Source organism: Streptomyces sp. NPDC059224, assembly GCF_042754285.1.
Lineage (GTDB): Bacteria > Actinomycetota > Actinomycetes > Streptomycetales > Streptomycetaceae > Streptomyces.
The window spans coordinates 1-54,047 of sequence record NZ_JBHZAN010000051.1; the positions used below are offsets into that span (position 1 = coordinate 1).

Annotated in this window: 45 protein-coding genes and 2 pseudogenes; 19 read left to right on the top strand and 28 right to left on the bottom strand. The window is 69.8% G+C overall.

Features of this window, described 5'->3' with window-relative positions; translation table 11 throughout:
- The first annotated feature begins 148 nt into the window (after positions 1-148).
- The gene (locus ACFXI4_RS38950) at positions 149-1,465 is read left to right on the top strand and encodes a tyrosine-type recombinase/integrase (protein WP_385000683.1); all 1,317 of its coding nucleotides are present in this window, start codon (positions 149-151) and stop codon (positions 1,463-1,465) included.
- 368 nt (positions 1,466-1,833) lie between these two features.
- Here the strand turns inward: ACFXI4_RS38950 and ACFXI4_RS38955 are convergent, their stop codons facing one another.
- The 13 genes from ACFXI4_RS38955 to ACFXI4_RS39015 form a co-directional block, all read right to left on the bottom strand.
- Entirely contained in the window at positions 1,834-2,817 is a 984-nt protein-coding gene (locus tag ACFXI4_RS38955; RefSeq protein WP_385000686.1) for a nitrilase-related carbon-nitrogen hydrolase, read from the bottom strand.
- A 214-nt stretch (positions 2,818-3,031) separates the two neighbouring features.
- Positions 3,032-3,934, bottom strand: coding sequence for an NAD(P)H-binding protein (locus ACFXI4_RS38960; RefSeq protein ID WP_385000689.1), 903 nt, complete (start codon positions 3,932-3,934; stop codon positions 3,032-3,034).
- 108 nt (positions 3,935-4,042) lie between these two features.
- Positions 4,043-4,903 (bottom strand): alpha/beta fold hydrolase, encoded by an 861-nt coding sequence (locus ACFXI4_RS38965; RefSeq protein ID WP_385000692.1) that lies wholly within the window; start codon positions 4,901-4,903, stop codon positions 4,043-4,045.
- 143 nt (positions 4,904-5,046) lie between these two features.
- On the bottom strand, positions 5,047-5,865 hold the full coding sequence (locus ACFXI4_RS38970; protein ID WP_385000695.1) for an alpha/beta fold hydrolase: 819 nt from the start codon (positions 5,863-5,865) through the stop codon (positions 5,047-5,049).
- 296 nt (positions 5,866-6,161) lie between these two features.
- Positions 6,162-6,962: an alpha/beta hydrolase gene (locus ACFXI4_RS38975; RefSeq protein WP_385000698.1), complete on the bottom strand. Its 801-nt coding sequence runs from the start codon at positions 6,960-6,962 to the stop codon at positions 6,162-6,164.
- 78 nt (positions 6,963-7,040) lie between these two features.
- Entirely contained in the window at positions 7,041-7,580 is a 540-nt protein-coding gene (locus ACFXI4_RS38980) for a carbonic anhydrase (RefSeq protein WP_385000701.1), read from the bottom strand.
- Between the two features lie 76 nt (positions 7,581-7,656).
- Positions 7,657-8,172 (bottom strand): carbonic anhydrase, encoded by a 516-nt coding sequence (locus ACFXI4_RS38985; protein WP_385000704.1) that lies wholly within the window; start codon positions 8,170-8,172, stop codon positions 7,657-7,659.
- Between the two features lie 76 nt (positions 8,173-8,248).
- The gene (locus ACFXI4_RS38990; RefSeq protein WP_385000707.1) at positions 8,249-9,220 is read right to left on the bottom strand and encodes a TDT family transporter; all 972 of its coding nucleotides are present in this window, start codon (positions 9,218-9,220) and stop codon (positions 8,249-8,251) included.
- Positions 9,221-9,322: 102 nt separating this feature from the next.
- Complete coding sequence (locus ACFXI4_RS38995; RefSeq protein ID WP_385000710.1) at positions 9,323-10,183, bottom strand: alpha/beta fold hydrolase; 861 nt, start codon at positions 10,181-10,183, stop codon at positions 9,323-9,325.
- Between the two features lie 242 nt (positions 10,184-10,425).
- Complete coding sequence (locus tag ACFXI4_RS39000; protein WP_385000801.1) at positions 10,426-11,259, bottom strand: alpha/beta fold hydrolase; 834 nt, start codon at positions 11,257-11,259, stop codon at positions 10,426-10,428.
- Between the two features lie 143 nt (positions 11,260-11,402).
- Positions 11,403-12,428 (bottom strand): helix-turn-helix domain-containing protein, encoded by a 1,026-nt coding sequence (locus ACFXI4_RS39005; protein WP_385000713.1) that lies wholly within the window; start codon positions 12,426-12,428, stop codon positions 11,403-11,405.
- 128 nt (positions 12,429-12,556) lie between these two features.
- A complete protein-coding gene (locus ACFXI4_RS39010) occupies positions 12,557-13,495 on the bottom strand; it encodes an MBL fold metallo-hydrolase (protein ID WP_385000716.1) in 939 nt (312 codons plus the stop codon).
- A 168-nt stretch (positions 13,496-13,663) separates the two neighbouring features.
- Complete coding sequence (locus ACFXI4_RS39015) at positions 13,664-14,086, bottom strand: NAD(P)H-binding protein (RefSeq protein WP_385000719.1); 423 nt, start codon at positions 14,084-14,086, stop codon at positions 13,664-13,666.
- Positions 14,087-14,242: 156 nt separating this feature from the next.
- Here ACFXI4_RS39015 and ACFXI4_RS39020 point away from each other — a divergent pair, with 156 nt between their 5' ends.
- The 6 genes from ACFXI4_RS39020 to ACFXI4_RS39045 all read left to right on the top strand — a co-directional run bounded on the left by ACFXI4_RS39020 (position 14,243) and on the right by ACFXI4_RS39045 (position 20,395).
- On the top strand, positions 14,243-14,707 hold the full coding sequence (locus tag ACFXI4_RS39020) for a winged helix-turn-helix transcriptional regulator (RefSeq protein ID WP_385000804.1): 465 nt from the start codon (positions 14,243-14,245) through the stop codon (positions 14,705-14,707).
- A gap of 579 nt (positions 14,708-15,286) precedes the next feature.
- Positions 15,287-16,777, top strand: coding sequence for an MFS transporter (locus tag ACFXI4_RS39025; protein WP_385000722.1), 1,491 nt, complete (start codon positions 15,287-15,289; stop codon positions 16,775-16,777).
- A 494-nt stretch (positions 16,778-17,271) separates the two neighbouring features.
- A complete protein-coding gene (locus tag ACFXI4_RS39030) occupies positions 17,272-17,820 on the top strand; it encodes a GNAT family N-acetyltransferase (protein ID WP_385000725.1) in 549 nt (182 codons plus the stop codon).
- 133 nt (positions 17,821-17,953) lie between these two features.
- Positions 17,954-18,997, top strand: a complete 1,044-nt coding sequence (locus ACFXI4_RS39035) for a phosphatidylinositol-specific phospholipase C domain-containing protein (protein ID WP_385000728.1) — start codon at positions 17,954-17,956, stop codon at positions 18,995-18,997.
- A gap of 89 nt (positions 18,998-19,086) precedes the next feature.
- Complete coding sequence (locus ACFXI4_RS39040; protein WP_385000731.1) at positions 19,087-19,647, top strand: glycoside hydrolase family 25 protein; 561 nt, start codon at positions 19,087-19,089, stop codon at positions 19,645-19,647.
- Positions 19,648-19,717: 70 nt separating this feature from the next.
- Complete coding sequence (locus ACFXI4_RS39045) at positions 19,718-20,395, top strand: Crp/Fnr family transcriptional regulator (protein ID WP_385000734.1); 678 nt, start codon at positions 19,718-19,720, stop codon at positions 20,393-20,395.
- A 300-nt stretch (positions 20,396-20,695) separates the two neighbouring features.
- On the opposite strand, the gene ACFXI4_RS39050 is transcribed toward ACFXI4_RS39045, so the two are convergent.
- Together ACFXI4_RS39050 and ACFXI4_RS39055 are read right to left on the bottom strand one after the other, a co-directional pair.
- Positions 20,696-21,358: an NADPH-dependent F420 reductase gene (locus ACFXI4_RS39050; RefSeq protein ID WP_385000737.1), complete on the bottom strand. Its 663-nt coding sequence runs from the start codon at positions 21,356-21,358 to the stop codon at positions 20,696-20,698.
- A gap of 160 nt (positions 21,359-21,518) precedes the next feature.
- Positions 21,519-22,080, bottom strand: a pseudogene (locus ACFXI4_RS39055) (FadR/GntR family transcriptional regulator).
- A gap of 39 nt (positions 22,081-22,119) precedes the next feature.
- On the opposite strand from ACFXI4_RS39055, the pseudogene ACFXI4_RS39060 reads away from it, so the two are divergent.
- A pseudogene (locus ACFXI4_RS39060) lies at positions 22,120-22,365 on the top strand (ABC transporter ATP-binding protein); the annotation flags it as partial.
- Positions 22,366-22,444: 79 nt separating this feature from the next.
- Here the strand turns inward: ACFXI4_RS39060 and ACFXI4_RS39065 are convergent.
- Positions 22,445-22,657 (bottom strand): EF-hand domain-containing protein, encoded by a 213-nt coding sequence (locus ACFXI4_RS39065; RefSeq protein WP_362722651.1) that lies wholly within the window; start codon positions 22,655-22,657, stop codon positions 22,445-22,447.
- Between the two features lie 59 nt (positions 22,658-22,716).
- Positions 22,717-23,628, bottom strand: coding sequence for a MerR family transcriptional regulator (locus tag ACFXI4_RS39070; RefSeq protein WP_385000740.1), 912 nt, complete (start codon positions 23,626-23,628; stop codon positions 22,717-22,719).
- A 53-nt stretch (positions 23,629-23,681) separates the two neighbouring features.
- Here ACFXI4_RS39070 and ACFXI4_RS39075 point away from each other — a divergent pair, with 53 nt between their 5' ends.
- Positions 23,682-24,314, top strand: coding sequence for a GNAT family N-acetyltransferase (locus ACFXI4_RS39075; RefSeq protein ID WP_362722659.1), 633 nt, complete (start codon positions 23,682-23,684; stop codon positions 24,312-24,314).
- A gap of 22 nt (positions 24,315-24,336) precedes the next feature.
- On the opposite strand, the gene ACFXI4_RS39080 is transcribed toward ACFXI4_RS39075, so the two are convergent.
- From ACFXI4_RS39080 to ACFXI4_RS39105, 6 genes are all read right to left on the bottom strand, one after another.
- On the bottom strand, positions 24,337-25,530 hold the full coding sequence (locus ACFXI4_RS39080; protein ID WP_385000743.1) for a YncE family protein: 1,194 nt from the start codon (positions 25,528-25,530) through the stop codon (positions 24,337-24,339).
- On the bottom strand, positions 25,530-26,321 hold the full coding sequence (locus ACFXI4_RS39085; RefSeq protein ID WP_385000746.1) for a polysaccharide deacetylase family protein: 792 nt from the start codon (positions 26,319-26,321) through the stop codon (positions 25,530-25,532). Before ACFXI4_RS39085 ends, ACFXI4_RS39080 begins: the two co-directional genes overlap by 1 nt.
- 62 nt (positions 26,322-26,383) lie before the next feature.
- Positions 26,384-26,887: an ATP-binding protein gene (locus ACFXI4_RS39090; RefSeq protein ID WP_362722667.1), complete on the bottom strand. Its 504-nt coding sequence runs from the start codon at positions 26,885-26,887 to the stop codon at positions 26,384-26,386.
- A gap of 290 nt (positions 26,888-27,177) precedes the next feature.
- Entirely contained in the window at positions 27,178-27,945 is a 768-nt protein-coding gene (locus ACFXI4_RS39095; protein ID WP_385000750.1) for an enoyl-CoA hydratase/isomerase family protein, read from the bottom strand.
- A 30-nt stretch (positions 27,946-27,975) separates the two neighbouring features.
- A complete protein-coding gene (locus tag ACFXI4_RS39100) occupies positions 27,976-29,202 on the bottom strand; it encodes an Ig-like domain-containing protein (protein ID WP_385000753.1) in 1,227 nt (408 codons plus the stop codon).
- 177 nt (positions 29,203-29,379) lie between these two features.
- On the bottom strand, positions 29,380-30,615 hold the full coding sequence (locus ACFXI4_RS39105; protein WP_385000756.1) for an Ig-like domain-containing protein: 1,236 nt from the start codon (positions 30,613-30,615) through the stop codon (positions 29,380-29,382).
- A gap of 241 nt (positions 30,616-30,856) precedes the next feature.
- On the opposite strand from ACFXI4_RS39105, the gene glgX reads away from it, so the two are divergent.
- Positions 30,857-33,088, top strand: coding sequence for a glycogen debranching protein GlgX (glgX, locus tag ACFXI4_RS39110; RefSeq protein ID WP_385000759.1), 2,232 nt, complete (start codon positions 30,857-30,859; stop codon positions 33,086-33,088).
- Positions 33,089-33,093: 5 nt separating this feature from the next.
- Here the strand turns inward: glgX and ACFXI4_RS39115 are convergent, their stop codons facing one another.
- Genes ACFXI4_RS39115 through ACFXI4_RS39130 form a run of 4 tightly spaced genes read right to left on the bottom strand, consistent with a single transcriptional unit; the run spans position 33,094 to position 36,661 of the window.
- Positions 33,094-33,738, bottom strand: coding sequence for a response regulator (locus ACFXI4_RS39115; protein ID WP_385000762.1), 645 nt, complete (start codon positions 33,736-33,738; stop codon positions 33,094-33,096).
- The gene (locus ACFXI4_RS39120) at positions 33,728-34,996 is read right to left on the bottom strand and encodes a sensor histidine kinase (RefSeq protein WP_385000764.1); all 1,269 of its coding nucleotides are present in this window, start codon (positions 34,994-34,996) and stop codon (positions 33,728-33,730) included. The genes ACFXI4_RS39115 and ACFXI4_RS39120 overlap by 11 nt, the downstream gene beginning before the upstream one ends.
- Before the next feature lie 25 nt (positions 34,997-35,021).
- A complete protein-coding gene (locus ACFXI4_RS39125; protein ID WP_385000767.1) occupies positions 35,022-35,756 on the bottom strand; it encodes an ABC transporter permease in 735 nt (244 codons plus the stop codon).
- Complete coding sequence (locus ACFXI4_RS39130) at positions 35,753-36,661, bottom strand: ABC transporter ATP-binding protein (protein ID WP_385000770.1); 909 nt, start codon at positions 36,659-36,661, stop codon at positions 35,753-35,755. The genes ACFXI4_RS39125 and ACFXI4_RS39130 overlap by 4 nt, the downstream gene beginning before the upstream one ends.
- A gap of 193 nt (positions 36,662-36,854) precedes the next feature.
- Here ACFXI4_RS39130 and ACFXI4_RS39135 point away from each other — a divergent pair, with 193 nt between their 5' ends.
- The 7 genes from ACFXI4_RS39135 (at position 36,855) to ACFXI4_RS39165 (ending at position 48,979) form a co-directional block, all read left to right on the top strand.
- Entirely contained in the window at positions 36,855-38,735 is a 1,881-nt protein-coding gene (locus ACFXI4_RS39135; protein ID WP_385000773.1) for an ABC transporter ATP-binding protein, read from the top strand.
- A complete protein-coding gene (locus tag ACFXI4_RS39140; protein WP_385000777.1) occupies positions 38,732-40,615 on the top strand; it encodes an ABC transporter ATP-binding protein in 1,884 nt (627 codons plus the stop codon). Before ACFXI4_RS39135 ends, ACFXI4_RS39140 begins: the two co-directional genes overlap by 4 nt.
- A gap of 21 nt (positions 40,616-40,636) precedes the next feature.
- Positions 40,637-42,427 carry an ABC transporter transmembrane domain-containing protein gene (locus tag ACFXI4_RS39145; protein WP_385000780.1) on the top strand — a complete coding sequence of 597 codons (1,791 nt, stop codon included), beginning with the start codon at positions 40,637-40,639 and terminating at the stop codon, positions 42,425-42,427.
- On the top strand, positions 42,424-44,166 hold the full coding sequence (locus tag ACFXI4_RS39150) for an ABC transporter ATP-binding protein (protein ID WP_385000783.1): 1,743 nt from the start codon (positions 42,424-42,426) through the stop codon (positions 44,164-44,166). The genes ACFXI4_RS39145 and ACFXI4_RS39150 overlap by 4 nt, the downstream gene beginning before the upstream one ends.
- 303 nt (positions 44,167-44,469) lie before the next feature.
- Positions 44,470-46,503 carry a M4 family metallopeptidase gene (locus ACFXI4_RS39155; protein ID WP_385000786.1) on the top strand — a complete coding sequence of 678 codons (2,034 nt, stop codon included), beginning with the start codon at positions 44,470-44,472 and terminating at the stop codon, positions 46,501-46,503.
- Positions 46,504-46,756: 253 nt separating this feature from the next.
- Positions 46,757-48,400, top strand: a complete 1,644-nt coding sequence (locus ACFXI4_RS39160) for a M4 family metallopeptidase (protein WP_385000789.1) — start codon at positions 46,757-46,759, stop codon at positions 48,398-48,400.
- 69 nt (positions 48,401-48,469) lie between these two features.
- Complete coding sequence (locus ACFXI4_RS39165) at positions 48,470-48,979, top strand: DUF1990 family protein (protein WP_385000792.1); 510 nt, start codon at positions 48,470-48,472, stop codon at positions 48,977-48,979.
- Between the two features lie 74 nt (positions 48,980-49,053).
- Here ACFXI4_RS39165 and ACFXI4_RS39170 read toward each other — a convergent pair whose 3' ends face one another.
- A complete protein-coding gene (locus ACFXI4_RS39170; RefSeq protein WP_385000807.1) occupies positions 49,054-51,678 on the bottom strand; it encodes a glycosyltransferase family 1 protein in 2,625 nt (874 codons plus the stop codon).
- 215 nt (positions 51,679-51,893) lie between these two features.
- Here ACFXI4_RS39170 and ACFXI4_RS39175 point away from each other — a divergent pair, with 215 nt between their 5' ends.
- Positions 51,894-53,096 carry a S8 family peptidase gene (locus ACFXI4_RS39175; protein WP_385000795.1) on the top strand — a complete coding sequence of 401 codons (1,203 nt, stop codon included), beginning with the start codon at positions 51,894-51,896 and terminating at the stop codon, positions 53,094-53,096.
- A 264-nt stretch (positions 53,097-53,360) separates the two neighbouring features.
- On the top strand, positions 53,361-54,047 hold a 687-nt coding region (locus ACFXI4_RS39180; RefSeq protein ID WP_385000798.1), incomplete at its 3' end, for a maltotransferase domain-containing protein.

The window sequence follows — 54,047 nt, forward strand, 5'->3', positions numbered from 1 at the left end:
ACCCGCCGAATACGAGACCAACTACTACCGCGCAACCACCAAACCCCAGGTCACAACCACAATCTGAAGTCTCTACCGAACCCGGAACGGTTCAAAGTGCGTTGCCACCGACCAACACGCGACGCACGCACGCACGGAGGATCACTGAATGGCCGGTTACATAGAAGACCGCTGGCTCAAGAAGCGGCCGAACAGGGAAACCGGCAAACGCGAACGCACCGCCCGCTACGGCAGCGGTAATCGGTACCGGGTCAAGGGAATCCCCGGAGTCCAGGACCGTGCCTTCGACACGAGCGAGGACGCCAAGCAGTGGCTCGCCACCGCCCAGACCGACTCCGGTCGCGGCGACTTCGTCGACCCGCGCCGGGGCGAGATCTCGCTCACCGCCTACATCGTGGACCACTGGTGGTCGGCACGAGCCGACGAGCCCTCGACCGCGGGTCCCCTGGGCAGCCGCATCTGGAACCACATCATCCCGCTGGTGGGTAACCTTCCGCTGCGCGAGATCGACGCGGCAGCCCTGCGCTCCTTCAAGTCCGCCTTGCTGTCCAGGGTCGAGGAGACGACAGCGGAAGTGATCTGGGGACATCTGTCGTCGATCCTCGGCAGCGCGGTGGACGATCAACGCCTGCTACGGCATCCCATGAAGGCCAAGAACAGCGTCAAGCCCCCGCGGCCCACAGAGAAGAGGGCCAAGGCCTGGGACCGTGAGGTCGTTGACGCAGTCCGATCGGGGCTACAGGAGCGCTACCGGTTCGCTGTCGACCTGGGTATCGGGCTGGGGCTCCACCAAGGCGAAGCCTTCGGCCTGGCCGAAGAGGACTTCGACTTCAAGGCGGGCGTCGTGCGCATCCGGCGGCAGCTCAAGTGGGACATCAAGGGACGCCCCTACTTCTCACTTCCCAAAGGACGCAAGACTCGCGACGTACCCCTCCCGACCAACCTCGCCGTACGGGCACACGAGCACTTCCGCCGGTTCCCGCCCATCCCGTGCACTCTCCCATGGCGCAACCCCGAGCCTCCGACCACCACCCTGGAGGAGCGCCAGCGGAAGCCGGTCACGGTGAACCTGGTCCTCACCACCTCGCACAGCAACCGAATCTACTACCGCACCTGGAACGACCGCAGCTGGAAACCGGCCCTCGCCGCCGCCGGCATCATCAAACCCGTCGGAGAGAAGCTGCGGCGGGACGGAGGCCGCGTTCGCCGCGTCCCCCTCTACGCCGCCCCGCGCGAGGACATGTTCCACGTACTCCGCCACACCTGCGCGAGCGTGCAGCTGGAGGCCGGCGAGTCCGTTGTCAGCCTCTCCAAGTGGCTCGGGCACTCGACGCCGAAGGTCACCCTCGACCACTACGCTCACTTCATGCCCGGCGCAGGTCAACGCGGTCTCGCCGCCATGGACGCGTGGCTGAAGGACCGCCACCGGCCGGAAATCACCCAGAAGTCCCCCGTGGCCGAATAGATCAAGAAAATCCCAGGGATCCCGCAGGTCAGTGGGCTTGTCGCGTCCGGCGCCCGCTTGTACGGCCTGGCGCTGAACATCAGCAAGTGCTAGGGAAATGAACCCTGACCAGCGCGTTCGTCTCTTTCGGCGCTGTCGGGGCCTTCCCCGCTTACGCGGTGGAAGGTCCCGGGGTAGGGCCAGAACGAAGATCGGACACCTGTACCACTGGAGGGTCGGCTTGGGCCGCCGCTCTTGTCGAGCCGGGGAAGAACCAACGGCGTTGACGGCGTCGTGGATCCTCCCGTCGCGATGCCGCACAGCACGGTCACCCCGGGCCAGCCGTGTTGACCTGCGTCGTACGCGGATGCAACACGAGTGGGAACGGCTCAGCGGGTCATGGCGGAGCGGTCTTCTGGCACCGCGGAAGCGCTCTGGACCGTCGCAGGAGCCCCTGTCTCGTGGAGGTGGGCCGTCGGAGTGCGGTCGATCCGCAGGCTGAGCAGTTCCGGACGGCTGTAGTGGCCGCGCGCATCCATCAGACGCTTACGCTGGTCGATCAGCGCGAAGTCCAGGTCGGCTATGACCTCACCCTCGCCGGACGTCAGCGGCTTGCCGACGACGCGTCCTTCGGGATCGACGATTGCGGTGAAGAAGCCGCCGGAAAGCGCCGGGCCGCCGGTGTCCTCGGCGATTCGCCCCACCTGGTCGTTGTCGAGCCAGGCGGTTGCGCAGACGACGAAACAAGCCGCTTCCAGTGCGTGCTGGCGAATGTTGACCTCGATCTGCTCCGCGAACAGCTGGCCGCCGAAGGCCCCGGGATACATCGCCGCGTGGATCTGCTCGCCGTCGGCGATCAGCGCGTAGCGTGCCAACGGCTGGTAGTGCTCCCAACAGGCGAGCTGGCCGACACGACCGACGGCGCTGTCCACCGCGCGCAGGCCGGAAGCGTCGCCCTGGCCCCAGACCAGCCGCTCGTGATAGGTCGGCGTGATCTTGCGGCGGCGCTGGATCAGCGTGCCATCCGCGTCGAACAGCAGCTGTGTGTTGTAGATGGTGCCGCCGTCACGCTCGTTGACACCGATCGAGACGACCATGTGAGCCTCCCTCGCGGCCTCGGCGATCGCGTCGGTCTCGGCGGACGGCACGGCCACCGACTCTTCGAGCAGGCGCAACGGCTCCTTTGCCATGGCGTAGGGGGCCTGCACGAAAGAGAAGTACGGGTAGTAGGGCACGACGGCCTCGGGGAAGACCGCGTACTGGACGCCCTTCGTTCCCAACTCGCGGATCTTCTGAACGACCCTTTCAACAGTGCCCGCGCGGCTGTAGAGCACGGGGCTGATCTGGACTGCGGCAGCTTTTACGACGGTCATCTTGCGGTTCCATTTCGAAATACGGGGTCATGATTGACGGACGGGCCTGCGCCCGTCGGTGCGTCAGGGCTCGGCACGATGCCGATGGCTGAGCGATGGTGCTGCGCGGAGGAGCACAGGGCCGAGTCGCAGCGAGCCATGGATCTCGCAGCGCGTGCCGGGCTGAAAGTGCAACGGACGCAGCTGGATCGATGCCGCGGCCGGAAGGCCCGGCCTACTGGAACAGCTGAGGGTTGTTCTCGGCGAAATCACGAACATCAAGGGCCGGTCTGCCGAGGATGGTCTCGATATCCGTGGAGATCCGGTCGTATCGGTTTTCGCGATGCAGTCGGGCCATGGTCGTCACATGCTCGATGAGATGGTTCGGAAGTTTCACTGCTGCCAGGCTTTGAGCCCACTCTTCAGGGGGCACGTCCACGTAGGTGGCGGGACGGCCTACTGCCTTGGCGAACTGCTCCGCGACACCGTTCATGTCCCTGGACACCGGTCCGGTGAGTTCGTACACCCGGCCAAGATGAGAACTGGGCTCGGCGAGAACGGTGACCACCACGTCTGCGACGTCGCTTGTGGCGACCGGCGAGGTGCGTCCGGAGCCGAACGGCAAATGGACGGTGATCCTTTGTGGAGTCGACTGGATCGCGAACTGGAACAGGGGGTTTTCCATGAAGATGGTGGGCCTGACCTGAACGACCGGAAGGCCCGACCAGGAGAGGATCCGTTCGCTCAGCAGGTGGAGGCGCTGCTGACGTGACTCCGAGGTACTCGTGATCGTCATCTGCGAGACAGTCATCTGCGACATGTTGACGAGGACCTCCAGGGCCCCGTGCTCGCGTGCGGCAGCGGCAACTGCCGTTGTCGCCTCCAAATAGGAGCTGGAGACGCTCATCCCGAAGTAGACCCGGTGGCAGCCCTCCAGCGCACGGAAAACGTCCGCCGGCTGGGTGAGGTCACCTACGACCACTTCAGCGCCTGTTGCGCGGAGAGTGTCGGCACGTTCGTCGTCTTTCCTGACCAGCGCACGGGTCGGCAGCCCCCGACTCCGCAAGCGCTCGACGACCTTTCTCCCCACGGATCCGGCGTTTCCGGCTCCGGTCACCAGGATCAGTTTCTCCGGCATCCTGTTTCCTTTCGACATGCGCCTCAGGGTGAGGGCAAGCGTTCTTACTTCTTCGTGTCTGCGGCCGGCTGCATTACGCCCCTGTGTCCGGGGGCTGCCAGGCCGGGATCACTCGTCGTGGATCAGCAGACGGGCCACGGCTTCTGGTTCGTCCCACTGGAGCCAGTGGCGGGCCTGTACGGACCGGAGCCGTGCGTTCGGAAAGAGTCCGGCCAGGTGCTCGGCGACTCCGCTGTTGAGGTAGGGGTCGTTCGCCCCGAAGATGATGTCCACGGGGATCTGGAGGTCTCCGGTCTTGCCTGTTGCGACGAGCTCGCTGGTGATCGCGAGGTCGGTGAACAGCCGTGCCGTCCACGCGCGGATCGCGTCGAGTGCGTCCGGTTGCCCTTCGCTCCCGAAGAACAGGGGGACGATGACCCGGTCACGGATGTCGTCGGCCGGTCCGTACCCGAACCGGGTGGCGGTGTAGCCCAGCAGCCACTGCCGCTGCGCGAGGTCTGCGAAGAGCGCGTCGGTGAGCGGAACGAGGTCCGGGTCGCCCATCAGGCGGATCATCTCGGGGAACCGCAACGTCGGCGATTCTCCGAAGTAGCAGTTGAACAGAACGAGGCGCTCGACTCGGTCCGGATGGGCCAGGGCGTACTCGACGGCGACCGGGCCTCCGGCGTCGTGCCCCACCAGGATGACCTTCCCGAGCCCCAGCTGGTCGATGACGGCTTCGGTCTCGGCGAGCCGCTGACCGTCCGCGACGGGCGAGTTCTGCACCCGCTCGGACTGTCCGTAGCCGAGGAAGTCGAAGCTCACCGACCGGTGAGGGTGCAGTTGCGCGATGAGCTTGTCGTAGACGGTCGAGTCGTCGGGGTAGCCGTGCAGGAACACGAAGGGCGTGCCGTGTCCTGGGTGGTCCTTGGCATGGAGGTAGCCGTGCCGGGTGGAGACCCGCTGTTCCACTGCTGCGGACGGTTGCATGATTCGCTCCTGGGTTGTGGGCCGGACTGCGCTGCCGACTGTCGTCGCCCTGGTCAGGGCTGAGCAGACGGACGGCGGGTGGCGGCCCACCGTCCTGGACGTGTCACATGCTGGTGAAAGGCCGGGCGAGGTGTTGCCGCGTGTCAGCTGTGCGTGGCAGCGGCCGCGATCAGGTCGGTGACGGCTCCGGGCCTGGCGACCATGGACAGGTGGGGTGCGTTCACCTTGACGATGTGCGAGCCGGCACGGTCGGCCATGACCTGTTGCTCCGCAGGAGGGATGACCTTGTCGGCGGTGCCGATCAGCGCCCAGGAGGGGAGGGTCTTCCAGGCCGGTTCGCCCGAGGGGTCGGACAGTGCGCTGCCCGCCAGCGGGCGCTGACCGGCGGCCAGAACGGCCGCCTTGTCGTGGTCGACACCGCCGGCGAAGATCTGCGGGAAGAGTCCGGGCTTCACGTACAGGTCGACGTTGCCTCCGCCGTTGGGGATGGTGACGGTGTTGAAGACGGTGCTGGGATCCTCCACGGCCAGTGCCGATCCCGGCTTGGCGGCGCTGAGCTGTCCTGCGGTCTCCCCGTTGTCGGGGATGAAGGCGTCCACGTAGACGAGCGACTTGACGTTGTCGATTCCCACAGCTGCGTTGGTGATGACCTCGCCGCCGTAGGAGTGGCCGACGAGGACGATCGGTCCTTTGACCGTCTGAAGGAAGGCGTGCAGGTTGGCCGAATCAGTGGCGAGGCCGCGCAGGGTGTTCGGCGGGACGTCCACGGTGTAGCCCTGGTGCTGCAGACGCTCGGTGACGCCGGCCCAGCTGGAGCCGTCCGCCCAGGCCCCGTGAACGAGGACGATCGTCGGTTTGGCTTCGGGGGATTGCGTGGCCGTGGCCGCAGGCGCACTGGCGATCAGGCCGGTGGCACCGGCGACGGCCGCGACGGCCACCGCGAATCTACTGGTGGTTTTCATGTCTTTTCTCCTCAGATGTGGCATTTGGCGTGGCGGAACTGGCATGCGGTCTGACCCGGTCATCGGGAGGCCGGGTGATTACAGGGCGGTCCTCGGGCAGGTCTGAACGCGAGTGGGACAGCCAGTTGTTCGCTCAATGGCGTCCAGGACCCTGCCTGGTGCGGAGCGGAGTGCCGTCGCACGTACCTGCGCCGGCGCTGATGACGTACCGGGGGAGGCCGTGTGACGAGCTGGGGACTTGCTGCCGTCGGCGCTTCAAGACCGGCCGACGTGGAGACTGCCGGGTTGCAGCGGGCCTAGAACCCCTGCCCCTTGAGCCACTTCAGGGCGACGGCTGCGACATCGGGCCAGCCGTGGTCGATGGTGAGCGAGTGGCCCCGGTCCGGGAATTCCTCGATGTCGGTGACCGCCGCGGAATGACGGTATTGCTTGAGTGTCGCCTTGGTGATCGCTTCCGGGACGGTGTGGTCCTGACCGCCCATGATCAGCAGCAGTGGGCCGCGCCGCTCGTTGCCGGTGTCCACCTTGAGAGGTGAGTGCGGCACGAAGTTCATGACGGATGCCTCGAACAACGGCTTGGCCGGCCCCGGGATGCTCCACCGTTCGTGAAGCTCGTCGGACTCCTGCTCGGTCAGCGCGTTGCCGAAGCCGTAACGGAACTGCTCAGCCGTCAACGACACCGCCTTGTGCAGGTTGGCCGGATTCCTCAGGCCCGGGAACGCGCTGCGGAGCGCCGCGATGGGCACCGGCAGCACGCCCTTGATCTGCGCGGCGTCGATGGCCACGGCTGCCGCCCCCAGATTCATCCCGAGGAGCTTCTCGGCGACCGTCCCACCGAAGGAGTGCCCCACGAGGATGGGGAGAGTGTCCAGCCCGGTGATGATGGTCTTGTAGTGCTCGACGATGTCGTCGAAGCCCTTCCCGGCAAGGGCATCCGGCGCGGCGCGCGTCCCCTCGACGGTGGGGGCGTCACCCGGCCAGCCCGGCGCGACGGGCGCGTACCCGGCGCCCTCGAAGACCTCCATCCACGGCGCCCACGACGAGCCGTGCACCCACAAGCCGTGAATGAAGACAAGTGGTATTCGTGGGGCTTCCATTGCGTTCTCCCTCTGAGAAGTGAACTTGCAAGCTGGTCTGATGATCGATTTGGCGGGCGGCGGACGTCAGGCCGACGCTTACGGCGCGACACGGGGAGGCGTGGGCGCGACGACTGTTTCAACTCGTCCGGTGGCGACGTCATAGACGAGCCCTGAAACGAGGAACGCGCTCCGGTTGACCTCACGTAGGGCGACGTCGACGTCGACGCGGACGGATCCGAACGGGTCGCTGACCGACTTGTTCCGCAGCTCGTTGGGCGCGATCTCGAAGAAGGCGGCAAGGAGATCGGGGTAGGCAACGAGATCGGTCATCCCGCAGTCGGTGTGGTGGAGGATGACCAGGTTCCAGTCACCTGGCTGTTTGCCGTCCGGGTTTGCCTGGCCGACCTTCCTGAGCATGGCCATCGTGCTCAACGTTGCCGGCGTGATGCGTCCTCCGACGTTCCGGATGACTGCCGCTTCGCCTTGATCGAGGCCAAGTACGTGGGTGGGGTCAACCCGCGGATCGACGCAGCCCACGATCATGAGGTTGCCGCTCGGGTTGATGCTCAAGCCGGTCTTGAAGCGGTCGGCAGCGAACGCCGCGTTCCGCTCGGTCAGATCGTGTATGCCTGTCATGACGCCGCCTTCGGGAGAGCCAGATCGTGCTGGGGCGGCGGCCGGCTCTCTCGCGGCCACCACCCCTGGGCTGGAGCTAGGGTGCGACGACGGTCTCCACGGTGCCGCTGGTGACGTCGTAGACGAGGCCCGAGACGCGCACACCCGCCAGACGGATGTCGGAGCGGAGCGTGGCGACGTCGTGTGTGACAGCTGCTCGGGGGTCGCTTACGTGCTGCTCGTCCAGCGCCTTCTCGTCGACTCCGAAGAAGTCGGAGAGTACTTCCGGCTGTCCTTCGAGCCGGGTGATGCCGCAGTCCGTGTGGTGAAGGACGATGAATTCCCAGCCGGGACCGATGTCTCCCCCGAAAGCCTGCGTCACCTGGCGCAGCATCGCCAGTTCCATCAGCAGTTCGGGTGTGACGCGTCCTCCGATGTTTCGGAGCGTTGCGATCTCGCCTGCCTTGGCTTCGAGCACCTCGCTCGGGTCGACACGGGGATCGACGCAGCCGATGACGATCGTCTTCAGTGACGGCATCAGGCGCAGTCCGGGGGTGAATCGGGCGGCCGCGAAATCCGCGTTCCGGGCAGTCAGGGTTTCCACTACGTTCATGGCTCGCTCCTTGGAGACACGGGGTTTCGGTTTCTGGACGGGGGATGCGACGTGACTGTTGCGGTGCAGGTGGTCCTCAATTGGCCCCGCCACTCTTTACCGGCACAAGGTTTCTGAAAGTTGCCGCTGTTATGGCCAGCGCGATGGTCGTGGCAAGTCCGAGAGCGGTCCAGGCCAGTGCCTCCCAGCCGGAGAACGTTGAGGCTCGGCACCAGCGAATTACGTAGTTGGCGGATGCTGAGACCGGGAAGGTGAAGTTCCAGAAGCCGAGTCCGAAGGTGAGTTGCCGATACTTGGGCAGCAGGAAGACCTGCACCATCAGCATCATCAGGAAAATCCCTAGGAACGCGGCCTGAAGCGTTCCGGAAGGACCCGGGTACGCGACGAAGGTGGCAATGCCCCCTGTGGCGGGTGGGGCCAGGAGCACCGACAGAGCCGGCGTAGCGGCAGGAGGTAGAGGGCCTGCTGTAATGAGGCGCGCGGTGATGACGCCGCCAATGATGACCCCGAAAAAGATGCCCGCTCCCAGCGCCGCTCGCGCTGCAGTCTGAGCGTGGATTGTCGACAGGCCGATACTGGCGGCGAAGGGTCCGGCGACCAGCGGAAGGAAATATCCGGGATTAAGCTGGCTGAAACTCGTCTTTCCGGTCAGCCAATGGGCGAACAGTTGACCCGCCACGACGGACAGCGCGAACACGAGTAGCCAGCAGATTACACGCGCCGTATCAAACGAGACGTACTGTTCGAAATGAGTGGTCAGCAAAATACCGACAACGGGCAGGAAAGCTGCTGATGCCCCGTCGACGGGATGTTCACGGTCGGCACGGAATGCCCCACGGTCCTTGACGCGCTCCCCGACGTACACGACCGTGAATATCAGCCAGCACACACCACTCACGGAGAACAGGGCGCCGTCCACCCATCCCGGAGCATTGAGATCCGTTGCCACCGCCGTCCATGCTCCTCCCAGCCCCGCGAGACCGAGGGGGATGGCGAAGTAGTTGAGACTCACCCGATAGATGGGTTTGGCTACCGCTGTCGTACTCATGGGACCTGGCCAATGCTGGAAATGTCGGCGAGAAAGCCTCGTACCTCTGACGACCGTCAGTGACGCTGCGCGGGCAAGTCTCGAATGACTGCGAGGCAGGCTTCAGTCAGCTCGCATGAGGACGCCAGCCAGTGCCTTGGGCTCGTCCCACTGCACCCAGTGGCGTGCCTCGATGGAGTGCCGCTGAGCGTTCGGGAACAGACTTGCGAGGTGTTCCGCGACGCCTGCATTCAGGTACGGATCGTTCGCGCCGAACACCACGTCGACAGGACAGCGCAGTGTCGCCAACGTGCCTGACGCGATCACTTCGTTGGTGAGGGCGATGTCCGCGAACAGCCGGCCCGTCCATGCCCGGATGGCTTCGAGCGAGTCGGGCTGGGCTGCGCTGCCGAAGAACTGGGGGATGATCGACATCTCACGGATGTCGTCCGTCGGGGCGTAGCCGAACTGCCGAGCGGTGTGTTCCAGGAGCCACTTCCGTTGCGCGGGGTCCTGCATGAGCGCGTCGGCCAGCGGGACCAGGTGGGGATCGCCCAGGAGCCGGATCATTTCTGGGAATCGCAGAGTGGGCGACTCGCCGAAGTAGCAGTTGAGGAGCACCATCCGGGCCACTCGGTCAGGATGGGCCGCCGCGTACTCGACAGCCACCGGACCGCCGGCGTCGTGACCTACGATGACAACCTTTTCGAGGTTCAGCTGATCGATGACCGCCGCGGTTTCCTTCAGCCTCTGTCCCTCCACGACGCTCGCGCCGCGGACACGCTCGGACTGGCCGTAGCCGACGTAGTCGAAGGTGACCACGCGCCGCTGGTGCAGCTCGGGGACCAGCTTGTTGTAAATGGTCGAGTCGTCAGGGAACCCGTGGAGGAGGACGAACGGATCCCCGGCGCCCGGAAAGTCCCGCACGTCGAGGGACCCGAAGGGCGTCGCTACCTTGTGCTGAACATACGTTGGCGTTGTCATGGCTTCTCCTCGCTGAACATCTACGTGCCACCACCCGCTGGACCTTCCGCGACGATCCCGTGCCGTCGGGACTTCCTCAGGAGGCCGTCAGCTGCTGGTCAGGAGCCGGTTGCGTTGAGCGTGGGAGGGGTGGTCGGCTTCATCGTGTGGGATGCGGCCGTCCCCGGGTATCGCGCATGTGGCGACGGACAGATCGGCGTGTTCGTGTCGCGCGCTCGTGGAAAGGCTCCCTTCCCCAGCGGCTATTTGAGGAAGTCGAGGAGGGCCGCGTTGACCTGCTCGGCGTGAGTCCAGATGATCGCGTGGGGCCCGCCTTCGATCACGACATGCCTGGCGAGGTTGCTGACGGAACCCGGCAACCGATTACCGGTCCGGTCCGGCGGCAGGACGCGGTCCTGGTCGCCCTGCATGACCAGGACGGGGACGTCGATCTTCGGCAGGTCCGCACGGAAGTCCGTCAGCCAGGCGGGAATGCACTCGACACTGGCAATCGCTGAGGCCGCGGTGGCCGTGTTCCAGCTCGCCCTGAACCGTTCCTCGCTGACCAGCGAGCCGGCGTAGACGTCGTAATTGTAGAACTCCGACAGGAAACCCGTCATGAACGCCGGCCGGTCACCGCCAGCTGCAGCCACGAACCCGTCGAAGAGCTCCTTGTCCAGGCCCTCGGCGTTGTCGTCCGTCCTGAGCAGGAACGGGGGCAGGGGCGCGAGCAGAACCGCCTTCGTCACCCGGGTCGAACCGTACGTGCCCAGGTAGCGCGTCACCTCGCCCGTCCCCATGGAGAAACCCACGAGCGCGACGTCGCGCAGGTCCAGCTCGGTGAGCAAAACGTCGAGATCCCGGGCGAACGTGTCGTAGTCATAGCCGAAACCCGGCTGACTCGACTTGCCGAAACCACGCCGGTCGTACGCGATCACGCGGTGGCCGGCCGCCAGGAGCGCCGCCTCCTGCTTCTCCCACGACCGCCCGTCCAACGGGTAGCCATGGATCAGCACGACAGGGGTCCCGCTGCCGTGATCTTCGTAGTACAGCTCGATCGGCCTGGAGTTCTCTTCACCTACAGCGACAAAGGGCACGAGCGGGTCACCTTCCATCGTTTCTGCGCGCGAGGATCAGCATGTGATCATTGTGACCAGCGACTTCCGGCCAGAACAGCTCCACCGGGCTTCCGTGCACGGCTCGCACAGAACGATGCAGGGTTTGAGCATTGACACGTGCGCTAAGATTTTTCATTTCCGTGCAGGGCGCGCCATTCGCGCGGTGACATTCCATAGGCCGTGCGAAAGATCCGACTGAAACTGGACATGTCGCTGAATCCCCAGCGTCGCGCCACGGTTTCGATCGTGCTGGGCCGGGAGCCCGTGCTGCTCAATTCCGCCCGGCACTCTTCGAGACGATGCGTGCGGATCCAGTCCGCGAGGGAGATACCGTTCGCTGCCAGGATCTTGTAGAGATGCCGGAGCGAGATGTGATGTTCCGCTGCCACTTGAGCGGCATTCAGGCCGGGCTCGGACAGGTGCGCTCGCACGTACTCCAGAATCCTGACCAGCAGGGTCTCCTGGAGAGACGCGTTTGTGAGTTGTGTGGCATCGATGTGGGTGGCGATGACGGCTCGCAGAAGATCGATGCTGGGCTGTCCTACCGCATCGGCGCTCGTTCCCTGGAAATCTGCATGCCCTGCCGCGAGGCGTCGCAGGTGGTCGGCGGTCAGTTGAGTGATCGGGTGGCCGGGACTGAGGACGGTCGCAGAGTTCTTGCTGAAGACTGCCGGGCTCAATGCGAGCCGGCCGACGGGAATCCGGAAGAAGTGCTGTCGGATTCCCTTGGCGTCCTCGACTCGATAGGGTTCGGTGGACTCGTAGAAAATGAGGTCACCGGGCCGGAGGGTGGCTTGCCTGTCCTGCTGGATCACGGTACTGAAGCCTTGTATCTGAAGGCCGACAAAGATGGCGGGCTCCAGATCGTCCTTGGTGAAACTCCCAGTTCTTTCGACGCTTCTCGCGTTCGAACGCACAGTTGCCACGGTCAGTGGCCCAAGGGTCGATGTGGTCCCGCCGGCCTCTACGGTTTTCCCTTGGTCCGGGAAACTGATGTCGACTTTACCGGTGAGGCTGGCTATCACCTCGCGGACTGCATCGCCCCGCTCCCCCGGAGAGATGTCGCGGATATCCCATCTTCGTGTCATCGTCGTGCCGCCTTTGCTACCTGCAAGCAGAGGGTCGATAGTTTTGCTGTCTGAAACCATCTCAACGGGCGGGCGGAAAAACCGGGCACCCGAAGGCCATGAATGGAAACAACAGGTATCCGCCGGCATTCCATGGGTCTCTCCATTTGGGAATGTACCGGCACCGCCGACGGCAGACTCGCCCGGTCTCAGGCCGCAGCGGTCAGCCGGTGCGTGGTACCGCTGCTGTTGGGAACCCAGGCATCAGCGAATTCCGCTGCCAGGGTGTGCTGGGCACGCCAGCCCGTGCAGTGCCCGGGGGCAATCAGCGTCGGCGCGATCTCCTTCAGTGCAGCGACAGTGGGGGCGATGACCGGCTCGAACGCCGGGCCGGCAAGATGCAGTCCGCCGATCACGGCGTGGACCTGCTGCACTTCGGTCAGCCGTCTTGCCTGGCGAAGGATATTGATCAGGCCGGCATGACCGCATCCTGTCAGGACCACCAGGCCGTGCCCTCGCAGGTTCACCACGAGTGCTTGATCGTCGATCACAAGAGGATCTTTCTCCCACCGGGTTCCGTTCCAGGCTTGGTGCCCCGACGGCATACCGAGCTCGAATTCGGTGGTGCGGTCCACTTCCCCGGTGATCAGGACGCTTCCGTCCACCAGCAGTGACGGTTCACGTCGCTCGATGACATCGAATCCTTCCCCTGTCAGGGCACGTTTGCTGAGGGTCGGGAATTCGCCCGCGCCGCCATGGGGGACTGCCATCCTCCGGCGGGTCCAGGCGTGTGGATGGATCACCATGGGCATGCCGCTACGTCCGAGTCTGCTCTTGAGCCCGGCCAGTCCGCCGGCGTGATCGAAGTGTCCGTGACTCAGTACCACTCCGTGGACGGACTTCAGGTCGATGCCGAGCCGGTCCGCGTTGTCGACCATTGCATGCGGCGAAAGACCGGCGTCGAACAGCAGGGAGGTCTCTCGTTCGCCCCGGCGAACAGTCACCAGGGCGGAGAATCCATGCTCGGCCATCAGGCCGACCGATGTCGATCCGCTTTCGAATTGGTCGGCACGGACGCCGACGGATCCGAACCCGAATCGCGCAGTCCTCGCGTCTCCTGTGAGTAGTGCGTCGAATACGTTGTCCACCAGAACAGTGACTCGCACCTCGTCGACCGGTACAAGGGAAACGGGATCTACGGCCTTTCCGCCGGCTGGCCTCGGCGCAGACTCTGCGACCTCCACCGCACTCGCATTCTTCGCGTCACACATGATTCTCCGATCGGGACTCGCTGCGCTGGAGGATCACAGCAGGCTTCATTCCGTGGGACGGTGGATACATGGGTTTCTCTGCGTCCGGTTCCTGCTCGCGTCTGTGCGCGCTCTCATGGATACCCGGAGGCCAGAATCGGCCCTGGACGTGGCACGCCTTGGACAGCTGCCTGTGAGTTTCCCGGCCCAGCACTCCGGACATAGGGCCGCCACTTGTCCGTGGTCCATTTCGACCGGGTGGACGAAGCAGGCGGGACTGGACGTCCGCCAGGACGGTGTGGACGCCTTCAGGTCCCTTGGGCCGCCGGCTACGACATCGGCGCCGGCTTCGGCCGGCTTGCGGGATCGAGCATCCGCCGTGTGCGCCAGGGACCGGACCCGATGCCCACGCTCAAGAAGCAGCTCAACCGTGCGCTGTCCAGTCCGACCGGTTGCGCCTGTGACAAGGATGGTGCCGCTGGATGACATGGGATGCCGCCTTGAGCGGATGGACGGTCCCGGAGGACTGGGATCACGAGATCACGACCCGAACGGTTTGATTCTGAGACCGTGAGGCCACGCTACCGCTGGACGGTTTGGATCGCAAACCGTGGCTTGATATTCTGAATCGTGGCTGAGTCCCCGATGGTCCCAGGAAGGCCCTGTTCAGTAGCGGCGACGCTTCAACTGGTAGGCGACCGCTGGTCGTTGCTGGCCGCACGCGAGGTCCTCTTCGGGAATCGGCGGTTCAGTCAGATCGCCCGCAACACGGGGGCCCCACGTGACAGGCTGGCTGCCCGGCTCAAGTCCTTGGTCGCGGACGGCATCCTTGAGAAGCGGGAGTACCAGGCCACGCGGTTCGAGTATCACCTCACGGACGCGGGCAAGGAGCTTCTCGGCGTGCTCGCCAACCTCATGGCCTGGGGTGACCGCTGGGTGGTCGATGAACCGCCCATGGTTCTGGAGCACCACGGGCACCAGATCCAGCCGGTCACCGTGTGCGGTGTCTGCGGGCAGGCAGTCAGCGAAGAAGATCTTCACTTGGTGTCTCGCGCGCCCGGATGGACGGTTGGCGGCCCTGCTGCCCACGCGGACGTGAAGTCGTCCTGACACGCCCCTCCCCGACGGGCCGACGCCGCGCCCTCGTGTGACACTCCCGTCCTCGTTTCGCACCCCGCCATGCAAAACGTCCTTCCTGTGTGCCGGGATCTCGCTCGGGGACCGAATCCGCACCAACCGTCCGCAAGGGGGGCGGGACGAGCCGGCCCGGCCGGCGTCCGGCGTCAGCACCGCCGTGGCGATCGCGCGCCGCTGGAGATTCACCGGCGCGTCCGGCCTCGGAGTCCCCCGGCACGTGCTCCCTGCGCCATCGGCACTTACCACTCCAGCATTTCCGAGTTTACGCAGACAACGGGCGAGTATGTGCAGCCAGCCGCGAGCCGCATCTCTTCCCCGATATCGCCCCGGGCAGCGAACGGCGTAAGCAATCGCGCGCCCAGAATTCCTAGTAAGAACAGCGACAGGAATGGCTTTGCTGCTGCCGTCCGGCCCTGCCGCAGCTGAGCCATTCGTCATTCAGTGCACAGTTCTGTGCACAAGGTGCACCACCACTTTTTCCACTGGTTGTCTGACCATCCGTTCTGCATCGTTGATTTCTTGTACGTCACAACACACCAGGAGTAGTGCACCATGGCCAATACGGAGAGAGCACCCGTCTCGGGCAGCCGGACCGTGCCTGTGAACGGATCCCAAGACATGGCGTCCGCGGACAACCAGCGGGCCCGTTGGGTACTGGCCCTCGGCAGCCTCGGTGCGTTCGTGGTCTTCCTCGACACCACGATCGTGAACATCGCATTCGAGACGATCAGCCACAGCTTCAACACCACGACCGGACATCTGGCATGGGTCCTGAACGCGTACAGCGTGGTGTTCGCGGCTGTCCTCATCCCCGGGGGCCGGGTCGCCGACCGGTACGGGCGCAAGCAGACCTTCATGGTGGGGATCATCGGCTTCGCACTGATGAGCGCCTTGTGCGGACTCGCTCCGAACGCCACAGTGTTGATCACAGCTCGGGCCCTGCAGGCGGTCTTCGCCGCGCTCGTCGTGCCGTCCTCCCTGGCGCTGGTCCTCCACGAATTTCACGCCGCCCGACGCCATGTCGCCATAGGCGTATGGGGCGCGATGGCCGCCGCGGCGGCAGCGGTCGGGCCTACCCTCGGCGCGCTGCTCACCGAATACGCCTCGTGGCGTTGGATCTTCTTGGTCAACATCCCGATTGCGGCAGTCATCATTACGCTCGGCAAACGACTGCTGCGTGAGTCCCGCGACGTGCACGCGTCTGGTGTCCCGGACCCTCTCGGGGCGGTCCTTGTCGCTGCGATTCCCGCGCTTCTCAGCTTCTCCATCATTGAGGGGCCGTCTCGCGGATGGTCCAATTCATGGGTGGTGGCCGGTTTCGTCGGGGCGGCCCTCGCGCTTCCCGTCTTCCTGTGGCGGACGTCGAAGTCCGCTCGTCCGGTACTGGACCTCGCTCTTTTCAAAGAGCGCCAGTTCACGGAAATGAATGCCGCTACGCTGCTGTTCTCGACAGCCTTCTTCGGGCTGCTGCTGGGCAACCTGATATTTCTCCAGACGGAGTGGCACTACTCCGTACTGCGTGCGGCGTTGGCCAGCGCCGCGGGGCCGGTCGTCGTCACCCTCGTCGCCCGCTCGACCACGAAGCTCGCCAGTGTTGTCGGGCACCGTCCCGTGCTGCTCGCGGGATCGCTTACCTGGGCTCTTGGCTGCCTCGGGTTCGCCTTGTCCGTGAGCGGTTCTCCGCAGTGGGTCGCCCATTGGCTGCCCTGGACCCTCCTCACCGGCCTGGGTATCGGCCTCACCCTGCCCGTCCAGTCCGCCGCTGCCGTCGCGAAACTGCCCCCGGCACAGTTCGCCATCGGCTCTGCAATCAACTCCAGCTTCAGGCAACTCGGGGCTGTCCTGGGAATCAGCATCTTCGTCGCACTTCTGGGCCCTTCTGGTCTGGTCCCCCGAGTAGCCAATTTCCATCACATCTGGTGGGTTTTTGCGGCGCTCGGTCTCACCGCCGGAATAGTCCAGGTACTTCCCCCCTGGCGGCGAAATCCGGGCATTTCGAACTCCGAAGCCTCTGCCACCCTCCGCGGACCAACCCAAGCGTGATCACGAACACAGCTGCGGAGCATGGGGGAACACGGTGCCGCGCGACACGGAGCCGGCGCGGCACCCTCCTTGGGTGCCAGCGGCTGGTGGACAGGGGCAGAAGTACCGCGGACGGTCCGTCTTCGTCGGCGAGTGCGTCGTAGGTGCCCACGTCCGACGGCAGCCCGAGTGGGCCATCAGGGGACGCCCCTGCTTCTCACTTCCCGAAGGACGCAGGACCCACGACGCGCCCCCGGCGCCCAACCTCGCCGCACGGTCACTCCAGCACTTCTGCCGGTTCCCCTCCGCCCCGAGCCTCCGGCCACCGCAAGTCCCCGAGAAGTCCCCAGCGGCCGAACGGATCAAGAAAATCCCGGAGAACCAGCAGGCCGGTGGGCTCGTCGCGTCCGGCGCTCGCTTGTCCGTCAAGTACAAGGAGACGGCGCGGGGCGGGCTCGCGGTGAACATCATCGAGTGCTGAGCGCTGCCGGGACGGGCCGGGTAGATTGCCGGCCATGACCGGACTCGGGCCCGGCGCCTGGCCCCCTGCCCCCATCAGGACCGAACGCCTCGTGCTCCGCGCGTCCGAGGCCCGGGACCGGGCCGCGTTCGTCGAGCTGTTCGCCTCACCGGAGGTGGGCACCTACCTCGGTGGCCCCCGGCCGCGCGCCGAGCTCGAACGCGCGGTGCCCGAGGTGCCCGGACGGCGTCCCGGCGTTTTCGTGATCGAACTGGACGGGGCGATGATCGGCCTGGTCACGCTCGAAGGGCGCGGCACCGAGCGTCCGGTGCGCGTCCGTCCGGAGGCCGGGGAGACCGAGCTGGGCTACCTGACCCTGCCCAAGGCCTGGGGCCACGGGTACACCGCCGAGGCGTGCGCGGCCGCGCTCGACTGGTTCAGCGACGCGCTGCCCGGCGAGCCGGTGGTGCTCACCACCCAGACCGCCAACGACCGCTCGATGCGCCTCGCGGCGAAGCTGGGGTTCACCGAGGTGGACCGGTTCGAGGAGTACGGCGCCGAGCAGTGGTTCGGTGTGCGGCCGCCGGCCACGCCGTCGCGTTGAGTCCGGGCCGCCTCCCGCGGATCGTCCGTCGCCGTCGTACGGCGGTGACCGGAGTTCCCCCTGGGGCTACCGCGCGGTAACCGCATGCCTCTACGCTGCCGCCAACTCACCCTCGGATTCAGGGAGTTGGCTCATGCGGGTTCTCAGACGGCTGGCGGCGGTCGCCGCCGCCGGGGCGCTGTTCCTGGTGGTGCCCGGCACCGCGCACGCGGACACTGACCTGGACGCGGCGAAGTTCTCCGGGACCACCGCCATCGGCACGCACAACGCCTATGAGAAGGACAAGTACACGTACTGGGCGCAGGCGTTGGACTCCGGCGCCTCCCTGCTGGAGCTGGACGTGTACGCGGACAGCCTCAGCAAGCGGTGGCGGGTCAGCCACAGCAACCCGTTCGGGAACGACAACAACTGCGAGCACGCCGACACGCCGGGCGAGCTGTACAGCCAGAGCCGCAACCAGGACCTGGGCGGCTGCCTGGACAACATGGCCGCCTGGGAGCAGCTGCACCCAAACCACGCACCCGTCGTGGTCAAGGTCGAGATGAAGGTCGGGTTCAACAACAACGTGGGCCTCGGGCCGGACGAGTTCGACACCCTCGTCTCGCAGAAACTCGGCAGCAGCGTGTACAAGCCCGCCGACCTGCTCGGATCCTCGTACTCCACGCTCGACGCCGCCGCCAGGGCCGACGCCTGGCCCACCCGGGAGGCGCTCAGGGGCAAGTTCCTCTTCGAGCTGATCCCGGGCACGGTGGAGCAGGCCAACCCGTTCGACCACTACTGGACGGACGAGGAGTACGGCGACCATCTCCACGACCTGTACGCCGCCGGGCAGATCTCGGCGGCCCAGGCCTTCCCGGCCGTACTGGGCGCGGCGGACGGAGATCCGCGCACCAGCCGGTACGACGCCGCCGTCCGGCCCTGGTTCGTGTTCTTCGACGGCGACGCCGCGACCTACGTCAACAACGGCTACGACACGTCGTTCTACTCCACGAACCACTACATCCTGATCATGACGGACGCCGCCGGCGTCTCGCCGGTGATCTCCTCGACCAGCCCGACCGACGCCGAGGTCGCGGCCCGGCTCGCGCTGCTCGCGGCGGACCACGCCGCCGTCATCACCTCGGACTGGTCCACCAAGCCGGCGGCCGTGCTCGGCGAGACGGCAGCCCGGAGCTGACGAATCACGCGCCCACGAGGATCGCCGGTGCCGATCCGGGGAATACGGAACAGGCACTTTCAATTCCTGCTCCCCAGGGAGTCCCCCACATGCTGCACGGAATCGACGTGAGCGCGTACCAGTCCTCCGCCTACGACACGGACGGCCTCTCCTTCGTCTTCATCAAGGCGACGGAGGGGCGTTCGTACGTCAATCCCAAGCTCGCCGCCCAGACCAAGACCGGCCGGGACGCCGGACTGGTCGTCGGCTACTACCACTTCCTGTGGCCGGGCAACCTCGACGCCCAGGCCGAGTACTTCGTCAGGCACGCCCCCGAGAAGGCGGGCGAGATCCTCGCCGTCGACTGGGAGACCACCGGCGGCGGCACCCGCGCGAGCAACGCCGAGAAGGACCGCTTCATCCGAACGGTGCAGGAACTGCGGCCCAGCCACCGGGTCGTGCTGTACACGAACCGGAACTTCTGGCTGACCGTCGACACCACCTCGTTCGCCGGCGACGGCCTCTGGATCGCCGACTACGTCAGCGCCGGCCACCCGCGCATCCAGGCCAAGTGGCGCTTCCACCAGTACACCAGCGACCCGCACGACAAGAACGTGGCGGACTTCGCCTCCAAGGCGGCGCTCAAGTCCTGGGCGCTGAAGGGGGACTGAGCCCGCGCTCACCGCCCTCCGGCGAGGCCGCCAGGTTTCGGTCCCGCGCGCCGGGGCGACACTGTGAACCGTGGTGACCAGCCCCGCCCCCTTCTGGGAGGCCCTCGACGCCACCGACCGGGCGGTGCTGCTGCGGGCGGCGACGCGGGTCCCGCTCCCCGCCGACCGGCAGTTCCTCACCCAGGGCGAGGACTCCGACCATCTCGTCGTGCTGCTGCACGGCTGGGTCAAGGTCGTCGCCCAGTCGCACGCCGGCTACCGCGCCCTGCTCGCGCTGCGCGGCCCCGGCGAACTCCTCGGCGAGCAGGCCTCGGTGGAGAACGGCCGCCGCTCCGCCACCCTGGTCACGGCCACCGCCGCCGAGCTGCTGCACCTGCCCGCCGGCCGCTTCCGCGCACTGGCCCGGGGCCGCCCCGGCATCGCCGCCGCCTTCGAGCAGACGCTGGTGCGACGGCTGCGCGAGGCCGACGTCCAGCGCGCCGGCATCACCGGACCGGTCCCCGCCCGGCTCGCCGCGCTCCTCCTCGACCTGGTGGAACGCTGCGGCCTGCCGGAACCGGACGGCCCCGGCCGTTGCATAGCCCTCAGCCTCTCCCAGGACGACCTGGCGGGCCTCCTGCTGACCTCCCGGCGGACGGTGAGCCGGGTCCTGGAGCAATGGCGCTCCCGAGGGTGGATCGTGACCGGACGCCAGTGGCTGGCGGTGCGCGCCGCGGAGCGGCTGAAGGAGCAGGCGTTCGGCGGCTGACCGGCACGGGGCCCGTCGGCCGACGCGGCACGGGCGGCGGGACCGGGCTCCCCAGATCGGTCCCGCCGCCGGCCACCCCCGTGGGCCCGCCGTGCCGGGAGCGTCCCCCGGTCTCGCTCTCGCGCGTGACGGTCCCCCGAGCCCACGGGGAGTCCGGGTGGTGCCGGACGGCGGGTGCGGTGACCGGCCCCCGGCACGGTGTGCCGTGTTCTGGATAGAACCTGCCGGCGGCGGTGTCTACGCCATGTGGCGCACAGCGCCCCGATCCCGCCCGGGGTGGGGCCGGGGCGACGGAAGGCCCTATCCGCGGAAGCTCTCGGGCCGTTCCGGGGACGCCTCCGCCAGGGCCTTGCGGACGCCCTCGGCGCCGTCCCGCAGGCCGTACACCGGGGTGCCCGGCTGCTGGCGCCAGGAGTCGTCGATGCCGCCGTTGTCGACCGTGTCGAAGCCGAGTTCGTCGATCAGGGCGCGGACGACCCGCTTGGCCGCCTCGTCGTCGCCGGAGACCGGGACGGCCTGCCTGCCGGGGTCGCCGGCGGGACGGTGACGGTCCAGGATGTCCTGCGCGTAGGTGCCGTTGAATGCCTTGATCACCGGGTGCCCGATCTGCCGCTCGGTCCAGCGGCTCTCGGTGACGTCCCCGGCCTCGATCTCGTCGATGCGGCCGTCCCGCTCCCGCGGGTAGTAGTTGCCGGTGTCGATCACGGCGACGTTCGCCGCCGCGCCGTCCAGCAGGCCCGCCGGCAGGTCCGGGACCGCCTTCACCGGGACCGTGACGACCACGACCTCGGCGCCGCGCGCGGCCTCCTCGGCCCGTACGGCCGTCGCTCCGGTCTCCTCGGCCAGTTCGCGCAACGTCTCGGGGCCGCGCGAGTTCGCCACCGAGACGTCGTGGCCGAGGGCGGTGAGCCGCCGCGTGAGGTTGCCGCCGATGTTGCCCGCGCCAATGATGCCGATCTTCATGACACGCCTTTCGGGATTCGATGCACGCGCATGCATGCACTATCGAGCGGCCATAACCCCGATCGCCTGTGAGCTATTCCACAGCTGCGCCGATCGAGTGATCCGCCCGCGGCCCCCGCTGCCCGGCGGCCCCCGCTGCCGCGCGGCCCCGCTCCCCCGGTCACCCCGCGAACGGATCCGCCAGTTCCGCCCGCAGCACCTGCGGCGCGGACTCCGCGTCGCCGTCCGCCGGCGCCCGCACCAGCGCCTCGCGGGCCTCGTCCCCGGTGTTGGGGTCGGTGGCGCGCAGGCCGGTCAGGGCCGGCGGCTCGATCAGCCCCTCCCGGAGCGCCGGCCTGAACTCGGCGAACAGATCGGCGAGCACGGAGTTGTGCGCGGCGGCGACCACCGCCGCGTGGAAGGCGATGTCGGCGTCGACGAAGGCCGGGTCGTCCCCGTCCCCCGTCCCCCGCGGCCCGGCCCGGCCGGGTCGGCCAGTCCTCGGCGGCCTCGGTGGCGATGACGAAGACGCCCGAGCCCTGCCGGGGCCGCACCAGAGCGGCCCCCGCGGGCGCGCGCAGCGCCTCACGGACCGTGGAGCGGCCGACGCCGAGCTCCTTCGCCAGGGCCGTCTCACCGGGCAGCCGGGTGCCGACCGGCCAGACGCCGCCGGTGATCTGCTCGCTCAGCCGGGCGGCGGCCTGTTCGACCAGGGGGCTCGGGCGGACGGGGCCGAGGGTCACGCGGTGTCACCAACGCCGCTGTGGAGCGGCACGTTGCGCAGGAACCCGAGCCGGATCGCCCGCGCCCTGATGCCCGAGCCCCGGCTCCTGCTGCTCGACGGACCGGCCACCGGCCTGGATCTGCCCTGCCGGGAGCGGCTGCTCACCGCGCTGGACGCGCTGCGCCGGACCGGTCCCCGGCCGGCGACCGTCCTGGTCACGCATCATCTGGAGGAGCTCCCGGCGGGCACCAGCCACGCCCTGCTGCTGCGCGACGGCCGCGCGCTGGCGCCGGGTCCGGCGGCCGCCGGACCGTCCGGGTCGAGCCCCGGCCACGAGAAGAGGGGGCCCCGGATCCGGGCCCCCTCCGCTTCACTCCTGGCGCCTACTTGCTCAGGTGGGCCCAGAACTCGTCGAACGACAGGACCTTGTCGCCGTTCAGGTCGCGGCTGTTGATGATCGCCTGGGCGACCGTCTCGGTGACGTTCCAGTCGCCGCCCTGCGCAAGGGCGGTCTTGAACTCGACGGCGGTGATGAAACCGTCACCGTCCGCATCGATCCGCTGGAAGTGAGTGCGCGCTTCTTCGATGTCCGCCACCGATCCGCCCCTTTTGTTCGTAGTACCTGTGCCGTGTCGGCGTGCTGTCGCAGGTCAGATTAACGGTCCACACGAGCCCGCAGAGCCGCGGCCGCCCAGCTGAACTCCTCCGCGTGAACCCTGAGGGGCTGTCCCTTCAGCACGGCGAGCAGTTCGCGGTAGCGGGCGAGCCGGTCGTCGAAGGCGGTGTCCAGCCGTGCCAGCACGGCGGCCGGGTCGGCGTCGCCCAGCAGTTCGCGCAGCACCGCGCCGGCCTCCGGCGCCTCGGGCGCGATGCCCCGCCGACGCGCCTCGCCGACCAGGTCGATGAGCCGTTTCATGAACCACAGGGAGGCCCCGGCCGGCGCATCGGGCCCCCGGTCGGCCGCGTTGAACTCGGTCGCCCTGCGCATCCGGGCCCGGAAGTCCGGGTCCTGGACCATCTCGGCCAGCTCCACCCACGCGTCGACCTGTTCAGGGCTCGGGTCCACCGGCAGTTCCGCCACGGCGGCGAGCATCCGCTTGCGGATCTCCGGATCGACGGTGTCGAGGCCGTGCAGGGTCTCCTCGACGAACTCCTCCAGGATCCGCCGCCGCTCGGCCGCCGACAGCCGTGCCAGTCTGTTCATCAGGGTCGTCTCCTCCGCACTCGAACCGCGTCGCGCCACCGTCGAGAGCACCGCCCGGGTCACCTTCAGCGACCGGATCTGCGCGTCCAGCGCCGCCACGTGCGCCGCCGCGACCTGCGCCACCGTCTGCTCACCGGAGAGCACCGCACGCACATGCGCCAGGCCGAGGCCCAGCTCGCGCAGGGTGCGGATCAGCTCGAGCCGGGCGAAGGACCCGGCGTCGTACAGCCGGTAGCCGCCGGACGACCGGCCCACCGGGGTGAGCACGCCCTCGTCGGACCAGTAGCGGATGGTGCGCACGGTCAGCCCGGTGGCGCGCGCCAGTTCGCCGATGGTGAGAAGTCCGGTGCCGTCCTCGATCATGTCTGCGAGTGTGGGCCTTCCAGTGGGTGGAGACTCAAGGAGCGGGCACGGCCATGGAGACCTTGCGGGACATTCTCGACGCGGCGGCCCGTGGCGTCTTCCCCCCGGCCGACGGCGGTACGACCGTCGTCCCGCAGCCGTCCGGCCGGGACGCGGGGGTCCTCTCCTTCACCGCGCACTCGGTCGTCTTCACCGACGAGGACCCGGAGTGGGTGTACGACACGCTGCGCGCGATCCCCTGCGATCCGCTGTGCGCGACCATGAACGCCCGTTTCCTGGTCGCCCTGATGGAGCGCACCGGCCGCGAGCAGGAGACCGTCGACGCGCTGCTGGTGGCGGGCCCCCTCCCGGGCCGGCCGGAGCTCCCGCTGACCGAACTCACCGGCCCCGGCCACTCCCGGGTCGCCTACGCCCGCGCCCGCCGGACCGAGGTACGGGCCTGGGCGGCTCAGGGCGGGGTGGTCGTCCTGGGCCGCGGGGTCGCCGGACGCCTGGAGGTCTCGGTGGAGGTGGACGAGGGGGTAAGGCGGCGGGGGCTGGGCCGGGCCCTGGTGACCGCCGCCCGGCAGCTGGCCGGGGAGCCCCTGTGGGCGCAGGTCGCCCCGGGGAACGCCCGGAGCGTACGGGCGTTCCAGGCCGCCGGTTATCTGCCGGTCGGCGCCGAGGCGCTGCTGCTCGAACCCTGAACCGCCCGGGCCCGGGCCGCGGTCAGCGGAAGATGCCGGTGTGGCCGAGGGAGTAGCGGCCCGGCTGCGGATAGACGGCGAGGCCGTGCGGGCCGCTGCCGACGTGGATGCGGGCCAGTTCGGCACCCGTGCCGGTGTCGATGGCGTAGACCTCGGAGTTGTACCGGCCGGACAGCCACAGGACCTTGCCGTCCGCCGACACCCCGCCCATGTCCGGGCTGCCGCCGCCCGGCAGCTGCCACTTCTTCGTCAGCCGGTTCTGGGCGAAGTCGAAGACGGAGATGGTGCCCTCGCCCCGGTTGGAGACGTACATCTCGCGGGAGTCCCGGCTGACGTACAGGCCGTGTGCGCCCTTGCCGGTGGCCAGGAAGGCGGGTTTGGTGAAGTGGTCGCCGTCCAGGATCCACACCCCGTCGGCCATCATGTCGGCGATGTAGAACAGCTTGCCGTCGGGCGAGATCTTGACGTCCTGCGGCATGGCGCCGTGGAACGGCAGTTTCTCGTGCCGGAGCACCTCCATCTTCTCGGTGTCCACCTTGAGCAGCTCCCCGCTGAACTCGCAGGAGACGATGAAGTACCGGCCGTCCGTGGAGAAGTCGGCGTGGTTGACGCCGTAGCAGCCGACCGGGACGGTCTTGACGGTCTTCATGGTGTGCGCGTCCCGGAACACCAGCTGGCGGTCCGCGGAGGCCATCACGATCGCGTACCTGCCGTTGGGCGTGAAGTACAGGTTGTAAGGGTCGTGCACGGCGACCGGCCGGCCGGCGCGGCCGGTCCGCGGGTCGATGGGGGTGAGGCTGTTGCCCAGGTCGTTGTTGACCCACAGGGTCTTCAGGTCCCAGGAGGGCACGACGTGCTGGGGCTGGCGGCCGACCCGGATGGTCTCGGTCACCCGGTAGGTCTTCGGGTCGATGACGGAGACGGTGTCGGAGTTGGTGTTGGGTACGTAGATCCGGGACGGGAAGTCCTTGACGACGGGCGAGAGGTTGCCGGGGCGGTCGGCGGCGTACACGTCGGAGGGGTCGAGGACCGGGGGCATGCCCGGCAGTACGTCGACGGCCGGTTCCGCCTTCTTCGCCTGGGGCCGTACGGACGCGGTGTCGCGGGCGGCCGGTGTCTCGGGGCCCCCGGATCCGCCGCCGCACGCGGACAGCAGTGCCAGGGCGGCGAGGGCGGCCAGGGCGGCGGGCAGCCGGGCGGCTTTCGTGGTTCGCATCAGCTCAACAGCTCCGTGGTGGTGACCGCGTGCAGTCCGCGGCGGTGGAGTTCTTGGAGTACGTCGGGCAGGGCGTCGGCCGTTTCCGGATATCCGAAGTGCATGCTCACCACCGAGCCGCCCGTGACCTCCGCGAGCACCTTGCGGGTGATGGCGGCCGCGCCGGGCCGGGTGTAGTCGAGCGAGTCGACGTCGTACGACAGCACGTGCGGGTAGCCGGCCTCGGTGGCGAGGCGGGCGACGAGCGGGGTGGCCGTGGGCGCCCTGGACGGGCGGAACCAGCTGCCGATCGACCCGGTGAGCCGTCTGAGGCGGTCCGCGCACTCGGTGATCTCCGCGCGGGCGCCGGCCTCGGCCATGGCGTTGACGGAGATGTGCCGCTGGGTGTGGTTGCCGAGGTCGTGGCCGCCGTCGAGGACGCGGCGGGCCATGGCGGGATGCGCGTCCAGCCAGCTGCCCACGGCCAGGACCGTGAGACGGGCACCGTGTTCCTCGGCGGTGGCGAGGAGCCGGGTGGCGAGGGCGGGATCGCCCTGGCCGTGGAAGGTGAGCGCGACGGAGGCGCTCGCGCGGGGCCCGTGGGTGATCTGGAGCGGCTGTCCGGGGAAGGCGCGGGGGGCGGCGGCGGGCGCGGCCGAGGCGGGAGTGGTCGACGCGAGGTTGGCGGCGAGGTGCGGAGGTGCCGCGTCCGCACCCGTGGCGCCGCAACCCGTGGCGAGTGTGCCTCCGGCGATGAGGCCGGCACCTGCGCGGAGGACGCCGCGTCGGTTGGAGGTGGTCACGAGCCCCATTTAAGGGGGATAGGACAAGAAAATGGGTGATTGACCTGATAGGGGGCTCGTCAGGCGAGCCCTCACCGATCGGCCACCCGCATCTCGAACCAGGTCGTCTTTCCTCGCGGCAGCAAATCGACGCCCCACCGGTCCGACAGTTTGTCCACCAGGAACAGGCCCCGCCCGCTGATGTCCAGCTCCTGAACCGGCATCAGGCACGGCAGCCCCCGCGACGGGTCCCGGACCTCCACCCGGATCCATCCCGGGCGGCGGCGCATCCGCAGCCCGAACACGCGGGCACCGGTGTGCCGTACGGCATTGCCCACGAGTTCGGAGACGAGTAAGACCGCGTCCTCCGTCATCCTGGGGCTGAGCCGCCACTGGCGCAGGACCACGACCTGGGCGAGCCGGCGGGCGGTCGCCGCGGACTCGGGGCGGGACGGCAGCGGAACCTCCGCCTCCGTCGGATTGCCGAACAACTCGATCGCCTTGAGCGCCCGCTCGTCCTCGACCGCAGGCGACCACCGCGCCGCGGCCGCACGGCTGTGTCCCCGCGGCTGTTCGATGCCCTCCAGCCCCGCCATGCCCCCATCATGGCCGCCCGGCGGGCCTCCCGTGGCCGTTCCGGAGGAATACGCCCCCGCGAAGCTCCCGTCCGACATCGGCCCAACGGCATATGCCATCGGCATTTCGGTGGTGCTGACAGCCTGTCCGACCTGCGGCGACGACTCATCTCCGGGCAATCGACAGACTCCCTCGACAAGGCAGACTTAAGGGCGCGTTAAGGCTCCCATAAACCGCCCCATCGAGGGACCCGGGAATCAGACATCACGTCAATTGCAAGTGGTTCGGGACTTTCACAACGGGGCCAAGATCACAGGAACTTGGCCTTGCCCGGCCCTTCCTCCACGAAGCTGCGCATACCGCGTTCACGGTCCTCGGTCGCGAACAGCCCGGCGAACCAGTTCCGTTCGACGGCGAGACCGGTCTCCAGGTCCGTCTCGACACCGGTGTCGATCGCCTCCTTGGCCGCCCGGAGCGCGATCGCGGGCCCCTTGGCGAGCCGGGCCGCCCAGGCGTGCGCCTCGGTGTAGACGTCGGCGGCGGGTACGACCCGGTCGACCAGGCCGATGGCGAGTGCCTCGTCCGCCTTGACCATACGGCCCGTGAAGATCAGGTCCTTGGCCCTGGACGGCCCGACCAGCCGGGGCAGCCGCTGGGTACCGCCGGCGCCCGGGATCAGCCCGAGCAGGATCTCCGGCTGGCCGAGCTTGGCGTTGTCGGCGGCGATCCGGTAGTCGGCGCAGAGGGCGAGTTCGCAGCCGCCGCCGAGCGCGTACCCGGTGACGGCGGCGACGACCGGCTTGGGAATCCGGGCGACGGCGGTGAAGGAGTCCTGGAGGTCACGGGAGCGCACGATCATGGCCGCGTGGTCCATGTTCTGCATTTCCTTGATGTCGGCCCCGGCCGCGAAGACCTTCTCACCGCCGTAGATGACGACGGCGCGAACGTCCTCGCGGCGGGTGGCCTCCTGCGCCAGTTCCTTGAGCCGGTCCTGGGTGGCGACGTCCAGGGCGTTCATCGGGGGCCGCTCCAGGCGGACGGTCCCGACGCCTTCGGAGACTTCGAGGGTCACAGTCATGACCCGCAGGTTAGCGGGCGTTCACTGCCCCTACGCGGTCCACTGCTTCCACGACATGTTCCAGCCGTTGAGGCCGTTGTCGGGAGAGACGGTCTCGTCGTGGGAGTTCTTCACGGTCACCACGTCCCCGATGATCGAGTGGTCGAAGAACCAGGCGGCCGGCACCCCCCGGTCACCCCCGCCCCGGATGTCCCGCAGCCCCACGCACCCGTGGCTGGCGTTGTAGTTCCCGAAGGCGTCCCCGCCCCAGTAGTTGCCGTGGATGAACGTGCCCGACGTGGTCAGCCGCATCGCGTCCGGCACGTCCTTGATGTCGTACTCGCCGCCGTAGCCGACGGTCTCGCCGTTCATCCGGGTCACCCGCAGCTTCTCGCTGATGACCATCTGGCCGTTCCACGTGTCGTACCCGGGCTTGCCGGTCGTGACGGCGAGGGTCTTCACGACCTTGCCGTCCTGCATGACCTTCATCGTGTGCTTCTTGGCGTCGACGATCGACACCTGGTTGCGGCCGATCGTGAACTTCACGGTCTTGGCCTGCTTGCCGTACACCCCGTCACGGCCCTCGACACCGTCGAGGTTGAGCGTGACGGAGACCTTCGTGCCGGACGCCCAGTAGTCCTCGGGACGGAAGTCGAGGCGGTCGTTGCCGAACCAGTGGCCCTGGACGTCGACCGCCGGCTCGGTCTTGACGGTGATCGCCTTCTCGACGGCGGCCGGGTCGGTGATGCCCCGGGTGAACCGGATGGAGAACGGCATCCCGACGCCGACCGTGGAACCGTCCTCCGGCGTGAAGTACCCGGTGAACGTGTTCTTCGGGGTGAGCGTGGTGAACGTGGAGTCCTCGGCCGACTCACGTCCCGCGGTGTCCTTCGCGACCGCGTGCACCGTGTACTTCGTGGAGCTGGCGAGGTGGCCGCCCGGCGTCCAGCTGGTACCGTCCGCCGCGATCGTGCCGTCGACCTTGTCGCCCTTGGAGTCCTTGACCTCCACATCGGTCAGCTTGCCCTGGGCGGCGCTGACCTTGAGCGCCCCGCTGGTGTCCACGTCGGTCGCCCCGGACTTGGGGCTGATGCTGACCGTGGCGACGGACTGCTTGCTCGCCTGGGTCGTGGAGTCCTTCTCCTTGCCGGCCCCGCTCCCCTTGTCGGAGGAGCCGCCCCCGCACGCGGTGACCGTCATGAGCAGAATTCCGGCCACGACGGCCAGCCCCTTGCCCCGGGCCCTGACCGCCGCCCCCGATATCGGCCGTATGTTCAACGTCGTTCTCCCCTCCCAGGGCCTGGCCAGGCCCACCCCAGCGCGTTCCGCCCGCGCATTGGCGCATAGTAACCGGACGGTTTTGAGCTTGGGGTTGGGCGAATGTCACCGTTGCGTCGCAACTTCCGTCGCCTCGCACGGCGGTCTCCGCCCCGCACCGGACCGTCCCCCACCTGGTTACTTGACCGCGCCGCCCGCCTTCCACTCCTTCCAACCCATGTTCCACCCTCCGAGGCCATTGTCGGCAGCGACCATTTTGTCGTTGCTGTGGACCACCTCGACCACGTCCCCGATCAGGGTGCGGTCGTAGAACCAGCCGGCGGGCGTGTCCGAGCTGCCGCCCTTCACATCGCGCAGGCCCACACAGCCGTGGCTGACGTTGACGCGTCCGGGGGCGTCCGGCGCCCAGTAGTTGCCGTGCAGGAAGGTGCCGGAGTCGGTGAGCTTGAGGGCGTGCGGGACGTCGGGGATGTCGTACTCGCCGCCGAAGCCGACCGTGCGGCTGTTCATGCGGGTCACCTCGTGCATCTCCATCACCACCATCTTCCCGTTGTAGGTGGTGTGGGCGGGCGCGCCCGCGGTGATCGGCACGGTGGAGAGCAGGGTGCCGTCGCGGCGGACCTCCATCGTGTGTTTGGCCGCGTCGACCAGGGAGACCTGGCTGCGGCCGACGGTGAAGGTGAACGTCTTGTACTGGAGGCCGTACACCCCGCGGGCCCCTTCGACGTCGCGGAGTTCGAGGCCGACCGTGACGACCGTGCCGGGCTGCCAGTAGTGCTCGGGGCGGAAGTCGAGCCGGTTCTTTCCGAACCAGTGCGGCCGGATCTCGACCGCGGGACTGGCGTTGACCCGGACGGCGCGTTCGACGGCGGCCCGGTTGTCGATGTCACGGCTGAAGGCCAGGGAGACGATCATGCCGGTGCCGACGACGGCGCGGTTCTCGGGGGTGACGTATCCGATGAAGCGTTCGGCGGGGACGAGTGTGGTGAAGGTGGTGTGGCGGGCCGAGCGGCGGCCGTCGCCGTCCAGGGCGACCGCGTCGACCGTGTACTTGGCGGCCAGCGCCAGTTTCGGGTCGTCGGGCTGCCAGGTCGTGCCGTTCGCGGCGATGTGCCCGGGGACCGGGGAGTCCTGGGCGTCCTGGGACTTGACGACGCTGACGGATTCCAGGCGGCCGCCGGGCACCCGTACCGTCAGCCGTTCGGCCGGACGTACGGCTCTGGTGCCGTCGTCCGGGGTGATGCGGATGACGTCCTCGGGACCCGGGGGTGCGCCCCCGAGGACATGGCCGATGCCGAGCCCCTCCGTGTCGTCGGAGGAGCAGCCGGCGGCTCCCGCCAGCAGCGCCGCCCATGTCAGTGCCGCGGCCAACGCGGCCCCCGCGCGCCGTGCGCGCCCTTGTGGATGACTCACATGGGACTCAACGACCGGGGCCGCCCCGGGGAAACGTGAGTGCGACGCCGGCACTGGGCAGAACAGAGGGAAGGACGACGAGCTGGGGAGCCGCCGCGCCCGTGCGAGAGCCGTCGCGGGCGTGCCGTAGCGAGCCGCCGACCGTGCCCGGGACCGGGAGTCCGGGCGCGGTCGGCTGCCCGGACACGGGTGAGGTGCGCCCCGGGGGTCGGCGAGCCGCGGAACAAAAAGGGGCCGACAGGTGACGAGCGCAGCCGAGCAGCAGGGGGCACGGGCGCGGGCCCCGAAGGCGGAGGCCCCCGTGGTGAACGGGACGGCCCTCCCCGTCCCGGCCGCCTGGCCGGGGTCGTCGACTCCGCTGGGCGCCCGGTTCCGGGTCGGCCCGGACGGGGTGGCCGGCACCAACTTCGCCCTGTGGGCGGCCGGGGCCGAGGCGGTCCGGCTCTGCCTCTTCGACGAACAGGGCCGGGAGACCCGGATCCCGCTGACCGAACTGACGCACGAGATCTGGCACGGGTTCGTGCCAGGAGTGCTGCCGGGGCAGCGGTACGGCTACCGGGTCGACGGCCGCTGGGACCCGTGGACCGGCGCCCGCTGGAACCCGGCGAAGCTGCTGCTCGACCCGTACGCGCGTGCGGTGGACGGCGAGTTCGGCCTGCCGCCGGAGGTGTACGGGCACGTCCGCGACTGGCCCGACCAGCAGGTCGCCGACACCGTCCGGGACGACCGGGACTCGGCGCCGCACGTCCCGAAGGGCGTGGTCGTCCACGACGACGACGACTGGTCCGACGACCACCGCCCGAAGACGCCGTGGGCGGACTCCGTCATCTACGAGCTGCACGTGCGCGGCTTCACCAGACTGCACCCGGGCATACCCGCCGAACTCCGCGGGACCTACGCGGGACTGGCCCACCCGGCCGCCGTCGAGCACCTCGTGAACCTCGGCGTGACGGCCGTGGAACTGCTGCCCGTGCACCAGTTCGCGCACGAGGACCACCTGCTGAAGCGGGGCCTGAGGAACTACTGGGGCTACAACTCCGTCGGCTATTTCGCCCCGCACGCCGCCTACGCCGCCTCCGGTACGACCGGACAGCAGGTCGGCGAGTTCAAGCGGATGGTGCGCGCCCTGCACGCGGCCGGCATCGAGGTCATCCTCGACGTGGTCTACAACCACACGGCCGAGGCCGGGGAGCTGGGGCCGACGCTGTCCCTGAAGGGCATCGACAACCGGGGGTACTACCGGCTCCAGGACGACGCCCGGCACTTCGCCGACTACACCGGCTGCGGCAACACCCTGCACGTGGTCCGGCCGCACGTCCTGCGCCTGATCACCGATTCCCTCCGCTACTGGGTGACCGAGATGGGCGTGGACGGGTTCCGCTTCGACCTCGCCGCCGCGCTGGCCCGCTCGATGCACGACGTCGACATGCTCTCCCCCTTTCTCGCGGTGATCGCCCAGGACCCGGTGCTGCGCCGGGTGAAGCTGATCGCCGAGCCGTGGGACGTGGGCTCCGGCGGCTACCAGGTGGGCGCCTTCCCGCCGCTGTGGACCGAGTGGAACGACCACTACCGGGACGCCGTCCGGGACTTCTGGCGCGGCGCCCTGCCCGACGTCCGCGACCTCGGCTACCGCCTCTCGGGCTCCAGCGACCTCTACGCCTGGGGCGGCCGGCGGCCCTACGCCTCGGTCAACTTCATCACCGCGCACGACGGTTACACCCTGCGCGACCTGGTGTCGTACCAGGCGAAGCACAACGAGGCCAACGGCGAGAACAACCGGGACGGCGCCGGTGACAACCGCTCGTGGAACTGCGGGGTGGAGGGCGAGACGGCCGACGAGGACGTACGGGCGCTGCGCAGGCGGCAGTTGCGGAATCTGCTGACCACCCTGCTGCTGTCGACGGGCGTTCCGATGCTGGTCGCCGGCGACGAGCTGGGCCGTACCCAGCGGGGCAACAACAACGCCTACTGCCAGGACAACGAGATCAGCTGGCTGGACTGGGAGCTGCTGGACGACCCGGACTGGCGGCCGCTGTTCGACCTGACCTCCCGGCTGATCCGGCTGCGCCACCGCCACCCGGTCCTGCGCCGTCGCGCCTTCTTCTCGGGCCGTGCCCACTCGGCGGACGGGCTGCGCGACCTGGCCTGGTTCACCGCGCGGGGCGAGGAGATGACCGAGGGCGACTGGTACGCGCCCGCCGCCACGCTCGGCATGTTTCTCTCCGGGCGGGACATCCCCGGCCGCGACGAGCGCGGGGCGCCGGTCCTGGACGACAGCTTCCTGACCGTCCTGCACGCCGGCGGCCGGCCGGCGGAGTTCCTGCTGCCGGGCCCGCCGTGGGCGGAACGGTACGAGGTGCTCGTCGACACCTCACGGGAGGAGCAGAGCGGGGCACCGGGCGTGGTGCACGAGGCCGGGACGGCGATCACGGTGCCGGCGCGGGCGGTCCTGCTGCTCAGGGTGGCCGGCTGACCGGGCTAACCGAGGATCCCCCGCTGGTAGGCCGTCGCGACCGCCGCCGCGCGGTCGTTGACGCCCAGCTTGGTGTAGAGGTGGGTGAGGTGGGTCTTCACGGTGGCCTCGCTGATGAAGAGTTCGCGGGCCACCTCGCGGTTGGAGGTGCCCTTGGCGACCAGGGCCAGGACCTCGCGTTCGCGGGCGGAGAGCGGTTCGTTGCCCGGGGCGCCGGGGGTGCGGACGGCGGTGACCAGGCGGGAGGCGACGGCCGGGGAGAGGACGGTACGGCCCTGGGCGGCGGCGCGGACGGCGGTGAAGAGCTCCTCGCGCGGGGCGTCCTTGAGCAGGTAGCCGGTGGCGCCCGCCTCGATGGCGGGGAGGGTGTCGGAGTCGGTGTCGTAGGTGGTGAGGACCAGGATCCTGGCGCGGGTGCCCTGCCGGGTCAGTTCCCGGATGGCGTCGACTCCGCCGCCGCCCGGCATGCGCAGGTCCATGAGGATGACATCGGGGTCGAGGGCGCGGGCGAGCGCGACGGCCGCGACGCCGTCCGGGGCCTCGCCGAGGACCGTGAACCCGGGTGCGGACGTGAACATGCCGCGCAGGCCGTCGCGGACGACGGGGTGGTCGTCGACGATCAGCAGGGAGATCGGGGGGTCAGCTGTCATGGCGGACCAACGGTACGCGTGCCGACAGGGCCGTGCCGAGTCCCGGTTCGGACTCCACGGTCAGCGCACCGGCGATGCGTTCGGCGCGGGCCCGCATCCCGTCCAGGCCGAAGCCGCCGGCGCTGCTGCGGACGGGCAGGGCGAGGAGGTCGAAGCCGGTGCCGTCGTCACGGATGTCGAGGATCACCTCGTCGCCCAGGTAGGAGAGGGTGACGCCGACGCGGGAGGCGCGCGCGTGCCGGGCCGCGTTGGACAGGGCCTCCTGGACGATGCGCAGGAGCGTGGCGGCGACCTCCTCGTGGAGGTGCTCGGCGGTCCCGGTGAGGGTGAACTCGGCCCGGGTGTCGGTCCGTTCGCCCCATTCGGTGACCGTCTTGCGCAGCGCCTCGGGCAGCCCGTCGTGCTCCAGGGCCACCGGGGCCAGGTTGTGCACGGAGCGGCGGGCCTCGCCCAGGCTGTGCCGGGCCAGTGCCAGGGCGCGGCCCACGTGCTCCTCGGCCGCCTTCGCATCCGGGGTGTTGGTGACGACCTGGAGCTGGGCGATGATCCCGGCCAGGCCCTGGGCGATGGTGTCGTGGATCTCGGCGGCCAGCCGCCGCCGCTCGTCGGCGACCCCGGCCTCCCGTGCCTGGACGAGGAGCTGGGCGTGCAGCGCCGCGTTCTCGTCCAGGGCCTGGCGCAGGGCGGCGATGGTCTCGGTGCGCTCGCGGGACCGCTGTCTCTCCTGCTCGTTGAGGTGGGCGATGGCCATCTGGAGAACGGAGTTGACGGGCAGCAGCACGCCGAAGAGGACCCACTGGAGCGCACTGCGGAACGGCATCCCGCCTGCCTGCGCGCCGGCCACGGTGACCGCGCTCGCCAGCAGCCCGAGCCGCCGCCACCGGCGCGGCAGCAGTTCGTCGGCGTCCATGTAACCGGTGGCGGCGTAGAACGCGAAGAACGGGTTGAGCCAGGCGAGTGCGAAGGCCAGGGCCCACCGGAACACGTAGTACCCGCCCCCGGCCGGGGAGGGCGTACGGCCGCGGTCGGGGCGGCGCGACCGGGTGCCGTGCCACCACAGTTGGAGAACGACCGCGGCGCCGGTCAGGGACCAGGCGGTCGACCACACCGCACGCGAGGTGTGGGGATCGGCGGTGGCGATCCCGAGGACGACACTGATGCCGAGGAACCCGAACGGCCCCCAGGTGTGCAGTTGCTCCCAGCGCCGGTCGATCCGGCCGTCGTCCCCGCCGTCGGACCCGCTGTCGTCCTCGGTCATGTCCCCAGTCTGCACGGCCGGCCGCCTACTCCCAGCGGAACCAGCGGGCGGCACCGGCCGTCAGCAGCACCGCCCAGACGGCGAGCACGCCCAGGTGGTCCCAGCCGGGCCAGTGACCGGCGGCTGCCTGGTCCAGGGCGCGGGCCGCCGCACCGAACGGGGTCAGCTGGACCACGCCGGCCATCGCGTGCGGCATCTCCCGCACCGGCAGCCACACGCCCGCGCAGAACATCATCGGGAAGAACACCGCCGAGCCGATCGCGCCCGCGATCTTCGTGGTGCGGGACAGCGCGGAGACGAGGGAGCCGAGAGCGAGGGCGGCCGCGGTCGTCAGCAGCAGTGCCAGCAGGTAGCCGCCCGGCTGCCGGGGCAGCCGCACGTCGAAGGCGAGCCGGCCGACGACGAGCGCGAGCAGCGCCGAGCCCAGTGCGACCGCGCCCGTCACGACCATCTGCGCGGACAGCAGCGCGGAGGGCCGCACGGGGGTGAGCCGCATCCGCCGCAGGATGCCCCGCTCCCGGTGGCCGGTCAGGACCTGGGGCAGCGACTGCACCCCGGACATGATCAGGGCGATCAGTACGGCGACGGGGACGTAGGCGTCGACCGGCCGCAGCCCGCCCAGCGACTTGTCGGCGTCCCGGAACGAGGGGATCGAGCCGAGGATCACCAGGAGCAGGGTCGGGAACAGGAAGATCCAGAAGACCGCGCCGGGTTCACGGCGGAACAGCCGGAACTCGGTGCGCAGGACGGCGGTGTTCATACCGCTTCCTCCTTCGTCAGGTCCAGGAACGCGTCGTCGAGGGTCGCGTCCACGACCCGGAGCTGGTGGGCGGTGACGCGGTGCCGGGCGAGCAGGGTGATGACCGCGTTCACGGTCTCGTCGGTGCCGGAGAGGGTGACCCGGCCGTCCTTGTGCCCGATCGAGGCGAGGGCCGGGAGCTCGGCCAGATCCTCGTCGTCCAGCGGGACGGAGGGAGTGAAGCTGATGACGGTGGCCCCGGCGGAACGGCGGATCAGCCCGGCCGGGGTGTCCAGGGCCGCCACCCGCCCCTTGTCGATCACCGCGATCCGGTCGCACAGCCGCTGCGCCTCCTCCATGAAGTGTGTGACCAGCAGGACGGTGACGCCGCGGTCCCGGACGTCCTCGATCAGCTCCCAGGTGTCCCGCCGGGCCCGCGGATCGAGCCCGGTGGTCAGCTCGTCGAGCACCACGATCCGGGGGTTCCCGATCAACGCCAGCGCGATGAAAAGGCGTTGCCGCTGACCGCCGGAGAGCTTCCCGAACCGGGTGCCGAGCTTGTCGGTGAGCGCGAGCCGTTCGGCGAGCGGGGCCCATGGCAGCGGGGCCGGATAGAAGGAGGCGTACAGCTCCAGGGCCTCGCGGACGCTGAGTTTGGGCTGCAGCTCGCTCTGCTGGAGCTGGGCGCCGAGGACGCGGGCGACCTTCTGGTGCTCAAAGACGGGGTCGAGCCCGGTGACCCGGACGCGGCCGCCGTCGGGCACCCGCAGCCCCTCCACGCACTCCACGGTGGTGGTCTTGCCGGCGCCGTTCGGCCCGAGGATCCCGAAGATCTCCCCTTCCTCGACGGCGAGACTCACCCCGTCCACGACGGCCCGGCCGCCGTACGACTTCCGCAGGTCTGTCACTTCGATGACGGATGGCATGGACCGAGGGTCCCGTCCGGGCCCGGTCCGGCACATCGTCCGCCCCGCTGGAAGCGGCATCGGCCGATCGGCCGATGCGGGCGGATCCGGTGGTACGACCCCTCGAACGTGCTGGTCGTAGGAGCACCGGCGGACCGCGGTCCGGCCGAAACTCGGTAGGCGTTGTCAGTGCCGATCCGTAGGCTCGCTCCTGATGCCTCCGACACGTGCAACCACCAAGGACCGGTCCGCCCTCCGTTCCCTGCTGCGCCTGTGGCCGTACGTGCGGCCGGTGCGGGTGCGGCTGTCCGTCGCCGCGTTCGTGGCCGTGATCGCCTCCTGTACCGGACTCGTCATCCCGCTCGTCCTCAAGTGGATGGTGGACGGTCCGGTGGCCGACCGGGACCCCGGCGGGGTCTGGCTCGGCGCGCTGTACCTGCTGCTGCTCGGGATCGCCGAGGCGCTGCTCTTCGGGCTGCGGCGCTGGCTGGTGGCCAGACCCCTCTCGCACGTCGAGGCGGGCATGCGGGCGGACCTCTACGGCCATCTGCAGCGTCTGCCGGTCGCCTTCCACGACCGCTGGGCCTCCGGCCAGCTGCTCTCCCGGGCCACCACGGACCTGATGCTGCTCCGCATGTTCCTCGCCTTTCCGCTGACCTTCCTGCTGGTCAACGGAGTGACCATCCTCGTCGGTGTGATCATCATGCTGCTCCAGGACTGGACGCTGGGCCTGGTCATCCTCGTCCCCACGATCCCCGTGATGGTGACGTGCGCGATCTTCGAGAAGCGGTACGCGGCGGTGGCCCGGCTCGCCCAGGACCAGGTGGGCGACCTGACGACGGTGGTCGAGGAGAGCGTGCTCGGCATCCGCATCATCAAGGGGTTCGGCAGGCACCGCAGCCAGGCGCGCGCGTTCCGCGACCTGGTGCGGACGCTGCGCGGTACGGAGCTGCGCAAGGCGCGGATGCTGGCGGCGATCTGGGGCGTCATCGTGACCCTCCCGGAGCTGGCCATCGGGGCGGCGCTGCTGTGGGGTTCGGTCCAGGTCGCGGAGGGTGAGCTGAGCGCGGGAACGCTGGTGGCGTTCCTGTCGACGGCACTGGCGCTGCGCTGGCCGGTGGAGTCGATCGGCTTCCTGCTGGCGATGAGTCAGGAGGCGGCCACGGCCACCGAACGGTACTTCGAGGTGCGGGACGCCGCGCGGGAGGACACGGTTCGGAAGGACGCGGATTCGGGTGCGGGCCGGTGGGGGCCGAGCGCGCAGTTGCCCGCGCCCCTTCGGGGCGCCGCAGAGTGCCCCGTCAGGGGCGAGGGGAGCCCCGCGGCCGGCCCCCACGCGCACGCGGCCGACAACGATGGCATCCGCTTCCACTCCGTCTCCTTCCGCTATCCGGACGCCTCCCCCGACTCGCCCCCCACCCTCGCCGAGATCGACCTCCACATCCGCCCCGGTGAGTCCATGGCCCTCGTCGGCGCCACCGGCAGTGGGAAGACCACGCTCACCGCCCTCGTCCCCCGCCTGCACGAGGCGACCTCCGGACGGATCACCCTCGACGGCCGGGACATCACCGCCATGCCCCGCGAAGAACTCCGCACCCTGGTCGCCGTGGCCTTCGAGGAACCCACCCTCTTCTCCGCCTCGGTCGGCGAGAACGTCCTGATGGGCGCCGAGGCCGGCGCCGGCGAACCGGAGCTGGACCGGGCCCTCGCCGTAGCCCAGGCCGACTTCGCGCACGCCCTCCCGCAGGGCACCGCGACCCAGGTCGGCGAGCAGGGCCTCACCCTCTCCGGCGGCCAGCGCCAACGCCTCGCGCTCGCCCGGGCGGTCGTCGGCCGGCCCCGCTTCCTCGTCCTCGACGACCCGCTCTCCGCCCTGGACGTGCACACGGAGGCCGCCGTGGAGGCCGCCCTGCGCGACGTGCTCGCCGACACCACCGCCCTGATCGTCGCCCACCGCCCCTCCACCGTCCTGCTCGCCGACCGCGTCGCGCTGCTCGCCGGCGGCCGGGTCACCGCCGTCGGCACCCACCAGGAACTGCTCCGCAGCAACGCCGAGTACGCCCACCTGATGTCCGGGGAGGATCACCGCCGATGACCGCCGCCACCTCCCTGCCCGTCCCCGACGAGGACGACGAACTCCCCCGCCCGAAAACGGCCGGCGGCGCCGACGCCGCGGCCGCCACCGGCGACCCCTTCGACCGGGACGTGCTGCCCGTCCCGCCCGGCGCCACGGCCGCCCTCCTGCGCTCGCTCCTCGCGCCGATGAAGGCGCGGGTCGCCGTGACCACGCTCCTGCTGCTGTTCCAGCAGGCGGCCGCGCAGGCCGGCCCGCTGCTGGTGGCGTACGCCATCGACCGTGCCGTACCGGCGTTCCGCCATCACGACCACGGCCCGCTGATCGCGGTGGCGGTCGGCTACGGCCTCAGCGCCCTGCTCTCCGGCGGCCTCCAGTACGCCTTCATCGAGGCCTCCGCGCGCGTGAACCAGGACGTCCTCCTCGACCTGCGCGGCCGTATCTTCCGCCACGCACAGGCCCTGAGCGTGGACTTCCACGAGCGCTACACGTCGGGCCGGCTGATCTCCCGCTCCACCACGGACGTCGAGTCGCTGCGCGAGCTGCTGAGCGAGGGCCTCCAGGAGCTGGTCACGGTCATCCTCTCGTTCCTGTACATCTCGGCGATGCTGCTCTGGCTGGATCTCGGCCTGGGCGCGGTGGCCGTGGCCTCGTTCGTGCCGCTGTACCTGCTGGTCCGGCTGTACCAGCGGCGTGCGGTACGGGTGTACAAGAAGCGGTCCACGGCGATCGCCGCGGTGATCGTGAAGTTCGTCGAGACGATGAACGGCATCCGCCCGGTGCGCGCGTTCCGCCGGGAGGCCGCCAACGACGCCGAGTTCGCCGTGCTCAACCGCACCCACGAACGCACCAACGGCGACGCGCTCCTCGAAATGGCGCGGTACGTCGTCGGCTCCCGGCTGGTCGCCAACACCTCGGTCGCGGTGATCGTGCTGTGGGGCGCCTACCGGGTGGCGTCCGGTTCGCTGGAGCTGGGCGTCCTGGCGGCGGCCGTCCTGTACCTGCGCCGGCTGTACGACCCGATCGACCGCCTCGGCATGTTCCTCAACTCCTACCAGTCGGCGGCCGCCTCGCTGGAGAAGATCGCGGGCCTGCTGGCCCAGACCCCGTCCGTGCCGGAGCCCTCGGTCCCCCGGGAACTGCCCCCGCCCGCGAGCGAACTGCCCGGCCGCGAGGTCGTCTTCGACGGCGTCCGCTTCGCCTACCGCACCGGCGGCGAGGTGCTGCCCCGCTTCGGCCTCACCCTCCCGGCCGGGCAGACGGTCGCGGTGGTCGGCTCCACCGGCGCCGGCAAGTCGACCCTCGCCAAGCTGCTCGCCCGCTTCTACGACCCGACCGACGGACGGGTCCTCCTGGACGGCGTGGACCTGCGCGAGCTGAGCGTGCCCGAACTCCGGCGCGGGGTCGTGATGGTCACCCAGGAGGCGTTCCTGTTCTCCGGCACGGTCGCCGAGAACATCGCCATCGGCCGCCCGGACGCCACCCGCGAGGACATCGAGCAGGCGGCCAAGGCGATCGGCGCACACGAGTTCATCGCCGCACTGCCCGACGGCTACGACACGGACGTCCGCAAGCGCGGCGGGCGCATCTCGGCGGGGCAGCGCCAACTGGTGGCCTTCGCACGCGCCTTGCTCGCCGACCCGGCGGTGCTGATCCTCGACGAGGCGACCAGTTCCCTGGACATCCCCGGGGAACGGGCCGTGCAGCGGGCCATGTCGACGGTGCTGAAGGGCCGTACGGCGGTGGTCATCGCGCACCGGCTGTCCACCGTGGAGATCGCCGACCGGGTGCTCGTGATGGAGCACGGCCGGATCGTCGAGGACGGCCGCCCGGCCGACCTCATCACGGGCACCGGCCGGTTCGCCGATCTGCACCGGGCGTGGCGGGACAGTCTGGCCTAGCGGGGAGACGGGGGTCGCAAGGTGATCGACGCGTACGAGGATCCGGGCACGCCCGACACGCGCGGGGGCTGGTCCTACCTGTGGTGGCTGGTGCGCTGCCAGCCGGGCCGCTCGCTGGCCGGGGCGCTGCTGGGCAGCGCCTGGCTGACGCTGATGGCCGCGACGCCGTACCTGATGGCCCGGGCCGTGGACGACGGCCTGGTGCCGGGGCGCATGACGGTGCTGGCCGGGTGGACTGCGGCGATCTTCGTCCTCGGGGCGGTCAACGCGTGGCTCAGCATCATGCGTCACCGCACGATGACCCGGGTGCGCATGGACGCGTACTTCCGCACGATCAAGGTGGTCGTCGGCCACGCGGTACGGCTCGGCGCGGCGCTGCCCCGGCGGGCGGGTGCCGGTGAGGTCGTCACGATCGGCGTCGGTGACGTGCACACCATCGCGCAGGCGCTGACCGTCGTCGGCCCCGGGGTGGGCGCGGTCGTGGTGTACGGGGTGGTGGCCGGTCTGCTGGTGCCGATCTCACCCCTGCTGACCGGCGTGGTCCTGCTCGGGGTGCCGGTGGTGGCGCTCCTCGCGGGTCCGCTGACCCGCCGGCTCCAGGGCAGGGAGACCGAGTACCGGGAACGCCAGGGTGTCCTCACGGCCCGCATCGGGGACCTGGCGGGCGGCCTGCGCGTCCTCAACGGACTGGGCGGCAAGGGCCTGTTCGCGGACGCCTTCCGCAAGGACTCGCAGCACCTGCGCGCCCAGGGCTACCGGGTGGGCGCGGTCGCCAGCTGGGTCCAGGCCCTGGGCGTGGGCCTGCCCACGGTGTACCTGGCGGTGGTGACCTGGCTCGCCGCCCGGATGGCCGCCCGCGGCGAGATCACGGTGGGGCAGCTGGTGTCGGTGTACGGCTATGTCGCGGTCCTGGTGGGCCCGGTGGCGTTCTTCCTGGACATGGGCTACCAGCTCAGCCGGGGCGTGGTGGCCGCCCGCCGGGTGGTAGGCCTGCTGCGCCTGGCCCCGGAGCCGGACCGGGGCACGGAGCGGGCTCCGGCCGAACCGGCGCCCCTGCACGACCCGGAGTCGGGGGTACGGGTCCGTCCCGGCCGCCTCCAGGCCCTGGTGGGCGCCAGCCCCACCGACACCGCGACCGTGATCGACCGCCTGGGCCGCTACACCCGGTCGGACGCGACCTGGGGAGAGGTCCGCCTGGACGCCGTACCCCTGCGGGAGGTCCGTTCCCGCATCCTGGTGGCGGACAACGAGTCCCACTTCTTCGCCGACACCCTCCGCAACTCCCTCAGGGGCGCGGGGCCGTACCACATGTGCGGCCGCCGCCGCGTGGGCGCGACAGGCCCCCACTCGCCGGCACCCGCCGCCCCCTCCCCCGAACCTCCTGACGCGCGAACCGCCCAAACCCTCCACGCGGCCGCGGCGAACGACATCGTCCAGGCCCTCCCGAACGGCCTCGACTCAGAGCTCTCCGCCCAGGCCCGCAACCTCTCCGGCGGCCAGCGCCAACGCATCCGGCTCGCACGGGCGTTGCTGGCCGATCCCGAGGTCCTCCTCGCCGTGGAGCCCACTTCGGCCCTCGACGCCCACACCGAGTCCCTCGTAGCGGAGCGCCTCCACCGCGCCCGGGCCGGCCGCACCACTCTCCTCACCACCACCTCCCCCCTGATGCTGGCCCGCGCCGACGAAGTGATCTACCTGGTCGAGGGCAAGGTCGCGGCGACCGGCACCCACGAGAGCCTGCTGGAGTACGAGCCCGGCTACCGCGCCCTGGTGGCCCGCGACTCGCAGGACGAAGAGGAAGTCGTGCGGTGACCACGGGCCGGCTTCCCGTCGCGGAACGGGCCGACGTGCGCCGGGCGCTGCTCCGCCTGGTGCGGGCGGACCGCGCGGCCTTCTCGGCCGCCCTGCTGCTGAACGCGCTCGCCGCCGGCACCGGCCTGGCCGGCCCCTGGCTGGTGGGCAGGATCGTGGACGCGGTGCGGGCCGGCCGCGGTGTCGGTGCCGTGGACCGCCTCGCCCTGTGGATCCTGCTCTGCTCGCTCGCCCAGCTGCTGCTCGCCCGCTCCGCCCGCTACCTCGGCCACCGCTTCGGGGAGCGGACCCTGGCCCGGGTGCGCGAGGAGTTCGTGGACCGGACGCTCGCGCTGCCCGCGTCGGTCGTGGAGCGGGCCGGCACCGGGGATCTGACCGCGCGCGGCACCTCCGACGTGACCACCGTCGGCACCACCCTGCGGGACGCCGGACCCGAACTGCTCGTCTGCTCGGTGCAGGCGCTGTTCGTGCTGGCCGCGGTGTTCGCGCTGGACCCGGTGCTCGGCGCGTTCGGGGTGCTCGGGCTGACCCCGATCTGGCTGGCGCTGCGCTGGTATCTTCGGCGGGCCCGGAACGGCTATCTCGCGGAGGGTGCGACGACGTCCGGGGTCGCGGAGATCGTCACGGCGACGGTGGCGGGCGCGCGCACCGTGGAGGCCTTCCGGCTCCAGGAACCACGGATCACGGCCTGCCGGGACGCGCTGGAGGCCAACCGCAAGGCCCGCTTCCACACGCTGTACCTGCGGACCGTGTTCTTCCCGGCGGTCGAGGTGTCGTACTCCGTGCCGGTGGCCGGGGTGCTGCTGGTCGGCGGGCTGCTGCAGGCCGGGGTCGGTGTGGTGGTGTCGGCGGCGCTGTATCTGAGGCAGTTCACCGAGCCGCTGGACCAGATTCTGATGCGGGTGGAGCAACTCCAGGCCAGCGGCGCCTCGTTCGCCCGGGTGGAGGGGCTGGCGCAGGCCCCGCGGACGGCGCCGGACGGCGGGTCGCAGGCTCCGGCGGACGACCGCATCGATGTGCGCGGGGTGCGGTTCGCCTATGAGCGCGGCGGCGAGGTGCTGCGCGGGGTGGATCTCACGGTGCGGCCCGGGGAACGGCTCGCGGTGGTCGGGCCGTCCGGCGCGGGGAAGACGACACTGAGCCGGCTGCTGGCGGGCGTCGACGCGCCCGGGTCGGGCACGGTGACCGTGGGCGGGGTGCCGGTCGCCGGCCTGGAACCTGACGTGCTGCGCCGCCAGGTCGTCCTGGTCACGCAGGAACACCATGTCTTCCTCGGCACGGTCCGGGACAACCTGCTGATCGCCGAACCGGCCGCGAGCGACACGGACCTGTGGTCGGCGCTGACGGCCGTGGGAGCCGACGGCTGGGTCCGCGGGCTTCCCGGCGGCCTCGACACCGTGCTCGGCGCGGGCGGTCGCGCAACGGACGGCTCCCAGGCGCAGCAGCTCGCGCTCGCCCGGGTGGTCCTCGCGGACCCGCACACCCTGATCCTGGACGAGGCGACGGCGCTGCTGGACCCGGCGACCGCCCGGCATGCCGAGCGCGCACTGGCCGCCGTGCTGGCGGACCGCACGGTCATCGCCATCGCCCACCGGCTGCACACCGCGCACGACGCCGACCGGGTGGCCGTGATGGAGGACGGCCTGCTCACCGAACTCGGCACCCACGAGGAGCTGGTGGCCGCCGGCGGGGCGTACGCGGCGCTCTGGGCGACCTGGCACGGCGACAGGAAGCCCTGAGGCCGGGCCACTTGCCGAACGGGCCACTTGCCGAACGCTCCGCATACCGAACATGAACATCCGGTCAACGAACGATTTCCGGCCAAATTCATGACGCGGTCCTGACAGATCGCGTTTTCTGGTGCCACTCTTCCCACGGCCGGCTCACAGCAACCCCACAGATCCACCCGTCGCTGCCGGGTCCGGCACTGCACGCGTACGTGGTTCCGCGTTCCACCTGTTCCGAGTTCTGCCCGGACGGCCCACCCGCCCTCCGGATCTCCCCTGGCCGTGTGATCCGCGGCCACGCAGAAGGAGTCAGTGTTGAGAAGCAGTTCCTCTCGCAGACGCACCCCCCACCGCACCGCAGTAGTGGCCCTCGCGGGCGTCGCCGCCCTGATCGCCGCGGCCGTCCAGTCGGGCGCCGCCAGCGCCGCCCCCGCCGCGCCCCAGGCCGGCAAGGTCAACCCCGCGCACGTCGCCGTGAAGCTCTCGCCCTCGCAGCGCGCGCAGCTGCTGCGTGACGCGACCGCCGACCGGGCCGCCACCGCCAAGGCCATCGGCCTCGGTTCACAGGAGAAGCTGGTCGTCAAGGACGTCGTCAAGGACGCCGACGGCACCGTCCACACCCGCTACGAGCGCACCTACGCGGGCCTCCCAGTCCTCGGCGGCGACCTGATCGTCGACTCCGCCAAGTCGGGCGCCACCGAGCGTGTCGTCAAGGCGAACAACGCCACGCTCAAGGTCGCCGACCTGACCCCGGCGGTCAGCGCGGCGAGCGCCGAGAAGACGGCCGTCTCCCGCGCCAGGGCTCTCGGCTCCACCAAGTCGGCCGCCGACGGCGCCCGCAAGGTGATCTGGGCCGGCTCGGGCACCCCCGTCCTCGCCTACGAGACGATCGTCGGCGGCTTCCAGGACGACGGCACCCCCAACCAGCTGCACGTCATCACCGACGCCGCCACCGGCAAGAAGCTCTTCGAGTACCAGGGCATCGAGAACGTCACCGGCACCGGCAACACCCAGTACAGCGGGACGGTGTCGCTGTCGACCACCCAGTCGGGCTCGACGTACAACCTGACCGACGGCGACCGCGGCGGCCACAAGACGTACAACCTGAACCACGGCACCTCGGGCACCGGGACGCTGTTCTCCCAGTCGAGCAACACCTGGGGCAACGGCACCACGTCCAACGCCGCCACCGCGGGCGCGGACGCGCACTACGGGGCCGCGGAGACCTGGGACTTCTACAAGAACACGTTCGGCCGCAGCGGCATCAAGAACAACGGCGTCGGCGCCTACTCCCGCGTGCACTACGGCAACTCGTACGTGAACGCGTTCTGGGACGACGGCTGCTTCTGCATGACCTACGGAGACGGCTCCGGCAACGCGGACCCGCTGACCGCCCTGGACGTGGCGGGCCACGAGATGAGCCACGGCGTCACCTCCAACACCGCCGGCCTCAACTACAGCGGCGAGTCCGGCGGCCTGAACGAGGCCACCTCGGACATCTTCGGCACCGGCGTGGAGTTCTACGCCGCCAACTCCTCCGACGTCGGCGACTACCTCATCGGCGAGAAGATCGACATCAACGGCGACGGCACCCCGCTGCGCTACATGGACAAGCCCAGCAAGGACGGCGCGTCCAAGGACAGCTGGTACTCGGGGCTCGGCGGCCTGGACGTGCACTACTCGTCCGGTCCCGCGAACCACTTCTTCTACCTGCTGAGCGAGGGCAGCGGCGCCAAGGTGATCAACGGCGTCAGCTACAACTCGCCCACCGCGGACGGTCTTCCGGTGACCGGCATCGGCCGGGACAAGGCCCTGCAGATCTGGTACCGGGCGCTCACCACCAAGTTCACCTCGACCACCAACTACGCCGCCGCCCGCACCGGCACCCTGGCGGCGGCCGGTGAGCTGTACGGCACCACGAGCACCGAGTACAAGGCGGTGCAGGACGCCTGGGCGGCCATCGCGGTCGGTTCCCGCTCGGGCGGTGGCGGCGGTACGGGCACCTCGTACGAGAGCACCACGGTGGTGTCGATCCCGGACAACGGGCCCGCGGTCACCTCGTCGATCACGGTCTCCGGACGCACCGGGAACGCGCCGGCCAACCTCCAGGTGACGCCGGACATCAGCCACACCTGGCGCGGTGACCTGGTGATCGACCTCGTCGGTCCGTCCGGGACGTCCTACCGCCTCAAGGCCTTCAGCTCGTCCGACTCCGCGGACAACGTGACGGACACCTACACGGTGAACGCCTCGTCGGAATCGGCCAATGGGACCTGGAAGCTGAAGGTCCAGGACCAGGCTGCACAGGACACCGGAAAGATCAACAGCTGGAAGCTGACCTTCCCGTAAACCGCAGGACACGGGCACGAGTCACGGGCGCCGTCCGGGGGTTCGACTCCCCCCGGGCGGCGCACGTTTTACATGTCCGCAACGTTCACCCGACACCTGCTTTTCGGCCAACATCACTTCAGGGTCCTGACATGTACGCGACCTTGATGTCACTCTTCCCTCACCCGTCGCACAGCACAGCAACTTCACACCCCACAGTCGGGTGCGGTAACCCCACACCGCCCCGGACTCCCCACATCCTGAAGGAGCTTGAGTGACCCCCCTCTACGCGCGTCACAAGCGCACCACTCTGGCCATCGCCACCGCTGTCGCCGCCGGCGCCCTCCTGACCACGGGCCTGACCTCCAACGCCTCGGCCGCCGACAAGCAGCCGCCGGCCGCCGCCCCCACCCTGCTCTCCGACTCCGCCCGCACCGCCCTCATCCAGAAGGCGCAGGCGGACGTCACGGAGACCGCGCAGCACATAGGCCTCGGCGCCAAGGAGAAGCTGGTCGTCAAGGACGTCGTCAAGGACGCCGACGGCACCGTCCACACGCGCTACGAGCGCACCTACGCGGGCCTCCCGGTCCTCGGCGGCGACCTGGTGGTGCACACCTCCAGGGCCGGCAAGACCGAAGGCGTCACCAAGGCGACGAAGACGCCCATCAAGGTGGCCTCCCTCAAGCCGCAGATCAGCACCGCCAAGGCGGAGAAGTCGGCGCTGAGCGTCGCCAAGACCCTCGGCTCCACCAAGTCGGCCGCCGACGGCGCCCGCAAGGTGATCTGGGCCGGCTCGGGCACCCCCGTCCTCGCCTACGAGACGATCGTCGGCGGCTTCCAGGACGACGGCACCCCCAACCAGCTGCACGTCATCACCGACGCCGCCACCGGCAAGAAGCTCTTCGAGTACCAGGGCATCGAGAACGCCACCGGCACCGGCAAGAGCCTCTACTCCGGCACCGTCAGCCTCAGCACCAACCTGTCGGGCTCGACGTACCAGCTGTACGACACCACCCGCGGCGGCCACAAGACGTACAACCTGGCCCGCTCCACCTCCGGCACCGGCACGCTGTTCACCGACGCCGACAACACCTGGGGCACCGGCGCGGCCTCCAGCTCCTCCACGGACCAGACGGCCGCCGTGGACGCGGCCTACGGCGCCCAGGAGACCTGGGACTTCTACAAGGCGACCTTCGGCCGCAGCGGCATCAAGAACAACGGTGTCGCGGCCTACTCCCGGGTCCACTACAGCAGCGGCTACGTCAACGCGTTCTGGGACGACAGCTGCTTCTGCATGACCTACGGAGACGGCTCCGGCAACACCCACCCGCTGACCTCGCTGGACGTGGCGGGCCACGAGATGAGCCACGGTGTCACCTCCAACACCGCCGGTCTCAACTACAGCGGCGAGTCCGGCGGCCTGAACGAGGCCACCTCGGACATCTTCGGCACCGGCGTGGAGTTCTACGCCGCCAACTCCTCCGACGTCGGCGACTACCTCATCGGCGAGAAGATCAACATCAACGGCGACGGCACCCCGCTGCGCTACATGGACAAGCCCAGCAAGGACGGCGGTTCGGCCGACAACTGGTCCTCGTCGGTGAAGAACCTGGACGTGCACTACTCGTCCGGTGTCGCCAACCACTTCTTCTACCTGCTCTCCGAGGGCAGCGGCGCGAAGACCGTCAACGGGGTGTCCTACAACTCCCCGACCTACAACGGCTCCACGGTCACCGGCATCGGCCGGGCCAAGGCTCTCCAGATCTGGTACAAGGCGCTGACGACGTACTTCACGTCGACCACCAACTACAAGTCGGCGCGCACCGGCACCCTCTCGGCGGCGGCGGCCCTGTACGGCTCCGGCTCCACCGAGTACAACGCGGTGGCGGCGGCCTGGACGGCCGTCAACGTCACCTGACCGGATCACAGCGGTAGCGGCGGACCCCGGGACGAAGGCTTCCCCGGGGTCCGCCCTACGCTCTCCCCCATGTCCTTCACGTACGAGGCGGTCGGCGCGACCCGCGAGGACCTCGCCGCCTGCCCGCCCGGCTTCCACCCGCTCCATGTGCGCACGCGCATAGGGGAGGGCGCCGATGTCTTCCACCGGGCCGCCGAGGCGGTCCTCACCTGGGAACTCCACCGCGCCCTGGGCGTCGGCATCGAGACCTCCGCCGACCGCGCCGCCCCCGGCGTCGACGTCACCGTCAGCCTGGCCGGGCTGATCAAGGCCCCCTGCCGGATAGTGTGGACGCTCGAGGAGTCCCGCCGGGCCGGCTGGGCCTACGGCACCCTCCCCGGCCACCCCGAATGCGGCGAGGAGGCCTTCCTCGTGACCCGCACCGGCGACGGCACGGTCTGGCTGACGATCGCGGCCTTCAGCAAACCCGCCAAGTGGTACGCCCGCGCGGGCGGCGCCGCGGCCCGGGGACTGCAGCACGCGTACGCGCGCAGGTGCGGCAAGGTGCTGCGGGGGCTGGTCGGGGACGAGGCCGTCTGAACGCACCCTCACGGATGCCGGGCGGTCCGGCGGCCGGGCCCGAGTGCCCCGCCGGGCCGCCGGACCGCCCCGCCTCACCGCATCAGCACCCCGGCCCCCTCCACCGCCCCCTGCGAGGGCGCCGTCACCAGCCCCAGTTCCGCGCCGGAGGCCAGCAGCCGGTGCGAGGGGAGGATGCGGACCGTGTAGCCGTAGGGGCCGGTACGGTCCAGGGACAGCGGGCCTTCGTAGGTCCAGTGGCCCTCCAGGTCCGGGCCTCCGGTCGGCTTCAGCGGCACCGTCGTCGCGTCCGTGATGCGGTCCTCGGAGTCGACCCGGCCGGAGACCGCCTGCACCTCCACGTCGTCGGGCGTCAGGTCGCCCAGCCCGACCCGGACGCGCAGGGCCAGGGTGGTGCCGAGTTCGGCGGTGGCCGTGGCCGTGGTGGTCGCCACGTGGTCGACCGACACCCCGTGCCAGGCGCCCCGCACCCTGTCCTTCCAGGCGGACAGTTCACGGGCCGTGTCGGCGGTCATCGCCCGGTGGGCGTGCGCCGCGGGGGTGTAGAGGCGCTCCACGTACTCACGGACCATCCGGCCGGCCAGCACCTTCGGACCCAGCAGGGTCAGCGTCTGGCGGACCATCTCGATCCAGCGGTCCGGGAACCCGCTCCGGCCGCGCTCGTAGAAGCGCGGGGTGACCCGCTGCTCGAGGAGGTCGTAGAGGGCGGCCGCCTCGATGTCGTCCCGGCGCTCGGGATCCGTGCCGGCACCGTCCGCGGTCGGGATCGCCCAGCCGAAGTCCGGCTGGAACCACTCGTCCCACCAGCCGTCCAGGACCGAGAGGTTGAGGCCGCCGTTCAGCGCCGACTTCATCCCGCTGGTCCCGCAGGCCTCCAGCGGTCGCAGCGGGTTGTTCAGCCAGATGTCGCAGCCGGGCAGCAGCTTCTGCGCCATCGCCATGCCGTAGTCGGGAAGGAAGACGATCCGGTGCCGGACGCGCGGGTCGTCGGCGAACCGGACCAGCTCCTGGACCAGCCGCTTGCCGCCGTCGTCCGCCGGGTGCGCCTTGCCGGCCACCACCACCTGGATCGGCCGCTCGGCGTGCAGCAGGAGATCCATCAGCCGGTCACGGTCGCGCAGCATGAGCGTGAGCCGCTTGTACGAGGGGACACGCCGGGCGAACCCGATGGTCAGGACGTCGGGGTCGAGGGCGTGCTCGATCCAGCCCAGCTCGGCGGTCCCGGCGCCCCGTTGCCGCCACGAGGCGCGCAGCCGCTCCCGTACCTCCAGGACCAGTTGCTCCCGCAGGTTCCGGCGCAGGTCCCAGATCTCCTGGTCGGTGACGTCCGCGACCGCGTCCCAGCGCTCGGTGCCGCCGACCGTCAGCGCCTCCTCGGTACGGCGGTCGCCCAGCTGCCGGGCCCCCAGCCGGACCACCTCGGGGGCCACCCAGCTCGGGGCGTGCACTCCGTTGGTCACGGAGGTGATCGGCACCTCGGCGGCGTCGAAGCCCGGCCACAGCCCGGAGAACATCTCCCGGCTGACGTTGCCGTGCAGCAGCGACACCCCGTTGGCGCGCTGGGCGAGCCGCAGGCCCATCACGGCCATGTTGAAGAGGTTGGGTTCGCCGCCGGGGTAGGTCTCCATCCCCAGGCGCAGGATGTGCTCCACCCCGATCCCGGGCAGCTCGGCGTCGGGGCCGAAATGATGCGCGACCAGCTCCCGGTCGAAGCGGTCGATGCCGGCCGGGACCGGGGTGTGGGTGGTGAAGACGGTGCCGGCCCGCACCGCCTCCAGCGCGGAGTCGAAGTCCAGCCCCTCCGCGCACAGCTCGGCGATCCGCTCCAGGCCGAGGAAGCCGGCGTGTCCCTCGTTGGTGTGGAAGACCTCGGGCTCGGGGTGGCCGGTCAGTCGGCAGTACGTCCGCACGGCGCGCACACCCCCTATGCCCAGCAGCATCTCCTGGAGCAGCCGGTGCTCGCTGCCGCCGCCGTAGAGCCGGTCGGTGACGCCGCGTTCGCCGAAGTCGTTGTCCTCCACGTCGGAGTCCAGCATCAGCAGCGGCACCCGGCCCACCTGGGCCAGCCAGATCCGGGCCCGCAGCAGCCGCCCGCCGGGCAGGGCGAGGGAGACGTGCGCCGGGGTGCCGTCTGCGTCCTTCAGCGGCACCACCGGAAGTTCGTTCGGGTCGAGGACGGGATAGTGCTCCTGCTGCCAGCCGTCCCGGGACAGGGTCTGCCGGAAGTACCCGTGCCGGTACAGGAGACCGACGCCGATCAGCGGTACGCCGAGGTCGCTGGCCGACTTCAGGTGGTCGCCGGCCAGGATGCCGAGGCCGCCGGAGTACTGCGGCAGGGCGGCCGTGATGCCGAACTCGGGCGAGAAGTAGGCGACGGCCGCCGGAAGCTCGGCGGCCTGCGGCCGGGACTGGTACCAGCGGTCGCCGGTCACGTAGTCGTTGAGGTCGTCCGCGACCGCCGTCAGCCGGCGCAGGAACCGGCGGTCACCGGCCAGCTCGGCGAGCCGCGCCGGCGGCACGCTGCCGAGCAGCCGCACCGGATCGCCCTCCGAGGCGGCCCAGCGCTCGGGGTCGACGGCCTGGAAGAGGTCACGTGTCTCGGTATGCCAGGACCAGCGCAGATTTCGCGCCAGGTCGCTGAGAGGGCGGAGGGGGTCGGGGAGAACGGGACGGACGGTGAACCTACGGATCGCCTTCACATTCCACTCCACGCGTTCGTGGTGAGAGCCGTACGGCGGTGTGCGGCTCGGCGTCCTTCAGACGGTACCGGTGCCGAGGGGGCCGTTGTCGGAGCTCCGCACCAGACCCCGGCTTCGTCCCCCCGGTGGACGGACCCGCGCGCCACGCCTTCTTGTGGGACCGGGCCCCGCACGAGACCCTGCCCCCCTGAGCTGAGGAGGGGGAACTCGCGGCCATGTCATGGACGATCATCCGGCGTTCGCGTGTGGTGGGGGGCTTGACGGCGGTCGTCACGGCCGCCGTGCTGTCGTCGGCCACCCTGCCCGCGCACGCCGTACCGGAGGGGACCGTGTCCGGCGCCGGCCGGCCGGGCGCGGTCGGCGGAAGTTATCTGGTCACCCTGGAAGCGGGGATCAAGGGGGCGTCGGCGGCCGGGAAGGACGTCGCCAACCGCTATGGGGCGAAAATAAGCCGTACTTACGACAGTGTGCTGAACGGATACGCCGTCCGGGCAAGCGCTGAACAGGCCCGGCGGCTCGCCGCGGACTCGCGGGTCGTGTCCGTCGTCCAGGACAGCCGGGTACGGCTGGAGCGCACCCGGACGAACCCGCCGTCCTGGGGTCTGGACCGCGTCGACCAGGCGGGACTGCCGCTCGACGGGTCGTACAGGTGGCCGGGGCCGGGAGGCGCGGGCGTCACCGTCTACGTGATCGACACCGGCGTCCGGATCAGCAGCCGCGACTTCGGCGGCCGGGCGAGCTACGGCTGGGACTTCGTCGGCAGGGACGGATCCGCGGGCGACGGCAACGGCCACGGGACACATGTCGCCGGCATCATCGCCGGCACCCGGTACGGTGTCGCCAAGAAGGCGAAGATCGTCTCCGTACGGGTCGTGGACGACGCCGGGTCGGGGACCACCGCCCAGGTCATCGCCGGTATCGACTGGGTCACCGCGCACGCCCGCAGACCGGCGGTCGCCAACCTCAGTCTGGGCGGTGCGCACAACGCCCAACTCGACGCCGCGGTACGAAAATCGATCAGGTCCGGGGTGACCTACACGGTCGCGGCCGGCAACAACGGGCGGCCGGTCGGCGGCTACTCGCCGGCCGACGTGCCGCAGGCCATCACCGTCGGCGCCACCGACCGCACCGACGCCCGCGCGGGCTTCTCCGACTTCGGCGCCGCCGTGGACCTGTTCGCCCCGGGCGTGGCGATCACCTCGGACTCGTACCGGAGCGACACCGGCAGAGCCACCTGCTCGGGCACGTCGATGGCGTCACCGCATGTGGCGGGCGCCGCCGCGCTCTATCTCGCCGGTCGTCCGAGGGCCGCACCGGCCCAGGTCGCCAGGGCGCTGATTGCGAGGGCGGCGAGCGGGAAGGTGACCGGTGTGGGGTCAGGATCACCGAACCGGCTCCTGCGGGTGCCGGAACCGTAAAGCGTTTTCCGCATGCGAACACGCCACCGGCCCCGTTCGTACGGAACGGGGCCGGTCTTGTGTGTAGACATACGGCCGAGTAGTTAACAAAGTGCCGGATTGCCCACACGAACAGTGTGGGAAGGCTCCTGCGGTACACCCCATGGACACAGCGCTGATACCCCGCACAGGTAGACCCTCAAGTACACCTCCGGATACCGCCGCAGGACCCGTCCCGCCACCATCCATCCGCCCACACCCTCGTTGCCGCGGACAGGAGCGGTCATGCCCGCCACGCACCAGTCGTCAGCACCTCCGACACAGCGCACGTCAGCCCGTGCCGCACCCCCCGCACCCCCCGCGGACGAGGCCACCGCCGTCGGCCGCATACCCGTCCTCGACGTCCGTCCCCTGGTCCAGCAGGGCCGCCGGCCCGCCAAGGCGGTGACCGGGGAGTCGTTCGAGGTCACCGCCACCGTCTTCCGCGAGGGCCATGACGCCGTCGCCGCCAATGTCGTACTGAAGGATCCCAAGGGCCGTCGGGGCCCGTGGACCCCGATGCGGGAACTGGCTCCCGGCACCGACCGCTGGGGAGCCACCGTCACCGTCGGCGGAAAACCGGGCCGTTGGACCTATCACGTCGAGGCCTGGGGTGATCCGGTCACCACCTGGCGCCACCACGCCCGGATCAAGATCCCGGCCGGCATCGACACCGGTCTGGTCCTGGAGGAGGGCGCCCGGCTCTACGAACGGGCCGCCGCCGGGGTGCCGAAGAACAGGAAACGGGACGTTCTCCTGGCCGCCGCGGAGGTCCTGCGCGACGAGGACAGCCCGGCTCCCTGGCGCCTCGCCGCCGCGCTCAGCCCCGAGGTCGAGAAGATCCTGGCCCGGTATCCGCTGCGGGAGCTGGTGACCTGTTCGGAGCCGTTGCCGCTGCTGGTGGAGCGGGAGCGGGCCCTGTACGGGTCCTGG

Coding starts and splice junctions, on each gene's coding strand:
- ACFXI4_RS38950 (WP_385000683.1), top strand. CDS start 149: ATGGCCGGTTACATAGAAGACCGCTGGCTCAAGAAGCGGCCGAACAGG.
- ACFXI4_RS38955 (WP_385000686.1), bottom strand. CDS start 2,817: ATGACCGTCGTAAAAGCTGCCGCAGTCCAGATCAGCCCCGTGCTCTAC.
- ACFXI4_RS38960 (WP_385000689.1), bottom strand. CDS start 3,934: ATGCCGGAGAAACTGATCCTGGTGACCGGAGCCGGAAACGCCGGATCC.
- ACFXI4_RS38965 (WP_385000692.1), bottom strand. CDS start 4,903: ATGCAACCGTCCGCAGCAGTGGAACAGCGGGTCTCCACCCGGCACGGC.
- ACFXI4_RS38970 (WP_385000695.1), bottom strand. CDS start 5,865: ATGAAAACCACCAGTAGATTCGCGGTGGCCGTCGCGGCCGTCGCCGGT.
- ACFXI4_RS38975 (WP_385000698.1), bottom strand. CDS start 6,962: ATGGAAGCCCCACGAATACCACTTGTCTTCATTCACGGCTTGTGGGTG.
- ACFXI4_RS38980 (WP_385000701.1), bottom strand. CDS start 7,580: ATGACAGGCATACACGATCTGACCGAGCGGAACGCGGCGTTCGCTGCC.
- ACFXI4_RS38985 (WP_385000704.1), bottom strand. CDS start 8,172: ATGAACGTAGTGGAAACCCTGACTGCCCGGAACGCGGATTTCGCGGCC.
- ACFXI4_RS38990 (WP_385000707.1), bottom strand. CDS start 9,220: ATGAGTACGACAGCGGTAGCCAAACCCATCTATCGGGTGAGTCTCAAC.
- ACFXI4_RS38995 (WP_385000710.1), bottom strand. CDS start 10,183: ATGACAACGCCAACGTATGTTCAGCACAAGGTAGCGACGCCCTTCGGG.
- ACFXI4_RS39005 (WP_385000713.1), bottom strand. CDS start 12,428: ATGGTTTCAGACAGCAAAACTATCGACCCTCTGCTTGCAGGTAGCAAA.
- ACFXI4_RS39015 (WP_385000719.1), bottom strand. CDS start 14,086: ATGTCATCCAGCGGCACCATCCTTGTCACAGGCGCAACCGGTCGGACT.
- ACFXI4_RS39020 (WP_385000804.1), top strand. CDS start 14,243: ATGGTCCCAGGAAGGCCCTGTTCAGTAGCGGCGACGCTTCAACTGGTA.
- ACFXI4_RS39025 (WP_385000722.1), top strand. CDS start 15,287: ATGGCCAATACGGAGAGAGCACCCGTCTCGGGCAGCCGGACCGTGCCT.
- ACFXI4_RS39030 (WP_385000725.1), top strand. CDS start 17,272: ATGACCGGACTCGGGCCCGGCGCCTGGCCCCCTGCCCCCATCAGGACC.
- ACFXI4_RS39035 (WP_385000728.1), top strand. CDS start 17,954: ATGCGGGTTCTCAGACGGCTGGCGGCGGTCGCCGCCGCCGGGGCGCTG.
- ACFXI4_RS39040 (WP_385000731.1), top strand. CDS start 19,087: ATGCTGCACGGAATCGACGTGAGCGCGTACCAGTCCTCCGCCTACGAC.
- ACFXI4_RS39050 (WP_385000737.1), bottom strand. CDS start 21,358: ATGAAGATCGGCATCATTGGCGCGGGCAACATCGGCGGCAACCTCACG.
- ACFXI4_RS39070 (WP_385000740.1), bottom strand. CDS start 23,628: ATGATCGAGGACGGCACCGGACTTCTCACCATCGGCGAACTGGCGCGC.
- ACFXI4_RS39075 (WP_362722659.1), top strand. CDS start 23,682: ATGGAGACCTTGCGGGACATTCTCGACGCGGCGGCCCGTGGCGTCTTC.
- ACFXI4_RS39080 (WP_385000743.1), bottom strand. CDS start 25,530: ATGCGAACCACGAAAGCCGCCCGGCTGCCCGCCGCCCTGGCCGCCCTC.
- ACFXI4_RS39085 (WP_385000746.1), bottom strand. CDS start 26,321: ATGGGGCTCGTGACCACCTCCAACCGACGCGGCGTCCTCCGCGCAGGT.
- ACFXI4_RS39090 (WP_362722667.1), bottom strand. CDS start 26,887: ATGGCGGGGCTGGAGGGCATCGAACAGCCGCGGGGACACAGCCGTGCG.
- ACFXI4_RS39095 (WP_385000750.1), bottom strand. CDS start 27,945: ATGACTGTGACCCTCGAAGTCTCCGAAGGCGTCGGGACCGTCCGCCTG.
- ACFXI4_RS39115 (WP_385000762.1), bottom strand. CDS start 33,738: ATGACAGCTGACCCCCCGATCTCCCTGCTGATCGTCGACGACCACCCC.
- ACFXI4_RS39120 (WP_385000764.1), bottom strand. CDS start 34,996: ATGACCGAGGACGACAGCGGGTCCGACGGCGGGGACGACGGCCGGATC.
- ACFXI4_RS39125 (WP_385000767.1), bottom strand. CDS start 35,756: ATGAACACCGCCGTCCTGCGCACCGAGTTCCGGCTGTTCCGCCGTGAA.
- ACFXI4_RS39130 (WP_385000770.1), bottom strand. CDS start 36,661: ATGCCATCCGTCATCGAAGTGACAGACCTGCGGAAGTCGTACGGCGGC.
- ACFXI4_RS39135 (WP_385000773.1), top strand. CDS start 36,855: ATGCCTCCGACACGTGCAACCACCAAGGACCGGTCCGCCCTCCGTTCC.
- ACFXI4_RS39140 (WP_385000777.1), top strand. CDS start 38,732: ATGACCGCCGCCACCTCCCTGCCCGTCCCCGACGAGGACGACGAACTC.
- ACFXI4_RS39165 (WP_385000792.1), top strand. CDS start 48,470: ATGTCCTTCACGTACGAGGCGGTCGGCGCGACCCGCGAGGACCTCGCC.
- ACFXI4_RS39175 (WP_385000795.1), top strand. CDS start 51,894: ATGTCATGGACGATCATCCGGCGTTCGCGTGTGGTGGGGGGCTTGACG.